We start from the raw sequence: 57,671 nt of genomic DNA on the forward strand, positions 1-57,671 counted from the left end.
TGTTGCCGGTCTTGTCCGAGACGGAGCTGGTGCGGCTCTCGCCCCAACCGAGGAACGGCATGACCCGCAGGTTCAGCGAGGTCGCGGCCACCTCGATCGCCGAGTCCACCCAGCCGGCGACGGCGTTCTGCCGGAGCTTGCGGGACACGGCGTGGCTGGAGATCGAGCGGCTCGCCCCCTCGTGCTTGCTGCTCTGCGACGGGGTGTCGTGCACCGTCGAGTCAGGGGTGGCGGCGGGGGCGACGGTGTCGGGGTCCATCCGCACGAACACGCTCTGCGTGCCGGTCGTCGTCGGGACCTGGAAGCTGCGGCCGCTGGAGAGGATCTGCAGCAGGCCGAGTTCGCCCCGCGTGTTCACCAGGTGCTGGAACTGCCCCTGCAGCCCGGCGCGCACCGCCGGGTCCACGTCGATCTTGGAGGCGACGTTGGCGGCGAGCGGCGCGGGGCGATCCGGCGACCACACCCCGTCGCTGGGCAGCAGCCGCGAGTTGTGGGTGATGATGCCGTCGCGGGTGAGCTCCGCCGGTCGCGGCGTCTCGTCGACGCGCGCGGTCATGTCGGCGGCGAAGGAGTCCGCGGCCCGCGCGGTCTCCGGCAGCACCGGAGCCGGGGTGACCTGCGACGGATCGGTGAGCGACAGGTCCAGCGGGGTGTCCTGGTCCAGCGCCGCGAACAGGTCGTCGGTCGAGGTGATGCCGTCGGCGGCCGTGTCGGTGGAACCGGTGTCGGTCACCGTGTCGGCGGTGTCCCGGCCGGCGCCAGCGGTGTCTTGCTGAGTCGTGTCCTGCTGGGTCTGCGTGGACTGCTGTCCGGTCTCCTGGGTCTGTCCCGTCTCCTGGGTCTGTCCCGTCTCCTGGGTTTGGGGCGTCTCCTGGGTTTGGGCGGTGTCGACGAGGTTCCCGCTGGAGTCGACCGTGACCGTCGCGGTCGACACCTCGGGCGTCGGCGTGCCCGGAACCTGGGGCACGGAGGTCTGCGAGGTCGCCGTCACGTCGGTCACCGACGGCGAGGACGTGCCGGTCGAGTTCGTGGTGCCGCCGCGCGTATTCGGGGTCGACTGGGACTGGGACTGCGCTTGCGGCGCGGGCGAGTTCGTCGAGGCGGGGTTCGACGAACTCGATCCGAGGCCGGAAACCTGCGTCTGACCGGTCTGGCCGAGACCGGTGACCGACTGCTGCCCGGACGTCCCGTCGCTGCGGGTCACGCCGTCGGTGCTGGTCGTCTCGCTCGCAGGGCGCCCCTGGTCGCTCTGCGCCTGCGCCTGCACGTCGGCGGAGCTCTGCGAAGTGGTCGTCGTGGCGTCGCTCGACGAGTTCTGCTGGTTCTGGCCGAGATCCGTCCGCGACTGCGTGAGATCCGTCCGGGCGCCATCGGTCTGGGAACCCCGATCGACCTGCACGGCGGAATCGGTGCCTCCCCGCACCGGATCGGCGGCGGACTGGGAACCGTTGGACTGCACCGGATCGGCCTGAACCGACCCGACCGGCGACGAGGGCTGCTGCGTCCTGGTCCCGGTCGTCCCCCCGTCGGTGGCGACCGCATCGGGCGCGGCCTGCTGCCCACCGGGATTCACCTGAGCCTGCCCGCCGACCTGCGTCGGCGGCGCGACGTTCGAGTCCGATGTGGACGGCGAGAGGTTCGGTTCCCCCTGGGTGTTCGACGACTGCCCCGACGGAGGAAGTCCCGGTGAGACGTCCGGGTTCGAGGGAGCGGGTTCCGGCGGAACAGCGCTGTTCCAGCCGGATTCCTGCCCGGTCGAGACCTGCGAACCGGTGTTCTGGGCAGCTCCCTGCTCGCCGCCGACGCTGACGGTCTCCGGCGTCTCGACGACCGAACCGGTCTCGGACCCGGGCTGCGAGGGGACCTGGGTCTGCGACTCGGTGAGCGACCCAGTCGTGGACTGCGCAGGCGTGGACTGGGCGGTCGTGGACTGCGCGGTCGTGGACTGCGCGGTCGTGGACTGGGCATCGGCATCGGGCTCGAACGGGTTGCTCGGGGTGTCGGACCCGGTCGAAGCGGCGTCGTCGACCGCGCCGCGATCGCCCCCGCCCTGCCCCGGGACCTGGGTCTGGGACTGCCCCAGCGAAGACGGGTTGCCACCCGCAACACCACCCGCGACCCCGCCGCCGGACGTGCTGTCGCCGGAGACGCTCTGCGCGTCGCTGTCGATGTCGGAGGTGTCGAGGTCGCCGTCGCCGTTCAGCAGCGGCGAGGTGTCGGAGTCGCCGCCCTCGTTCTCGCGCTGCGCGGCGAGGAACGGGTTCTCCCCGCTGCCGGGCGTGAGGTTGCCGTGGAGCCCGGCGCCGATGACGCTGCCCAGGTTCTCCGACAGACCGGCGGACATGCCCGCGGTGAACGAGTACGGGTTGGCCTGGAAGCCCTGCCCGGTCATGGCGCCGTAGAGGCCCTCGGTGAAGAACTCGTGCAGGCCCTCCTCGACGGCGTCGGCGAGGCCGCGGCCGAACTTCTCGGCCCACATGCCCTTGAGGCTCATGCCCGCGTAGTTGCCGGGCGTGGCGGCCCCGAGGTCGCGGGCGATGTGGGTGTTCATGTGGTCGGAGACCTGGGTGGCGAACTTGGCCAGCGACGGTGCCTTCGGGAAGTCGTCGGCGAAGTTCTTGGCGGCGGCCTCCGCGGCGGCCTTGAGGATGTCGTTGTCGATCTGGTCGCCGATGCCCTTGACCAGGCCCTTGGCGAGCATGTTGCCCATCGCGCCGCCGAGCGCGGCGAAGGGCAGGGCCAGCGCGCCGCCGAGGGCTCCGACTGCGGCGGCCTGCTTGGTGGCGTCCTCGTCCCAGTCGTCGCGGCTGCCCTTCGCCATCTGGATGCCCTGGGCAGCGGCGTCGATGGCCACCTGGAAGGCGATGCCGAACACCTGCGCCTGGATGACGCGCATCAGCAGCCGTCCCCAGATGTTCTTGAGCAGGAACCGGACGATGGCGTAGCGGCCGGCGAGCCAGGCCATGCTGGCGCCGAAGGTGGGCCCGGCCATCGCGATGGCCCAGGCGATCTCGGCGAGCAGCTCGACGAGCGAGAGCAGGCTGACGAGCTTGACGTACTCGGTCTGCACCGAGAGCTGCTTGAGGAACGCGGAGATCTGCTCGTACCCGGCGGCGGCGGTCTCGATGTGGCCGTTGCTCTCGACGTACGGCGCCATCCGGTCGGCGAAGCGCATCGCGGCCTTGCCGTAGAACTCGGAGCGGATGAGCTTGATCGCCTGAGCGAGCTCCGGTGTCAGGTCGTTGCGCAGCCGGTTCGCGGTGTTGCGCCACGATTCCGACAACTTGCGAAGTTGATCTTCATTGATCTGCGGCCACTTCTCGCCGGTCAAGACCATGAAGAGGTTGCCGACCTCTTCCGGAACCATGATCGCCATAGTTCGCCCTCACGCCCCCTCGTCCGCGCGCGGCACGCCGTCGTCGGTCGCGCCGCGCGCCGCGCTCACGCCTTCTTGCCGCCCCGCGTCACCTCGCTGTTCGCGGTCGAGTTCATGTCGTCGAAGGTCTTGCCGACGTCGACGACCTTCTCGCCGTCGGTGCCGATGCTCAGGCCGAGCATGCGCAGGAACTCCAGCCCGTCCTTCTCCCCCGGCTCGTACTTGGAGCGCAGCGTCTTGGCGATGTCGTCGTCGCCCTCGATGGCGAAGGAGTTGCAGTCGTGGGCCAGGTCGGCGTAGATGGCGTTGGCGGTCTCGGCGATGCGGGTCAGGTCGACGCCTCCCCGCTTGAGCGCCTCGATGTCCGCCGCGACCAGGTCGTTCTCCTCATTTGCCACGATCGGTCCCCTCCCCCTCGTCGGCGGCGTCGGACATGCTGTCCGCCTCCCGGACCGCCTCGTCGAACATCGTGTCCAGGTCGAAGTCGCCGTTGACCATGTCGGTCAGCGCCGACCCGAACCCGGCGGGCGCCATCGCGCTGTAGACGGCGATGGACTTCTGGCTCGCCTCGTCCTGCGCCTGCCGAACCAGCTCGACGATCTTGTTGGCCAGTTCGGCGGGCGCCATCGTGCGGTAGCGGGTGCCGGAGAACTTCAGACCGGTGAGCCGCTGCCGGTGGTCCACCGTCGCGGATATCGAGCGGTCCTTGCTGGAGACGGTCGTGGTCTCCTTCTCGGCCCGCTCCTGCGCCTCGCGGATGCGCTCCTGCTGCTTCCGGAGGTCTGCCAGCGCGTTTTCCATCTGGTTGAACAGAGGAGAGGACATCGCCACTCCCTCCTTCCGGGGACCTGGTTTTCAGCCCTGCGCCGTTGCCTGGGTGGTCTGCTCCTGCTCCGCCGGTGTCTGCTGCGGCTGGCGCGGCGGGCGGACCGGGCCCGCGGCGATCTGCTCGTCGACGTCGAAGTCGGCTTCGTCGGGCAGGCCGATGACGCCCATGCCCGCGTCGGCGTTGGTGCCCCAGACGTCCTCGTCCTCGGACAGCCAGGTCTGCCGCTCGCGTTCGCTCTTGTCGCCCTGCTGGCCGCCCATGCCGCCCATCATCGGTGGCATGAACGGCATTCCGCCCATGCCCTGCTGCGTGGACGGACCGTTGAGCTGGCTCATCCCCGGCGGCAGCGGCGATGCCTGGGAACCGCCCAGACCGGAGCCCGCGCCGGAACCCATGCCGAACCCGGTGGTGCCGCCCCCGGCACCACCGCGCTGCTGCTCGGAACCCGTACCGGAACCGCCCGCGCCGTCGGCCGAGCCGTCCGGGGCGCCGAAGCCGTCGGAGACGTTGTCGAACCCGTAGCCGTCGGCCGGGTCGGACACGCCCTCGAATCCGCCCGAACCGAGACCGCCCGCACCGTCGCCGAATCCACCGGCGCCCCCGTTGGCGACGTCACCGATGCCGGCACCGGAGCCGAGCCCGGCGCCCGAGTCGGACCCGAGTCCGCCCGGGTCGAAGCCGCCGAGTCCGCCGTTGGCCGGGTCGCCGAGCCCTTCCCCGGCACCGGATCCGAGGCCACCGGGGTCGAAACCGCCCTGGCCGCCGGGCAGGTCGCCGAACCCACCGGCTCCACCGTTGGCCGGATCACCCAGGCCCGCGCCGGCGCCGAGGCCGCCGTCAGCACCACCGGGCAGGTCGCCGAACCCACCGGCACCGCCGTTGGCCGGATCACCCAGACCCGCGCCGGCGCCGAGGCCGTCGTTGCCGCCCGCGCCGAGTCCACCGATGCCGCCGTTGGCCGGGTCACCGAGGCCCTGACCGGCTCCCAGTCCGGAGTCCGCGCCGCCGGGCAGACCGGTGTCGCCGAAGCCTCCCGCACCACCGTTGGCGAGGTCGCCGATGCCTTCTCCGGCACCGGGGATCGGGTTGCCGTTGGAGTCCAGGGGCACACCGGCCATGCCGCCGGGGCGGTCCTGGTCCTGCTGCCCGGGAACGTCGCCGAAGCCGCTCGCACCGCCGTTGGCGGGGTCGAACGAGCTCTGGGTCAGGCCGCTGTCGACCAGGCCGGGCTGCTGGTCGCCGCTGAGCCCACCGACCCCGCCGTTGGCCGGGTCGTTCTGCCCGAAGTCGCCGAAACCGCCCGCGCCGCCGTTGGCCGGATCGCCGTTGGCGTTGGCGCCGGGCTTGGTTCCCGCGCCGCCGGTGGCGCCGCCGAGCCCGAGCCCACCGGGGCCGACCAGCGGCGGCGTCGCACCGCCGTTGGCACCGTTGTCCCCGGTCCCCAGACCGGAGTCGCCGCCGAGGCCACCACCGGCACCGCCGAGGCCGTCACCGCTGCCGAGTCCGCCGAGGCCGCCGTTGGCGGAGTCACCGCCCAGGCCGTCGGCTCCGCCCAGGCCGCCACCGGCTCCCCCGAGCCCGTCGCCACCGCCGAGTCCGCCGACGCCGCCGTTCGCGGAATCGCCGCCCAACCCGTCACCGCCGCCCAGGCCCTCGGGACCGCCACCGGCGCCCCCGAGCCCGTCGCCGCCACCGGGCGGCGGGACGTTGGTGTCCCCGCCGGGCGGGGGCACGTTGGTGTCGCCCCCGGGCGGCGGCGGGATGTTCGTGTCGCCACCCGGGGGCGGCGGGATGTTGGTGTCGCCGTTGGGAGGCGGCGTGGTCGGCGGGGTGTTCGGGGCGCTGGCCTCGGGCTCGGTGAGCTCCTTGATCGCCGACTGCGTGTACTTGAGCTCCTCTTCGAGGGGTTTGAGCGCCGCGGCCGCCGCGGTGTCGAGCGTCTTGAGCTCGGTGAGCGCGGCGTTGCTGATCTCCGTGTTCATCTTGTCCCACGGACCGGCGGTGACCAGGTTGCCTTCCTTGAAGCTCGCCAGCGAGGTGTTGATGTACTCCTGGGCCTCGGAGGTGCTCTTGCCGTCGAGCTGGTAGTTCGGCGCGCCCTTGACCAGCCCCACTCCGTTGGTGAGGAAGTCGTAGAGCTGGTTCTCGTAGTCCACGCGCTTGTTGTTGGGGGCGTAGAGGGCGCGGCTGCGGAAGTCGTAGAACGCTTCGGCGAGGCCCTTGATCGCCGCTTCCATCTTGTCGCCGAGGTTCTTCAGCGCCACCGAGACGGCGACGCCCCGGTCGATGGTGAGCTGCTCGTGCAGGCCTTCCAGCTTGTCGGCGTTCTGGTCCATGCGCCCCTGGATGACCGAGGCGGCCTTGCCGCTGAAACCGGAGTCCTCGGAGTCCAGCGACTTCGCCCAGGCCCGGAAGTCCGTGCCGGTGCCCTCCAGCCACTTCTCGTACTTGCCGACGAGGTCTTGGGCCTGGCGCAGGGTGGGCAGGTCCAGCGTCCCGCTCTTGCCGGACGACATCTCCTCGACGATGGTTCCGGCGTCGTTGATCGCCTGGGTCCACGCGTCGGTGGCGGCGGTGTTGCGGTTGACCCGGTAGTAGACCCGGTCGAACGCGGTGTAGGTGAGGTCCTCGGTGGGCGCGACCCGGTTGGTCAGGTCCTCCTTGAGCTTGTCGCCGGTGAAGTCGGCGTCCTTGCCGCCGGCTCCACCGTCGCCACCGCCTGCGACCTCGAACCACTTGATGCCCTCGGCCTTGGACTTCAGGTCCGGCCCTTTTCCGGTCAACGCGTTGAGCGCCTGGAAGAACGTCCAGTCGCTGCTCGGGCCTGACAGGTCCGCGTTCTCGGGCATGGGCTTTCTCCTGCTCCTGGGCTGATGCCGTCAGCTGAGGCCGATCGAGTGGGGGCCGATCGAGTGGGGGCCGATCGAGTGGGGGTGAACCGACTCAGGCGGCCGGGGTCTGCGTTCCCGAGATGTCCGGGTATTCCTGGGTGAACTCGGTGGCCGAGTAGGTCGCGAGGTCGTCGGTGTCCTCGAAGACGCGCTTGGCGTCGTTGAGGGCTTCGGTGAACTTGCGCCAGTCCTTGCTGGTCTTCTCGTTCATCGCCTCGGCGGATTTGCCCAGGGCGCCCAGGGATTCGTTGAGCGACTGGATGGCCGGCCACTCGGGGTTGCCGGCGTGGACCCGCTCGCCGAGGTCGGCCGCGAGCCGGATGCCGGAGCTGGCACCCAGGAACTGCTTGCGCAGCTCGTCCTCGCGGGTGTCGACGTCCTTGATCAGCTTCTCGTACTGACCGCTGTCGAACTTGGTCTTCGTCTCGTCAGCCACTGGTTCTCCTTGTCACGGTGGAGGAAGACGGGGAATCGGGTGCGGGCCGCTGCGCGTGGCGACCCGCACCCGAAACTTCAACCGCACGAGCACCTCTCAACGGCATGAGCCGCGGGAGGAACTCGTCAAGCCATGATCTGGGCGCTGCGGTTGTCGCCGTCCTGGAAGGCCTGGGCGGCGTTGTTCGAGGAGACGTGACCGCTGCTCAGGCGGGTGTTCATCTCGGTGTAGGCCTGGTTCCACTTCTGCTGCTTCTCGGCCCACAGCGGCGCGGCCTTGCCCTGGGTGGCCTCGCCCATGTTCTTCAGGAAGCCGTTGAGCTCGTCCAGGATGGTGCCCATCTGACGAACGGCCTGCTGCAGCCCCATGTTGACCTCTTCGTAGGCCCCGTGCTGCACGCTGAACTGGGTCATCTCAATCTCCGTTCTGAGTAGGTGGGGGTGTCGATCAGAGGTTGGCGCCGGAGGCGGAGTCGGCGGCCTGCTGAGCGGCCTGCAGGGAGGCGTTGCGGACGTCCATGACGCGCTGGTTCAGCTGGTTGAGCTCGTTCTCGATGCGCGAGAAGTCACCGGCCCAGACGCCGAACTTGTCGACCAGCATGCGACCGGAGTCGGACTGGTTGGCCTGGCCCAGCGAGGAAGCCTGCATCTGGACCTGATTGTTGAGCTGGCGCATCTGCGACAGGGACTGGTTGGTCGCCTCGATGATCTGCTGCAGCTGAGCGTCGTTGAGGCCGTACTGGGCGCCTGGTGCGGTCATCGGTTTCTCCTTGCGCTGTGCGGAATTGAAACTGGGCGGGATTCGACTTGCGTACTGCGCGCCGGCCGGGTGGGTCGGCGCGTCACGGTGCTGCTGGTGCAGCACCTCCTGCGGCTCGCTCCGGTGCGAGAACCGGTCCGGTCGGCAGCAGCGAGAGCAGGTGCGCTGGAACCGGAACCGCGTCGGTCAGCCGGTACCCGAGGGCTTCGGCCGCTTTCTGGCCGGGAACCGGGTACTTGGCACCCGAGTCGGTGACCAGGTAGAGACCGGCGCCGGGGACGCCGGGGGCGGGCAGGGTGCGGGCGAGCACGCCCGCACCGGGCTGGACGTCGATGCGGTCGGCGGTGAACTCGTCGCGTTCGATGCCGGGACCGCCGACCACGACGCCACCTCCAGCGGGCCCGATGGCCAGCGCGGACTGCGCGCCGCGCGGGCCCGGTTGGATCCGGGCGCAGGGCGCGGTGGTGTCGTCGGCGACCAGCGGCATCGGGGGCTTGTCGGGCAGCTGCGCCATCGTCGGCGACGAGGGCACCTGTCCGACCGAGGCCATCGCCGCGGGCGAGAGCGCGCGGGGGCCCGTCTGGCCACCGCCGGCCGGGTCGCCCATCGCCAGCGCGGCGGTCGTGCCGTTGACCGGCATCAGCCCGCCGGTGGTGAGCACGTACAGCGTCTGCGGGCGGCCGACCACGCTGACCGAGAAGACCTGGCCGATGCGGGTGGGCTGGCCGCCGAGGGTCGGGCCGGGCTGGCCGGATCCGGGGATCTGCAGCGGCCCGAGGTCGGGCCCGGCGGGCATCGCGTTGATGAAGGCGTCGCGCACCGGCAGAGCGGTGGAGGCGTCGTAGCCGAGCACGGCGGCGACCCACGGGGCGCTGAGCTTCATCCGCTTGTCCCGCCACACCAGGTACTGGTCGCCGCTGGTGGATCGCACCAGCACGGCCTCGTCCGGCCCGGCGGGTTCGGCCTCGGCGGCGTCGCCGACGTGCAGGGCGACGGTGGCGTGCGGGGCCCCGGCGGCGTCGCGGGTGGTGGTGGCGCAGACCAGCCACGCCTGGCCCGCACCTCCCGCGGCGCCCTCCGGGATCCCGTCGGGGGCGCCGATGATGCCGATGGGAGTGCCTCGCGGCACCTCGCTCAGCGTGGAGCGGGACACCTCCGCGACCTCGCTCGCCCCCAGCAGCCGCGCCGATGCGTAGTTGAGCACCGGGCGCAGCGTGCCGTCGGAGGCCAGCACGTACTGGCTCCCGGTTTCCTTCTCGACGATGAGCTTGCCGGGCTGGGACCAGTCGGTGGCCCCGCCGAAGCCGAGGACGCCGGCGACGGCGAACCCGGCGACGATGAGCATCGACAGCATCAGGCCGATGACGTAGCCGAGCGGGGTCCGCCGCAGCGGCGGGTCGGGCGCGTCGGGTTCGGCCTGCACCAGCGCGGAGACGACCCGCGCGGCCATGAACGAGTGGGCTTGGACCTGGTCACTGCGCGAGTGCACGACGACCTCCCCCGGACAGGAAGGTGCCCGAGCTCCGGCTCCACCGGAGAACCTCGTTCACGACCATGCGGCCCTCACCACTGCGTAGAGGTTCAGCGCTGCCAACGTCATCGGGACGATGGCGATCGCGAGGGTCATGTGCGCCCAGTCGCCCGCGCGGCCCCAGTGCGGGAGCATGCGGCGGCCGGGCAGGCTGCGGGCTCCGGCGAGCAGCAGTCCGGACAGGACGATCAGCGCGCCGATGACGGCGATCCGCCAGGCGCCGGGGATCACCAGGCACAGCGCGGTGATCACGGCGGCGAGGCCGAGGAAACCGGGCACCATGACGGCCACGCGCTGGCGGGAACTCGCGAACTCGCGGGAGTGCAGCAGGAGCAGGAACGAGGCGATGGCGGCCAGCGTCGGCGACGCCCACCCGGGGGTGAAGGCGAGGATGCCGAGACATCCGGCGATGACGACGCCGAGTCCGGCGCACAGCGCGGTGAGGTTGAAGTCCGCCTCGGCGGTGCGGTCCATCAGCTCGCGGCCGGGTTCGGGGTCGATTCCTTCCTGGAACTGCTCCGCGGAGGTCGGCAGCGGCGGCACCTTCAGCCCGGCGAGCCACGCGGCGATGCGCGGGACGCGGGTGCCGACCAGCAGCGTCACTGCGAGCACGACGGCGGCCGCGCCTCCGGCGGAGAGCATGTCGAAGGTGTTGAGGAGTCCGACGAGCGCGGTCAGCCCGGTGGCGAGCATCGCGGCGAGGTAACCGGCTCCGAACCCGCCGCCGACGAGGAACCGGCCGAGGACGATGACGCTGGTGCACACCGCGGCTGCGGTCAGGCAGGGCGCGACGAGCTGGGTGCTCATGGCGATGACGGGCCGCCCGATCATCGGAAGCGCCCATCCGGCGGCCGCGGCGAACGCGGCGCTGCCGGAGAACAGCAGTTCCGAAGCGGCCCGGTCGCCGAGGGCCCGCGAGGACAGGGCGGCGGCGCCGAGCAGGACGAGCGCGACGCTGCCTGCGGTGATGGCCACCCACTGCCCGGCGCCGATGCTGGGCAGCAGCACCAGTCCGAGCGCGAGCGAGGCGCCGAGCAGCGCCAGGAACGCGCGCCGGGTGCTCTCCGGACGCCACAGGTCCTTGCGCTGGTTGCGGATTCCGGTCGCCACGCCGTCGGCGAGGTCGTCGAAGTCGGCCGGCGGCAACTGGTCGTTGCGCGGCCGGAGGTGGAGGATGTCGCCGTCGTAGAGGCCCAGCGCGGCAGTGCCGAGATCCTCCTGCAGGGCGGGCTCGCCGAGCCGCTGCAGCACCCATCCGTCGTGTTCCAGGCCCGCGTTCCCGAGGCCACCGCCGAGGTGGTCGAGGAAGGTGGGCAGCAGGTCCGCGAGCGGGATGTGGGCGGGCACCGCGAGCTCGACCCGAGAGCTGGGGCCCTGGATCGTCAGTCGACACACCTCGCCTGCCGCAACCGCAGGCTGAGCCGTCGTTCCCGTCATACCCACCACACGCGGCTCGGCTCATGAAGAGTTCAACCGTTTTGCCGAACTCCTCTCCTCCGGACACCGGATTCAGGTAACCGGAGGTAGCTGCCCCCACTTGTGGGCGGTTTCCGCAGGAACCGACCCGGGGAACGGGTGTCGACTTCTGGGAATTGTGGCTAAAACCGCCCCGGCGCAACACCTCTCACCACCACCCGTCCCGATCCCCACGACGGCGGACGCGTCGGGGCACCGGGATTGCCGTGATGAATTCGTTGCTCCGGGTTCTCCCCTCCGCTTTGACCCGATTGGAGTGCTCCATCCGTGTAGAGGGGTGAGGGGATGCAGGGGAAAGGATCTGATCGCAGTGAGTGTGACGCCGTTCCGGCGACCGGCCAGGCAGAAGCCCCCCACGATGCCCGACGGGGAACTGTCCCTGCAGGAGCCGCCCGTCATCCCCGAGCAGGTCAGCGGTGGGTTCGGCGGGCTGCTGATGTACCTGCCGATGGCGTTGGGCTCCGGCGCCATGATGCTGATGTTCATGGGCCGCGGTGGTTCCGGCGGTTTCGGCGGCATCGGGCTCGTCGTGGTGGCGCTGATGGCCGTGTCGATGCTCGCGATGGGCTTCGGCCAGATGGGCCGCAGCGTCGGCGAGCGCAAGCGCCGCCTCAAGGGCGAGCGCCGCGACTACCTGCGCTACCTCGGCCAGATGCGCAAGCAGGTCCGCCAGGTCGCGGCCGATCAGCGGAAGGCGTTGTCGTGGCGGCATCCCGACCCGTCGGGCCTGTGGTCGGTGGCGATGAGCGGCCGGTTGTGGGAGCGCCGCCTGTCGCACGCCGACTTCGCCGAGGTCCGCATCGGACGGTCCGCGCAGCGGCTGGCGATGAAGATGACACCGGTGCAGTCCAAGCCGGTCGAGGACCTGGAGCCGCTGTCGGCGCGGGCGCTGCGCCGGTTCATCAAGGCCTACACCACTGTGGACGATCTGCCGACGGCCTTGTTCCTGCGCGGTTTCTCGCAGGTGCAGATGCGCGGCGACGCCGAGGCTGCGCGCGGCCTGCTGCGGGCGGTGCTGGCGCAGCTGGTGACCTTCCACTCCCCCGACGACCTCAAGATCGCCGTGTGCGCGAGCCCGGAGCGGGCCCCGGAGTGGGACTGGGTGAAGTGGCTGCCGCACGCCCAGCACACCAGCCAGCAGGACGGCGCCGGGCACGTCCGGATGCTGACCGGCTCGCTCGCCGAGCTCGAAGCCCTCGTCGGCCCGGACCTCAACGACCGCGGCCGCTTCGAGGCCGGGGCGAGCCCGACCCGCGACGAGCCGTACGTGGTGGTGGTCCTCGACGGCATCACGACCCCGGCGGAGTCGCGCCTGGCCGGTGCCGGCTACCGCAACGCCACCGTGCTCAACCTCGACATGTCCGGCCCCGCCCAGCGCACCACGCTGCGGCTGGAGGTCGCCGCCGACGAGATCGACATGATCCGGCTGAACCGCTCGGGCGCGGAGGTCCGCACCGAGCTGGGCGCGCCGGATTCGCTGAGCCCGTCGCAGATCGCGTCGCTGGCGCGCACTCTCGCCCCGTTCCGGCTCAGCGCCACCACCGACATCGTCGAGCCGATGGTCACCGACTTCGACCTGGCCGCGCTGCTGGAGGTCGGTGAGATGGACAAGCTCGACGCCGCCCGCACCTGGGCGCGCACCTCGCAGCAGGACCGGCTGCGGGTGCCGATCGGCATCGCCGAGAACGGCACCAAGATCGAGCTGGACATCAAGGAGTCCGCCCAGGGCGGCATGGGCCCGCACGGCCTGCTCATCGGCGCGACCGGTTCGGGCAAGTCGGAGCTGCTGCGCACGCTCGTGGTCGCGATGGCCGTCACGCACTCCTCCGAGGTCCTCAACTTCGTGTTGGTCGACTTCAAGGGCGGCGCCACGTTCCTCGGCCTGGACGAGCTGCCGCACACCTCGGCGGTGATCACCAACCTGGCCGACGAAGCTCCGCTGGTGACCCGCATGCAGGACGCGCTGCAGGGCGAGATGGTGCGCCGCCAGGAGCTGCTGCGCTCGGCGGGCAACTACAGCTCGCTGCTGGAGTACGAGAAGGCCCGCGCCAACGGCGCACCCCTCGCACCGATGCCGAGCCTGTTCCTGGTCGTCGACGAGTTCAGCGAGCTGCTGGCCTCGCACCCGGACTTCGCGGAGCTGTTCGTGATGATCGGCCGGCTGGGCCGGTCGCTGGGCGTGCACCTGCTGCTGGCCTCGCAGCGCATCGACGACGGCCGGATGCACAAGCTGGAGAGCCACCTGTCCTACCGGATCGGTCTGCGCACGTTCTCGGCGATGGAGAGCCGCTCGGTGATCGGCGTCCCGGACGCCTACCAGCTGCCGAGCGCGCCGGGCAACGGCTACCTGCGCTCGGACGTGGCGACGCTGTCGCGGTTCAAGGCCGCCTACGTCTCGGCGCCGTTCAAGCGGCGCACCGCCGAGCAGCGCAAGGCGGAGATCAGCCGCCAGGTGGTGACCTTCGGCGCCGCGCGGCTGCCGGAGACGCCCACCGAGCAGGTCCCCGAACCGGAGCCGGAGACCGGGGAGGAGGAGACCACCGAGACGCTGCTGCAGGTCGCGGTCAGCCGCCTCAAGGGCCAGGGCCCGCCCGCGCACCAGGTGTGGTTGCCGCCGCTGGACGAGCCGCCGACGCTCGACGAGCTGCTGCCGCCGCTGGTGCCCGACCCCGACCGCGGCCTGACGCCGATCAGCTGGCCGGGTCGCGGCAAGCTGCAGGTGCCGGTGGGCGTCATCGACAAGCCCTTCGACCAGGCCCGCGAGCTGTACATGGTGGACCTCTCCGGCGTCGGCGGGCACGTCGGCATCGCCGGTGGCCCGCAGGCGGGCAAGTCGACGATGCTGCGCACCCTCATCGCCGGTCTCGCGCTCACCCACACCCCGGACGAGGTGCAGTTCTACTGCCTGGACTTCGGCGGTGGCACGCTGCAGACCCTCGGCGAGCTGCCGCACATCGGCGGCATCGCCGGGCGCATGGACTCCGAGCGCGTCAGCCGCACGGTGGCCGAGGTGCAGGGCGTGCTGTCCCGGCGCGAGGAGCTCTTCGCCCAGCACGGCGTGGAGAACATGGCCGAGTACCGGGAGCTGCGCCGCGAGGGGCGGGTCCCGGAGGACTCGTTCGGCGACGTGTTCCTGGTGGTGGACAACTGGGGCACGCTGCGCAGCGACTTCGAGCAGCACGACCAGACGATCCGCTCGCTCGCCTCGCGCGGGCTGACCTACGGCATCCACCTGATGCTGACCACCAGCCGCTGGGCCGACATCCACAGCCAGCTGCGCGACCAGCTGGGCACCCGGCTGGAGCTGCGGCTGGGCGACTCGATCGACTCGGTCATCGACATGCGCGCGGCCGCCGGTGTGCCGCGCCAGCCGGGCCGCGGTCTGACGATGGACAAGCTGCACTTCCTGTCGGCGGTGCCGCGCCTGGACGGTCTGCGCCGGGTCGACGACCTGGCCAAGGGCGCCCGGATGCTGGCCGAGGCGGTGGCCGACAACTGGGACGGCGAGGACGCCGCCGGGGTTCGGATGCTGCCCGCGGTGCTGCCCGCCGAGCGCCTTCCCGAGCCGGAGGGCAAGCTGCGGCTCCCGCTGGGCTGGGGCGAGGCCGACCTGCAGCCGGTGTGGCACGACTTCGCGACCCAGCCGCACCTGACGGTGCTGGGCGACACCGGCAGCGGCAAGACCGGGCTGCTGCGGCTGGTCGCCGACGCGATCCCGAAGACCTACGCCCCGGGCGAGGCGGAGCTGATCCTGGTGGACTCGCGCCGCGTGCTGCTCGACGCCGTCCCCGACGCCTACCGGCGGGGTTTCGCGTTCTCGGCGACGGCGGCCAAGGACATCATCGGCACCGCCGCCAACGAGCTGCGGGAACGCCTGCCGGGCGCGGACATCACACCGCAGCAGCTGCAGCGCCGCGACTGGTGGTCGGGCCCGGAGGTGTTCATCCTCGTCGACGACTACGACCTGCTGGCCAGCACGATGGGCGGCCCGCTGGACTCGCTGCTGGACCTGCTGCCGCAGGCCGCCGACATCGGTCTGCACGTGATCCTCACGCGCAGCGCGGCCGGGTCGTCCCGGCTGTCGATGGACTCGGTGGTGCGGCGCATGCAGGAGTCCAACACGCCGGACCTGGCGTTCTCCTGCCCGCCCACGGAGATGCCGCTGCTCAACGGCATGCGCCCGCAGGTGCTGCCCGCGGGCCGGGCGCACCTGGTGACCCGCCGCAGCGCGACGCTGATGCAGGCGGCCTGGTTGGAGCCGCGTCCGGCGGGAGACCGCGCATGAGGGCGGTGGCGACGGCGCTGGTCGTGGGTGCGCTGCTCACCGCCGCGCCGATCCCGGCGGTCGCCCAGCAGTGCGCGCAACCGGCGGATCACGTGGTGCCGCAGGAGGGTTGGGCGCTGGAGCGCCTCGCTCCGAGCAGCGTGTGGGAGCTGACCAGCGGTGACGCGGTGACGGTCGCGGTGATCGGCACGGGCGTCAGCGCGGCCGCTCCGGCGCTGTCCGGGGCGGTGCTGTCGGGCCAGAGCCTCAGCGGTGGCGCGGGCGACGACGACTGCGCGGGCCGGGACACGTTCATGGCCGGGGTGATCGCGGCGCGCCCGGCGGCGGGCACCGGGTTCACCGGCATCGCCCCCGGCGCCCGGATCCTGCCGATCCGGATCACCGACGATCCCGACGAGGTCGACCCGGGCAAGCTGGCCTCGGCGATCCGCTCGGCCGCCGACGGCGGCGCGGAGGTGATCGCGGTGTCGGTGGGCACGGCCTCGGCCGACGGCGGGCTGCGCGCGGCGGTGTCCTACGCGCTGAGCAAGGACGCGCTGGTCATCGCACCGTCCGATGTGGACGTCGGCGAGGACGCGGTCCCCTACCCCGCCGGGTTCCCGGAGGCGCTGCCGGTCACCGGCATCACCGACGAGGGCGACCCGATCCAGCACGCCGCCGGGCAGCCCGCGCTGGTCGCCCCGGGCAACGAGGTGGTGGGCATCGCCCCGCGCGGCAGCGGGCAGATCGTGGCCTCCGGCGGCGGCATCGGCGTCGCGTTCGTCGCGGGCACGGCCGCGCTGGTGCGCGCCTACCACCCGGACCTCTCGGCCTCCGAGGTGCGAAACCGGTTGCAGGACACCGCCGATCACCCGCCCGCCGACCTGCCCGATCCGCAGCGCGGTTACGGCGTGGTCAACCCGGCCGCCGCGGTCACCTCGGTGCTGCCCGCCGAATCGGGCGAGAAGCCGATGGCCGCCGCGGCCCCGCCCGCGCACCTGCCGCCGAAACCGGTCGTGGACCCGCTGCCGCGCCTGGTCGCGCTGCTGGTCACCGGTGGCGTCGGGCTGCTGGTGGTGCTCACCGCCCTGGGCAGGGTGCTGATCCCGCGCGCCCGCAGGCGCGGGTGGCGCTCGGCGTGGCACAACGCGTCGCGGAGCGGGGGCTAGGCTTGGGCGAGCAGAACTTGATCAAGCACCGGGCTTTCCGGGCTCAGGTGGGGGCGCGCTGATGGGACCGGAGCTGTTCGGGCGGGACGCCGAACTGGCGCAGCTGCGCGGACTCGCGGGCGAGGTGGCCGCCGGGCGCGGCACCGTGCTCTGGCTCGAAGGTGAGCCCGGCATCGGCAAGACCGCGCTGCTGCGCGCCCTGCTCGCCGAAGCCTCCGAGCTCGGCTGCGCGGTGCACCACGCCACCGCCGACCAGCTGTCCCAGCGCTTCCCGCTGCGCGTCCTGCTGGACTGCCTCGCGGTGCACCCGACCTCCGGCGACCCGGAGGTCCTGGCGATCCACGAACGCCTAGGCGCCTCGGGCGACGACCCGGTGCCCGCGATCGCCGAGCAGCTCATCGCGCTCACCGAGAAGCTCTGCACCGCAGGGCCTCTCGTGCTGGCGGTCGACGACGTGCAGTGGGCCGACGAGGCGAGCCTGCTGGTGTGGCACCGGCTCAGCCGCCTGACCGAGCACCTGCCGCTGCTGCTGGTCGCGGCGGTGCGCCCGTCGGGCGGCCGCACCGAGCTCGGCGTGGTGCGCGGCGAGGACCGCGCGGCGGTCCGGATCCCGGTGAACCCGCTCGACGAACTCGCCACGGCGGGACTGGCCGCGCACCTCACGGGTGCCGCCGAGATCGGGCCGGCCCTGCGGGCGACGCTGGGCCGCGCGGCCGGGAACCCCCGCTACGTGCGGGAGATGGTGCTGGCGCTCAGCCGCGAGCAGCACCTCGACACCGACGCCGAGCGCGCCGAGCTGACCGCCGCGTTCAGCGACGGCGCGCTGCCGCGCTCGCTGGCCGAGGCCATCGCCTCCCGCCTGGGTTTCGTCGGCAGCGACACGATCGGCCTGCTGCGGATGGCCGCCCTGCTCGGGCCGACGTTCTCGGTGACCGACCTGCGCACCGTCTCCGAGCGCCCGGTGGTGGCGCTGGTCGGCAGCGTCGAGGAGGCGCTCACGGCCGGTCTGCTGGTGGAGTCGGGATCGCGGCTGACCTTCCAGCACGGGCTGATCCGCCAGGCCCTGCACGAGACAACGCCCACGGCGCTGCGGCTGGCGCTGCACCACCAGGCGGCCCGCGCGCTGGCCTCCTCCGGCGCACCGGTGGAGCGGGTCGGCGAGCAGCTGATGGCCTCGATCGCCGTCGACGACGCCGAGATCGACGACTGGGGACTGGACTGGCTGGTCGACAACGGCCGGATGCTGGCCCACCGCGCCCCGGAGTCCGCCGAGGGCCTGCTCGCCAACGCCCTCCCGCTGCTGTCCACCCAGGACTCCCGCCGCGATTCCCTGCGCACCGCCCGAGTGCTGGCGATGGTGCAGCTGGGACGCCCGGAGCAGGCCCGCGACCTCAGCGAGCGCGCGCTGGCCGACACCGACGACGCCGCCTGCTCCGCCGAGCTCAGCTGGTACCTGGCGTGGTCGCTGGCGGTGCTGGGGCAGGACGACCTGGCCGCCGAGGTGGTCGAGAAGGCGCTGCGGACACCGGGTTTCGACCGCCCGTGGCTGGCCCGGATGCACGCGGTGCTCGGTCAGGTGATGCTCTCGCGCGGTCACTTCGAGGCCGCCGACGCGGCCGTGGAGCGGGCGCTGGCCGAGGCCCGCCCCTCACGCGACGGTTTCGCGCTCGGCCTGGCCCTGCACGTGCGCGGTGCCGCGCTGGCGCGCCGCTGCGACCTCGCCGAGGCGGTGATCTGCTACGAGCAGGCCGGTGCCGCGCTCGGCGACGCGCCGGAGAACGCAGATCTGCGGCTCACGGTGCTGGGCAACCGGATGACGCTGCTGTTCGGGCTCGGCCAGGCCGAGGAGGCCGAGGGCGCGCTGCACGAGATGCTGGCGATGGCCGAGCGGTCGGCGACACCGGCCCGGCTGGGCGCGGTGCGCCTGTCGGCGGCCAACCACTACTACACGATCGGCCGCTGGGACGACGCGACCGCCGAGCTGGAAGCCGCCGCCGAGCTCGCCGACCACCTGGACCCGGCGGGGCTGCGCTTGCTGCGCGGGCTCTCGGCGCTGCTGGCCGGTCACCGCGATGACCGCGCGACGCTGCGGCGCAACCTGCGCGCCGCCGGCTGCGACGGGCAGCTGAGCACCCGCTCGTCGGCCGAGTTCCTGCTGCTGGCGGCCGCGATGCACGCCGAGTCCGACGACGACCCCGATCGCGCGGTGCGGCTGCTGTCGGAGGCGCTGACCGCGGGCACCCGGTTCGGCACCCGCTACCTGTGGCTGCCGAACCTGGTGCGGCTGGCGGCCGACGCGGGCGAGGCCGAGATCGCCGGCCGCGCCACCGACGCCTGCGCCGAGGACGCGGCCGTGGGCGCGGTGCCCAACATCGTGGCCGCCTCGCAGCACTGCCGCGGCCTGCTGGAGCGCGATCCGACCGCGCTGCGCGCCGCGATCGAGCTCTACAGCTCCACCAACCAGCCGCCCCGCTGCGCGCGGGCGCTGGAGGACATGGCGGTGGTGCTGGCAGAGCGCGGCGAACCCACCCCGGCGCGCGCCGCCTACGCCCGGGCGGTGCAGATCTACCAGGACCTGGGCGCCACCTGGGACCTGCGGCGCGCGGACTCGCGGATGCGCCCGCACGGCGTGCGGCACACCCGGGGGCGGCGCCGTCGCGCCACCAACGGCTGGGAGTCGCTGACGCCGACCGAGCGGCAGATCGCGCGGCTGGTGGCCGACGGGCTGCCCAACCCCGACATCGCGGCGGCGCTGTTCTCCTCGCGCCGCACGGTCGAGGTCCACGTCTCGCACATCCTGGCCAAGCTCGGGGTGCGCTCGCGGGTGGAGATCGCGGTCGAGGCGACCCGCCACGACGGCGGCGAGGTCGACACCAGATCGGCCTGAGCGGCACCGCGATCCACGAGGCCAGACCCGTCACTCACCGTCGCGGAACTCACCCTCCGCTCACGCAGTGAGAGCAGCCGCGCTGGCGGTGATCACGACGCTGCGGGGCCGGGCTCTGACGCCGCGTCACCAATCACAACCCCGTCATCGATCGTTCACATTACCTTTATTTTTCAGACCGACCAGTTGGTCCGGCACATGGGGACGAAACCCGAAAAATCGCCCACGTCGATGCTCATATGAGCGACCCCCAAGTGCCACGTAGAAAATCTACGTGAGCTCCCGGATTTCCTCCGATCGAGCTAACGGGCAAGCTCATCGCTGCCATCCGGAATCCCCGTCTCCGGTCGTTTCCTCTCAGTTCTCGCGAGCGATTCACCGGCGGGGCAGACAACCGAATGAAGAAGCCACATGACGCTAGTCGGAGATCCGCGATCCGCGATCGCATTCGAACGGGCACACGCCACGACGACCACCAGAGGCGGTGAGCACGACGTTCGAAACACAGACGCGACTCTGAAGTCGCTCTACGACGACTACTACCTTCGCCTGCTGGCGTACGTGAACAAGATCCTGGCCGACCCGCACCACGCCGAGGACGTCGTGCAGGAGACGATGCTCCGCGCCTGGCAGCACGCCGATTCGCTGACGCCGGAGCGCGGCTCGGTGTGGGGCTGGTTGACCAGGGTCGCGCACAACATCGCCATCGACCGCATCCGCGCACGTCGCGCGCGTCCCACCGAGGTCGACGAGGCCGCGGGCACCGCGTCCGGCGAGTACGACGCCGACCACGCCGACGCGGTGGTCAACCGGGTCGTGGTGGCCAAGATGGTCAGCAGGCTGACCCCCGGGCACCGCTCGGTGCTCTACGAGGTCTACTTCGCCGACAGCACCGCGACCAAGGCCGCGAGGTCGCTGGGCATTCCGCCGGGAACGGTGAAATCCCGGCTGCACCACGCCCTGCGGAACCTCAAAACGACGATGGACCCCCGTTCCCGCGACATCTACAACTCCCGGCGCTGAGAACGCTCCCGATAACGGCGTTTCCTCCCGCCCCGAATTGTGATGTGACACCGGACAGCAGAATGTCCCACCCAAAATCATAAGGTTCCCTGATTCCACACCGCTGAAATCGTTTCAACCGCGTCCGCAATTCCTATGGATGAGACTCGACTCCAATCTATGTCCTTGCGCCGACGAATCACGATCCCCTGTTCGGCGCAACACGGGCGAGGCCGGGACGCAGCGGCGTGCAGCGCTCGGCAGGGGACAGTTTTTCCTCGAATTGTCCGGACATTTCGGACATCGATCATGGGTGATTCGAGGAAGAACTGCCCCCTGCCGCGGCGGCCACCGCCGCGAGCCGCCTACCAGTCGCGCGCAGCCCGCAGCAGCCGGTCGCGGACGCGGGTGAGGTGGGGGCTCTGCGAGGTCCCGGCGCGTTCGGCGAGGAAGAGCGTGTTGATCGGCGGGTCCGGCGGGTCCAGCAGCGCGATCAGGTCTCCCGAGGCGAGGGCGTCCGCGCAGAGGTAGCGCGGGAGGACCGCGATGCCCGCACCGGCGGCGACGGCGCCGGCCTGGGCGCGCAGGTCCGGCATCACCACGGCCGCCGGGGTGTTCAGCCGCCTGCCGAAGACGTGCCGCCAGTAGCGGCGTGCGATCGGCAGGTCCTCGGCGTAGGTCAGCAGCGGCACCTCGGCGAGCGCACCCAGCTCCCCCGGTGTCAGCTCCCCGGCAGTCAGCTCACCGAGGCGCTCCGCCCACGCCGACCCGGCGACGAGCACGAACTCCTCGTCGGCCAGCGCGGTCGCCGCGATCGTGCGCCCGCGCGGCCGGATCGCCGACACCACGAGGTCGAAACGGCCGGCCCGCAGACCTTCCAGCAGTTCGTCGGCCAGGCCGGTGGTCACCCGCAGCCGGAGCCCGTCGGCCACCAGCGGCGCGAGTTCGGGCAGCACCCGCTCGCCCAGCAGTTCCGCCGGACCGGCCAGCCGCACCGGCTCGTCTCCCTCCCGGCCGGTGCCGCGCTCGGCGACGGCGGCGAGAGCGTCGAGCGGTCCGGCGACCTCGGCGGCGAGCTCGTCGGCGACCGCCGTCGCCGCGGCCCCGCGCGGCAGCCGCTCGAAAAGCTGCCGCCCGAGGTGGTCCTCCAGCGCCCGCACCTGCCCGGTCACGGTCGGCTGCGCGAGCCCGAGAACGCGCGCGGCGGAGGTGAACGACCCCGTCCGGTGCACCGCCAGGAAGGTCCGCAGCAGCCCCAGATCGACCGGGCCGGAGCCCTCGGCCGCGCGCTCGCCCATGCCGCGATCCTATCGCCGGGCCTGCGAGCTCAGCCATCAGAACCCTGATGGCCGTCATCGGTTCGCCGATTGGCACGGCCGCCGAGACCGCGCCTACGGTCGGAGTCGGCATCGCACATCACGAGTCTGAGAGCGACACATCATGGCGAAGATCCTGTTCGTGCTCACCGGCGCGGACCACTGGACCCTCAACGACGGCAGCAAGCACCCCACGGGCTTCTGGGCCGAGGAGTTCGTGGCGCCTTACGAGGCGTTCACCCGCGCCGGGCACGAGATCGTGGTCGCCTCCCCGGGCGCCGTGGTGCCCGTCGTCGACCAGGGCAGCCTGAGCGCCGACGCCAACGGCGGTCAGGAGGCCGCCGACCACATCGCGGCGGTGCTGGAGAAGGCCACCGAGCTGAAGAACCCGATCGACCTGGCCACCGTCGACCTCGACGCCTACGACGCGGTGTTCTACCCCGGCGGCCACGGCCCGATGGAGGACCTCGCGGTCGACGACGACTCGGCCCGCGTCCTGACCGGCGCGCTGGCCTCCGGCAAGCCGCTGGCCGTCGTCTGCCACGGCCCGGCCGCCCTGCTGGCCACCGAGAGCGGCGGCGACTCGCCGTTCCGCGGCTACGAGGTCACGGCCTTCACCAACGCCGAGGAGACCCAGGCGGGCCTGGCCGACAAGGCCCCGTGGCTGCTGCAGGACCGCCTCGAAGCCCTGGGCGTCACCTTCAACGAGGGCCCGGCCTGGGCCCCGAACGTCGTGGTCGACCGCAACCTGCACACCGGCCAGAACCCGGCCTCCTCGGCCCCGCTGGCGCACCGCTTCCTCGAATCCCTGTGACCCGCGCGTGAAAAGCGCTGAGGCGAGGAGGCTTCCCTCTTCCTCCTCGCCTCAGCGTGGTGCGAACACCGACCCCCAGGGTGACGTGGCGCGGCGCCAGCCCGTCGCCGTTCGCGGGACGCCGGCCGACTCCCGTGCGCGTGGTCCGCGCGCCGGTTCGTCCGCCGCGATGGCGACGTGACCAGGCTAGATGCGTCGATCACGAGCGTTCCAGTTCCGCTTCGCACAGTCAGGCCCGGAAACCGGGTTCGGTGTGCTGCACCAGATCGCGGCACACCCCCTACGATCGTCACCCGAAAGTGTGATGACCTGGGGGTGACGCAGTGCCCGGCGACGAGCGGGAGAGCCTGGACCGGTTGCGCGGCCTGCAACGCGACGCCGAGACCGGCGGGCCGCTGCGGCTGCTCGGCCGCATCGCCGCCGAGATCGACGGCCACGCCGCGCTGTTCGACCGCAACGGCGCACCCCTCACCCCGCACCGGGGCCTGCCCGACGCCATCACCGGCACCGTCCGGCGGGTGCGCAGCGGCGGAACCCGATCGGCCGTCGAGCACGACGGGCAGCACCAGCTCGCCGCGTTCGCGCTGTCCACCGAACCCGACGCCCCGACGCTCGCGCTGGCCGGGCCGTCCCTGGACCGCTTCACCGCCGAGCCCGGACGCACCGACGCGCTGCGCCTGCTCGCGCTGTCCTGGCGCGCGCACCACGCCCAGGAGCGGTGGCGGCGGGCCGACGAGGCGGGTGACCAGGTCCGCGAGGCCGTGCTGCACCTGCTCATCGACGGCGGTCTGGCCACCGCGCACCGCACCGCCGGGGCGCTGGGCGAACCGCTGCCGGACCCGATGCGGGTGTGGGTGGTCGAGGTCGGCGCCCTGGAGCGCGGCGAGCGCGACGCCGTCGCCGAGGAGCTGCTGCGCATCACCGGCGACCGCGCCTGGATGATCAAGTGCCCGGTCTACAGCGGCCACCTCATCCCGGCCGTGCCCCCGATGAGCCACGAGGAGGAGCGGGCCTGCGCAGCCGAGCTGGTGGCGACCGCGACCGCGAGCACCGGCCGGATCAGCGTGGGCATCAGCAACGTCCTGCCGCTGCGCGACTACGCCGTCGCCTACCAGCAGGCCTTCCACGCGCTGGCGCACGCGCGCGGCAACGCCGAGCGCTTCGCGACCTTCGGCCGCGGCCACGACCTCGCCGCCGAGATCGCCGGTCCGGGGCAGCGCTGGGCGCGTCAGGTGCTGGCCGGGCTGGAGGAGTTCACCCCGCAGCGCCCGCAAGATCCCACCCGCGAGGAGCTGCAGGGCACGTTGACGTCCTGGCTGATGTTCCACCAGCAGGCCGCCCGGCACCTCAAGATCCACCGCAACACGCTGCAGGCGCGGCTGCACAAGATCGGCGCGCTGCTGGACCGCGACCTGCACCGGCTGCACGACCAGGCCTGCGTGGACCTGGCGCTGCGGCTGCGCAACTCGGGCGCCCCGGAGGGTTCCGGCGCGGACGACCTCGACGCGCTGCTGCGCAGCGACGCGGTGCGCCGCTGGGCCGCGCAGCTGCTGGCACCGCTGCGCGAATCGCCGCGACTGCGCGAGACGGTGCGCGCCTGGTTGCTCGCCGACACCCACCTGACCGAGTCCGCCGAGGCGCTGGGCCTGTCGACCACGGCGGTGCGCAAGCGGCTGGCACGCGCCGAGCAGCTGCTGGAGCGATCGCTGCTGCACTCCCCGTCGCTGAGCTACGACCTGCACTTCGCCTTCCGCGCCCTCAACCCGCTCGGTTGAACCGGAAACCAACCTTGCACTTCCGATCACCCTTTCCTATGCTTCCGAACTGCCTAGGAAAGCGTTTACCGCACTGCGTCGACGACGTGCACGACGGCTCATCCACCGGGGCGCGACGCCGCGCCCCCGAGACGATCGGCAGGGTCCTCAATGGATTCCAGGCAACGAAAGCTCCTGTCCCGACCGCTCTTCCCCCTCATCACCGCCGCGATGCTGCCGCTGACGTGGCCCGCACCGGCCCCCGCCGCTCCCCCGCCCGCCGACCGCGCCGCGGTCGCGATCGACCGGGACGGCGGAACCTTCGTCTCCTGGCGCCGGTTCGGCTCCGACCCGGCCGAAGCCGGCTTCGACGTCTACCGCGACGGCACCTTGGTGAGCACGCAGCGCGGCACCAGCTTCTTCGACGCCGGAGCACCGCCGCACGCCCGGTATTCAGTCGTGCCGGCAGGGGTTTCCGCGCGAGACGCCGCACCGGCCCGCACGTTCGCCGACCACCTCGACATCCCGCTGCAGATCCCCGAGGGCGGGACCACGCCCAGCGGCGAGACCTACACCTACAGCGCCAACGACGTCAGCGTCGGCGACCTCGACGCCGACGGCCAGTACGAGTACGTGGTCAAGTGGGACCCGTCGAACTCCAAGGACAACTCGCAGCCCGGCTACACGGGCAACGCCGTCGTCGACGCCTACGAGGCCGACGGCACGCGGCTGTGGCGGATCGACCTGGGGCGCAACATCCGGGCGGGCGCGCACTACACGCAGTTCCAGGTCTACGACTACGACGGCGACGGCCGCGACGAGGTCGCGATGAAGACCGCCGACGGCACCGTCGACGGCGCCGGGACCCCGATCGGAGACGCCGAGGCCGATCACCGCAACGCCGACGGGTTCGTGCTGGAGGGACCGGAGTTCCTGACCGTCTTCGACGGCGCGACCGGGGCGGCCCGGCACACCACCGATTTCATCCCGCCGCGCGGCGACCTGGCCGACTGGGGCGACGACACCGGCAACCGCGCCGACCGCTTCCTGGCCGCCACCGCGCAGATCGGCGGCAGATCCGCGCTGATCGAGGCCCGCGGCTACTACACCCGCACGGTGGTCACCGCCTGGGACTTCAGCGACGGGACGCTGCAGCCGCTGTGGACCTTCGACAGCGACGTCGCGGGCGAGCAGTACGCCGGGCAGGGCAACCACAACCTGTCGGTGGCCGACGTCGACGAGGACGGCAACGACGAGATCGTCTACGGCGCGATGGCGCTCGACGACACCGGGAAAGCGCTGTGGAACACCGGTTTCGGACACGGCGACGCGCTGCACGTCGGCGACTTCGCCCCGGACCGGCCGGGCCAGGAGGTCTTCAAGGTCGACGAGGACGAGACGCAGCCGGGCTCGTGGCTGGCCGACGCCGCGACCGGTGAGGTGCTGTGGCAGACCGCGCCCGCCGGGGACAACGGCCGCGGCGTGGCCGGCGACATCTGGGCCGACAACCCGGGCGCGGAGCACTGGTCGGCGGCCGAACCGGAGCTGCGCGACTCGGCGGGCAACGAGATCGGGCCGCGCCCGGAGTCGATGAACTTCCTGGTGTGGTGGGACGGCGACACCACCCGCGAACTCCTCGACGACACCCACGTCGACGAGTACTCGCCCGACGGCGAGCAACGCGTGCAGGACTTCGAGGGCGTCGCCTCAAACAACGGGACCAAGGCGACCCCGGCTCTGTCGGCGGACCTGATGGGCGACTGGCGCGAGGAGGTCGTCTACCGCACCACCGACAGCAGCGCGCTGCGGGTGTTCAGCACGACCGAACCGACGGACGTGTCGCTGCCCTCGCTGATGGAGGACCGCCAGTACCGGCAGGCGGTCGCCTGGCAGAACACCGCCTACAACCAGCCACCGCACCCGAGCTTCGACCTGGCTTCCCGGGCGGGGCGCTGAAAGTATTTCGTGACCCGATAATTGAACCGAGGTACGCTGAAAAACGTGCGCCCCGCCCCGGGCGCACGTTTTCCGCTCTTCCGGGCGGGAACGAGAAGGGGAAAAGAAAGCCGAATTCGTGAATGCGGAACGGCGACGACCCGTTTGACCTCCGCAGACTCCTCAGCTGGGAAAACGGGAATCGACTGGCGCACTGGCGGTTTCCCGCCGAATGCCTTCCGGTTTCGCTCTTGATCGGTCTAGGGTGCCGACCTGAGAGCGCTCTCACGCAGTGCGTTCGACGCATTGTCCTTTTCCGGAGGTGCTTGAAACATGACTCCCGTCTCACAACGGCGTGGGCGACGCCGGTTCCCGTTCTTCGCGGGAATGGCAGCCGTCGCCGCCGTCACCGCCGTCGCGCCGAGTGCGGCGGCGATGCCCGGTGCGCATCCCGCGCAGCCGGCAGCCCCGGCCCCGGCTCCCGGGCCGCAGGCCTGCGCCGGGACCGACACGCCGGACTTCGGTCCCAACGTGCGGATCTTCGACCCGTCGATGCCCGCCCAGGACATCCAGAAGCAGCTCGACGACGACTTCAACAACCTCAAGGACACGCTGGCCGACCAGATGTCCGAGGACCGGGTCGCACACCTGTTCAAGCCGGGCGAGTACACCGTCAACGACAACGTCGGGTACTACACCTCGGTGGCCGGTCTCGGGAAGAACCCCGGCGACGTCACCATCAACGGCAACATCACCGTCGACGCGTTCAACGAGTCCGACCAGGGCAACGCGACGCAGAACTTCTGGCGCTCGGCCGAGAACATGACGGTCAAGCCCAACGGCGCCAACCGCTGGGGCGTGTCCCAGGCCGCGCCGATGCGGCGGATGGACATCCAGGGCGACCTGGACCTGTACCCGGAGAGCTACGGCTGGGCCAGCGGCGGCTACCTGGCCGACACGAAGGTCTCGGGCACCACCGAGTCCTCGTCGCAGCAGCAGTGGTACACCCGCGACTCGCAGCTGGGCGCCTGGGACGGCGGCGTCTGGAACATGACGTTCTCCGGCGTGCAGGGCGCACCGCCCACCGCGTTCCCGGACCCGCCGCACACCACCCTGGAGTCGACGCCGGTGTCGGCCGACGTGCCGTACCTGTACGTCGACGGCGAGGGCAAGTACCAGGTGTTCCGCCCGGACGTGCGCACCGACGCCACCGGCCCGAGCTGGGCCGGCGGTGAGACGCCGGGCAAGTCGGTGCCGATGAGCCAGTTCTACGTGGCGAAGCCGACCGACACCGCGGCCGACATCAACGCCGCCGTGGCCTCGGGGTGCAACCTGTTCTTCACCCCGGGCGTGTACCACCTCGACGACACGATCAAGATCACCAACCCGGACACGATCGTGCTCGGCATCGGCTACCCGACGCTGATGCCCGAGACCGGCAAGACTGCGATGGAGGTCGCCGACGTCGACGGCGTCCGCATCAAGGGCGTGCTGTTCGACGCGGGCACCCAGAACTCGCCGAGCCTGCTGACCGTCGGCGAGGAGGGCGCTTCGGCGGACCACTCGCAGAACCCGACGATCATGCAGGACGTGTTCTTCCGGCTGGGCGGCACCGTCGCGGGCAAGGCCACCAACAGCCTGGTGGTCAACAGCAAGAACGCGGTCATGGACCACATCTGGGCCTGGCGCGCCGACCACGGCAACGAGGGCTCGTTCGGCTGGGACGTCAACCCGGGCGACACCGGCGTGCTGGTCAACGGTGACGACGTGACGGCCACCGGCCTGTTCGTCGAGCACTACAACAAGTACCAGGTCATCTGGAACGGCAACAACGGCAAGACGATCTTCTTCCAGAACGAGATGCCCTACGACGTCCCGGACCAGGCCGCGTACATGAACGACAAGGGCCAGGAGGGCTGGGCCGCCTACAAGGTCGGCGACCAGGTCACCGACCACGAGGCGTGGGGCCTGGGCAGCTACTGCTTCTTCAACGTCAACCCCGAGGTCAAGAACGACCACGCCTTCGAGGTCCCGGCCGCGCCGGGCGTGAAGTTCCACAGCATGGCGACCGTCTCGCTCAACGAGAAGGGCTCGATCACCCACATCATCAACGACAAGGGTGACGTGACCCCGCCGGAGACGACCCCGTCCAACCTGGCGAACTTCCCGTGATCTGAAGTACCCGAAGAACCGGGCGAGACCCCAGAGGTCTCGCCCGGTTCTCGCATTCCTCACCCCGACCCAACCCCGTCCCGAGGTGGTCGGTCCAGGAGCGGCGGTGCCGGCAGCCGGACAGTTTTAGCCATAATTGACCGGACAAAAAGGACATTGATCATGGGTGATTATGGCTAAAACTGTCCCCTGGTGACGCACCGCCCCACCGGTACGCCGCTCCGCTCAGGTGCTGTCGCGGAGGATGAGGTCGGTGGGGAGGGTTCGGGCGGGTTCGACGGCGTTGCCGCTGATGAGGTTGAGGAGTTGGGCCGCGAGGTGGCGACCCAGGGCGCCGATCGGCTGGCGGACGGTGGTCAGCGGTGGGTCGGTGCAGGCGGCGCGGGTGATGTCGTCGAACCCGGCCACGGCCACGTCCTCCGGGACCCGGAACCCCGCGTGCCGCAGCACCTGCATCGCGCCCTCGGCCATGAGGTCCGAGGCGGCGAACACCGCGTCGACCCCGGGGTGCTCGTCCAGCAGCCGCTCCATCGCCGCCTCGCCGGACTCGCGGGTGAAATCCCCTTGCGCCACAACGGGTTCCTGCGTCCCGGCGATCGCGTCGAAGTAGCCGTCGAGCCGGTCGATGCCGGCGATCATGTCCAGCGGCCCGGCGATGGTGGCGATCCGCCTGCGCCCGCGCGAAACCAGGTGCTCGACGGCCGCTCGCGCCCCGCCCCGGTTGTCCACGCCGACGCTCGGCACCTCGACCGAACCGAGGACCCGCTCGTTGCCGACCACCGGGATCCCCGACTTCGCCAGCGCCGCGGCCAGCGGGTCGGCGCCGTGCAGCGAGGCGAGCATGACGCCGTCGACGCGCCCGGCCACCGCCGAGCGCTGGATCCGGTCGCGGCTGGCGGTGGAACCGGCCAGCATCAGCACCAGCTGCTCGTCGGCGGTCTCCAGCTCCTGGCTGACGCCCTGGATCAGGCGCGGGAAGAACTGGTCGTCGGAGAACACGCGCGTCGAGGGCTCCGGCAGCACCAGCGCGATCAGCCCGGTCCGCTGCGTGACGAGGCTGCGCGCGGCCTGGTTGGGCACGTAGCCGATGTCGGCGATGGCGCGCTCGACGGCACGCCTGCTCGGCCCGGCGACGGGCTGGTCGTTGATCACCCGGGACACGGTGGCGCGCGAGACACCGGCGCGCACGGCGACGGTCTCCAGCGTCGGCCGACGATCACCTCTGGCCATGCCCACCCCCTCGCATTCGGAATCGACGGTGCACGCTACCCAATTCGGGCAGCCCGGTGCGGCAAAACCCTTCTTTCCCCGCATGTCCCGCTCGACGGAAGCCGAAAATGCCGCAGAACGCCCGAGAAGTGCGAACTTCCGACTCCGCTTGGCGAGAAGCGGACAGCGGCCATCCGGATCGTTGACTTCCGTTCCGGATCGAGAAAGCCTGCTCAGCGAGAGCGCTCTCACCGATCTTCATTCCTCCACAGTTCGGAGAGTGAACCATGACCAGTACCGCAACGACGCGGCGTTGGCGCCGCGGCGCTCTGGGGCTGCTGACCGCGGGCGCGCTCGCCTCGGCCACCGTCGCCACCTCGCTGCCCGCCCAGGCCGCACGACCCGCCGAACCGCACCCGGCCGCGGTCACCCCCGCGGGAAGCCCGCCGCCCGAGGAGTTCTGGGGCGACGTGGGCAGCATTCCCCCGGCGCAGAACGAGCTCATGGTCAAGGTCGTCAACCAGACCAACGGGCAGTACCCGGACGACCAGGTGTACTGGACGTTCAACGGCGAGACGCACTCGATCGCCGAGCAGCCCTACCTGGACATGCCCGCGAACTCGGCCGGTCGCATGGAGTTCCACCTCGGCGCCCCGGACAGCCCGCTGACCGACTTCATCGAGTTCACCGTGGGCGAGAACGTCTTCAACGGCAACACCACGCGGGTCGACGCGTTCGGCCTGAAGCTGGCGATGCGGCTGCACGCCGACGACGGTTTCGACGCGTCCTTCGGCGAGGACTACGAGACGTTCCAGGAGAGCCGCGAGCAGACGTTCCAGAAGTTCCGCGACGAGGTGCCGGAGGAGTTCGAGCACCTGGCCGACGACCCGAACAGGATCATCGCACCGGGCAGCTCGCCGGACTTCCAGGACGGCGGCGCGCAGGCGAACTACTTCACCGACTACGCCAACTCGGTGGGCGTGAACGAGACGACGAAGAACATCTTCGGCTGCGCAGGCGGCCTCGGCGGCGACGCCAACAAGTGCGCCGCGCTCAACCGCCACGTGGCCGACCTGCCGGAGGACCAGCAGCACGACCCGTCGAAGTTCTACCCGACCGGGCCGGCGAACTACTACGCGAAGTTCTGGCACGACCACAACATCGACGGCAAGGCCTACGGCTTCCCGTACGACGACGTGGCCGAGCAGGCCTCCTACGTCTCCCACGAAGGCCCGCAATGGCTGGTGGTCGCCGTCGGCTGGTGAGGTTCTCATGAAAACTGCACCACCCCACCAAAGGCGAACCCACACCAAAACCCGATGACCAGGGAAAATGATTTCCGGAGGGGGGCTCGGTTCCGTTTTCGGGGGTGGGGAAGTTTTCATGAGAACTTCGCCGTGAAAGCTCGGGGCGCGCCCGCACCCTCCCGCGCGGGTGCGCCCCGGACCTACCTCAGTCGGCGACGCGGGCCGGGACCAGCGCCGCCGACAGCTCCTCGCAGAGCTCGGCCAGCGCTTGCGGCGCGCTGCGGCAGATGTTCGGGAACGCCACGAACCCGTGCGGCATGCCGACGTAGGTGGTGCTGCGCACCGGAACCCCGGCGGCCCGCAGCGCGGCGGCGTAGCGCACGCCGTCGTCGCGGATCGGGTCGTGCTCGGCGACCTGGATCAGCGCCGGCGGCAGCCCCTCGTGGGTGGCGGCCTTCAGCGGTGAGGCCAGCGGGTTCGCCGGGTCCTCACCGCCGAGGTAGGCCTCGCGCATCCGCAGGATCTCGCGGGTGGTGATCACCGGCGCCTCGGCGTTGGTCCGCAGCGACTCGCTGCCCAGCGTGAGATCGGTTCCCGGGTAGATCAGCCCTTGGAAGGAGATCTGCGGCCCGGATCGGTCGCGGGCGAGCAGGCAGGTCACGGCGGCGAGGTTGCCGCCCGCGCTGTCGCCCATCACCGCGATCCGGTTCGGGTCGGCGCCGAGATCGGCGGCCCGGTCGACGAGGTCGAGCAGCGCGGCGTAGCAGTCCTCGACGGCGGCGGGGAACCGGTGGATCGGGGCGAGCCGGTAGTCCAGCGAGACCACGACCGCCCGCACCTCCTTGGCGACCCGGCCGCACAGCCAGTCGCCCATGTCGAGGTTGCCGCCGATCCAGCCGCCGCCGTGGATGTGCACGACCAGCGGCAGCGGCTCGCGCGCGTGCATCGGCCGGTAGACGCGGATCCCGATCCGGTCCTCGGCACCGGCCGCGGTGAGGTCGCTGGTGATGATGCCGGACGCCCGCGAACCCAGCAGGTAGTCGACGATCTTGTTGCGCGGCAACGACTTCGGCTGACGCGCGGTCAGCTGCTCATCGGTCATGCCGGTCACGCTGGGGCCGAGCCCCAGAAGCGCGCCGAGCAGCCGGACGCGGAGATCCATCTTGGCCATGCGAACTCCTTCGTTCAGTGACTCTTGGCGGCGGGAGTGCTGCCGGCGGCGCGTTGCTGCGCTTCGAGCTCTTCGGCCTCCTCACCGCCGATGGCCTCGCCGCGCGCGACCAGCCCCGCGACCTCCGAGAGCGGGATCTGCTTGAGCACCAGCGCGAGCAGGAACGCCACGGCCATGAACGGAACCAGATACCAGAACACCGGCGCCAGAGCATCGGCGTAGGCCGACACGATCGCGTCACGCACGGGTTCGGGCAGCTGCTCCAGCATGGTCGGCGACAGCGTCACCGCGGACTGCTGCGCCTGGTCGGCCGAGGCCCCGGCTCCGGCGAAGATCTCGGTGAGGTTCTCGGTGAGCCGGGTCGAGAAGATCGTGCCGAACACCGCGGTGCCCAGCGCCCCGCCGACCTCGCGGAAGTAGTTGTTGGTGCTGGTCGCGGTGCCGAGCATCGCCGGGTCGACGGAGTTCTGCACCACCAGCACGACGACCTGCATGATCAGGCCGAGGCCCGCGCCGAAGATGAACAGGAACACGCACAGCAGCCACACCGGCGTGTCGGCCGACAGCGTGGTCATGGCGAGCATGCCGCCACCGGTGACCAGCGTGCCCAGGATCGGGAAGATCTTGTACTTGCCGGTCTTGGTGATCATCGCGCCGGAGGTGATGGAGGTCAGCATGAGGCCGGCCATCATCGGCAGCATCGCCATGCCCGACACGGCGGCCGAGGTCCCGGTGGACATCTGCAGGAACGTCGGCAGGAAGCCCAGCGCGGCGAACATGCCCACGCCGAGCACGAGTCCGATGCTGGTGGCGTTGATGAAGATCGGGTTCCGGAACAGCGACAGCGGGATGATCGGGTCCGCCGCCCGGGACTCGACCAGCACGAACAGCGTCGCGGCGATGACCAGGCCCGCCGCCCACATCCAGGTCTCGGGCGCGCTCCAGCCGTGGGCGGTGTCGCCGCCGAAGTCGGTGAAGAAGATGAGGCTGGTGGTGGCCGCTGCGAGCAGCACCACCCCGAGGAGGTCCAGCGGCTTGGTGGCCTTCTTGCTGGGCAGGGTCAGCGCGAAGTAGGTGATGGCGAACGCGGCGATGCCGATCGGGATGTTGATGTAGAACGCCCAGTGCCAGGACATGTGGTCGACGAAGAACCCGCCGAGCAGCGGGCCGCCGACCGCGGCGAGGCCGAAGATGCCGCCGAGCGGTCCGAGGTACTTGCCGCGCTCGTTGGCGGGCACGATGTCGGCGATGATCGCCTGCGAGAGGATCATCAGGCCACCGCCGCCGAGCCCCTGGGCGGCGCGGAAGGTCACGAACGTCCAGAAGTCGGTGGCCACGGCGCAGCCGACGGAGGCGACCGTGAACAGCGCGATCGCGATGAGGAACAGCTTGCGCCGGCCCAGCACGTCGCCGAACTTGCCGTAGATCGGCATGACGATGGTGGTGGCCAGCAGGTAGGCGGTGGTGATCCACGCCTGGTGCTCGACGCCGCCGAGGTCGCCGACGATCGTGGGCATCGCGGTGGACACGATGGTCTGGTCGAGGCTGGCCAGCAGCATGCCCGCGATCAGCGCGCTGAAGATGATCCAGATCCTGCGCTTGGTGAGCAGTAACTTCGGTTCGGTCTCGGTCATCGGGTCCCTCCGGTGAGCGTGGCGGCGAAGACCTCGCGAGCGGCAACCAGGCGGCGTTGCATGATCGTGTGCAGCGGGTCGGTGTTGTCGGGTTCGAGGAACCGGCCCATGCAGGCGCCGGCGAGAGCGCTGACCAGCTGGACAGCGACCTGCGCCCGCAGGTCGTCCTCGGGAAGGCCCTCGCGGTTCCGGACCAGGTCGACGTCGGCCCGTTCGCGCGCGCGGACGCTCTCGAAGAGCCGCGAGAACAGGCGCGGTTCGCGGTCGGTCGCCGCGACCAGGTCGGCGACGTGCTCGGGAGTGAGGCCGACCTCGGTCCAGCGCTCCACGAGCAGTCCGGCGTAGTCGTCGAGCAGGTTCGGCGAGAGCCCGGGCGCGTCCGGGTCGCCTCCGGCGGTGAACCGCTCTTCGAGCTCGTGCTGGTCCCAGAGCGTGGTGAACCCCAGTACCGCGTCCTCCTTGGACGCGAAGTAGTTGAAGAAGGTGCGTCTGGAGATGCCCGCCTCGTCGCAGATCTCGTCCACGGTGAAACCGGACAGCCCGTCCTCGCTCGTGCGGCGACGAGCGGCGGCGGTGAGCCGGTGGGCCGTGTTGACCCGACGCTTCAACGCAGGAGTTGCACCATCAACCACAGAGTGCATTATTGCACTCTCGGCTACAGCGTGCAGATCTGGTGGTGTGAGGTAGAACTGTGCGCCGGGAGGTGAGGGCGGTGGACGCCATCGGCACAGGCCTGGGCAGCCTCGGGTACCGGCTCAACGTGGTCGCCCGGCAGGCCCGCGCGAACTTCGAGCAGCGGCTCGGCGAGGCGGGCGCGAGCTTCACGACCTGGACGATCCTGGAAGCCCTCACCGTTCACGGCCCGCTGATCCAGCGCGATCTGGCGGGATCGCTGCACGTCAGCGGCCAGACCCTGGCGCGCCAGGTGGACCGCCTGGCGGAGATGGGCTGGTTGGAGCGCTCCGAGGCGGAACGGGACCGCCGCGCAGTCCGCCTCCACCTCACCGACGAGGGCCGCGCCGCCCACCGCCGCCTCCAGCAGGCCTCCCGAGACGCCAACGAACAACTGGTCGCCGGCCTCTCCCCCACCGAGATCGACCACCTCAGCGCGCTCCTCACCCACCTCACCCGCAACCTCGACCCCTGACACCCATCCCCAGGTCGAAAACCCCGGTTTTCGCGCGATGAAAGTTGCGGTTCTCGACGGGTGGGGTGTTGGGGTTGGTCAGAGGGTTGATTCGAGGTCGGTGACGAGTTGGGAGAGCGGGGGCAGGGCGAGGGTGCGGCGCTGGACGCCCCGGGCGGCGGTGCGGAAGGAGCGGTCGTCCAGGACGCGGAGGAGGGCGTCGTGAAGGGCGGGGGCGGTGGCGTCTTCGACGTTGAGGGACAGGCCCGCGCCGAGTTCGGCGATCCGGGCGGCGTTGCGGGGCTGTTCGGCGAACATCGGGACGCCGACCATCGGGACCCCGGCGTAGAGGGATTCGCGGGTGCTGTTGAACCCGCAGTGGGTGAGGAACACGTCGCAGGCGGGCAGCAGGGTCTGCTGCTGGACGAACGAGGTCAGGTGCACGTTCTCCGTCCGCACCCCGGTCCAGTCCCGCGGGTCGCGATGGGCGCCGAGCGCGACCACGCCCGTGACCGGCAGCTTCCCGAGCGTCTCGATGATCGTCTCCAGCAGCTGCGGGCGTTCCCCGAGCATCATCGGCGCGTTGGAGCCGAGGCTGGCCAGCACCAGCGGCCGGTCCGGGAGCTCGGCGATCGCCGGGTCGAGCCGCTCCGGGTCGGCGGCGGGCACCCGGTACTGGCGCGCTGATCCCAGCCGGGCGCCTTCCGGGTAGAAGAGCTCGGGCACGACCCCGGCCCGGAAGGTGCGCATGGGCTGCCACGGGTCGTCGATCGGGTCGAGCCCGAAGTGCGCGCGACCCGCGTTGAGGTGCTCCAGGACGTCGCCGTAGGGCGCCATCGGGCTGATGTCGATCACGGCGCTGGGCACGCCCCACTTCTCGGCCGCGTAGTAGCCGCCGAACTCGGTGCCCTCGCGGACCACCAGGTCGGGACGCGCGACGTGCTCCAGCAGCTGCTCGCCGAAGCGGCGTCCCAGCACGTCGACGAAGTTGCCGCCGAAGATCTCCGAGGTGACGCCGACGGTCTCGACGCCGCGCCGGTCCTCGACCTCGCCGAGCCCCCGCGCCCCGTGCCGTTCGGGCTCCCGCGCCAGGTCGCCCATCGTGAGCAGCTCGGGCAGCACGACCGGGTCGAGCCCGAAGTTCTGTACGGTCTCGGCCATCGCCTCGCCGGTGGCGACGACGACCTCGTGCCCGGCGTCGCGCAGCTGGCGCCCGACGGGCAGCAGCAGGGGGACGAGGTGCGAGAAGGCGGGCATGGCGGTCAGGACGATGCGCAAGGTCAATCCCATTCGGCCGGGTACGCGAGCGAACTAGACAGCATGCTGTCTAGTTGCGACGGTACACCCGCCCGATCACCGCTCGTGACGCGGAACCACGGCGTACACGGCGAGGTCCTTCGGCGTCCCCTTCGCCCGAAAACGCCTGCTGCGCGCCACGTACCGGCCGCGGTCGGCGGCCTCCAGCACCTGCTCGGTGACCAGCACCTCGCCCCCACCGGCGGCGTCGGCGACGCGCGCGGCGATGTTGACGTCGACACCGATGTAGTCCTTGCCGACCTTGCGCGGCCACCCTCGGTGCAAGCCCACCCGCAGCGCGGGCCGGTACCCGTCGTGGTGCAGCGCGCTGACGGCCGACCCGAGCGCGGAGGCCGCCTCGATCGCCTTGTCGACGTCGGAGAAGGCCACCATCACGCCGTCGCCCAGCGACTTGACCACGACGCCGCCGTAGCCCTTGACCACGTCGTCGGTGACGTCGAAGAACTCCCGCAGCAGCCGCAGCACCTGGTCGTCCCCGGCCCGCAGCGCCCAGCTGGAGAAGCCCACGAGGTCGGTGAACATGATCGTCACGGCCCCGTCGGAAGCGCCCTTGTTCGTCAGCGCCTGCCAGGCCTGCACGGTCGCCAGCCCCAGTTCGCGCACGGCGCTGGGGCGGTCCCCGGCCACCTGCAGCATCAGCCGCGCCACCCGGTCCGAGGGCGTGCCGTCGCCGGAGAACGCGACCTCACCGGACCCGGGCAGCATCCGCCGGACACCGCGCAGCGCCCCGACCACGCGACGGCTCTGGTTCACCTGCCGAACCCGATCGCCGGTTCTCCCCCAGAACCCGGCAGGCCGCGACTCATCGATCATCCGGACACTCCTCGCAACCCGACCACGCCACCAGAATACCCAGAACCTACTCCTAAGTAGGTTGAGCTCGTGAGTCGATGATCACGTCGAATCGACCCACGGAGATCGTTTCCCTGACTAGCATTCGTGCCGCCAGTGGCTCGAACAAGAGGGGGAGTGTTCGTTCGTGGCTCAGCCATCGGAACGCGTCCAGGAGATGATGCGGAAGTTCGAGGAGCAGGCCGCCCAGGCGGGTCGGCTCCGCGAGAGGATGCAGGAGATCAAGGGCCGGGCCCGCAGCGCCGACGGCAGCGTCTCGGTCACCGTCGCCCCCTCCGGCGCGGTACTGGACCTGCAGCTCACGGCCGCCGCCACTCGCCAGCCGCACTCGTCGCTGCAGCAGAGCATCATGACGGCGATCCGCGAGGCCACCCAGGACGCCGCCCAGCAGATGGACGAGACGGTGACCCCGGTGCTGGGCGATCGCGCCGAGCAGTTCAAGAGCGCCTTCAACGCCCACTCCCCCGCACCACCACCCGCTCCGCGTCACGCGGACGACGATGACGACTTCTCCGACGGCTCGTTCCTGAGGTGACCCGATGACGATGAAAGTCGCCCCGGAAGCGCTGTCCGCGCACAGCCAGGGCTCCGAAGGCGTGTCCCAGCACCTCGACCAGCTGGCCCAGATGCTGGAGCAGGCGCGGGTGAGCGATGACTGCTTCGGCCCGATCGGCGAGTTCCTCGCCTTCACCTACTTCGACTCGCTGGAGGAGTGCCGCGACCTGGCCACGAAGGCCGGCGGGTTCATGCAGCACATCTCCGAAGCGGTCTCGGAGTGCGCGAAGGACTACTCCGAGACCGACCAGAAGCAGGCCCAGGACCTCGGCAAGATCGACATCGCCGGGCTCGGCGGGTCCGGTTCCGGCCCGGGAACGATGGACGGGGTCAACAACGCCGGTGGACCGCGTCGCGGTTTCATGGACCAGACCGCCGCCTACGGGATGAGCAGCGCATCGGCCGCCCAGGACCTCGCGAAGGCCGACAACCCGCCGGACATCGCCATCGCCACGGTCAACGCCCGCATGGAACAGCTCCAGCTGGTCACCAGCCCCGGCCAGTCCTTCGTGGACAACGGTCTCGGTTTCCTGGTCTCGCTGGTCATCAGCCCGCTGGTCGAGTTCGTGCTGGAACCGGCCATCGGTGACCCGGAGCAGATGCGCGCCACGGCCAAGGGCTGGGAGCAGGTCGCGACGTGGGTCGAGAAGCTCGGCGAGCAGGAGCAGCAGCGCGCCGACGCCACCCGCCCGGCCTGGGAGGGGCAGGCGGGCGAGGCGTTCCGCAAGCAGATGACCGAGTTCACCGGCGGCACCAAGGCCTTCGCCTCCGACATCCTCGACCTGAAGCAAACCCTGGAGATCGCCGCAGACCTCTTCGACGCCTTCGTCGAGATGGTCATCGACATCATCCAGGAACTCGTCATCGGCCTCATCATCGAATGGATCGCAGCGCTCGCGGCGTCCTGGATCACGGCCGGAGCCTCAGCAGCCGCCGCCTCGGGCCTCACCGCAACCCAGGTCGCCATCACCGGCACCCGCCTCGGCACCAAGGTCGCCGAACTCCTCCACAAGCTGAAGCCCCTGGTGACGCAACTGGAGAAGCTCCTCGTCACCCTCCGCCGCGGCCCGCTCCGCCAAGTCGTCGAGAAGATGAACGACCTGCGTGGGGGCAACGTCGCGGAGCGCTGGGTCTCCCGACAGATCGACAGCAATCCTCTGCTCAAGACCGTCACGCGCGGGGACACGAAGTCTGTCGCCCGCGCCGAAGAAGCAGTGGGGAAAGCCGAGGACGCCGTGAACCGCGGCGAACCCGGAGCGCAGCAGAAATTGCTCGCGGCTCAGCAGAAGCTCGAACGAGCCCAAGCGGAAGACATGACTTCCACGACTGGAAACCGCTTCGCCCGGCAAGAAGCCCGGGAACCCGACGCTCCCGACGTGCGGACCAGTTGGCAAGGAAACCTCGTCGAAAGCGCAACCGGCGAGCAAGCTCTGGCCACGAACGCGGTCCAGGCAGGCCTGGGTACGCTCGGCCTCGGAGGCCAAACCCGCGTGACGGACGCCATGTTCAACGAAGGTTCGCAGGCCGCGACCGAGTTCGGTGTCGAGCAGGGCGTCAAAATGGCCTACGACAAGGCCGAAGACCCGTCGAGTTCCGAAGAGCGTCAAACAGCCGAGCACCGCGGCTTCGAGGTATAGGAGACGAGGATTCAGTGACTGTTTCCGAATCGCTCGGGGCTGCGCTGGTCGCGAGGCAGTGGTGCACGCCTGAAGTACCGATCTTGTGGGCATGCTGGCAAGAAGGCACGGGCTACCGCGTTCCTGGGTACGACAGCTTCGGTCACGAACTGCCCAAGAAGAAGCGCGGGAGCATTGCCGGCGCAGTGGGCGGTTTTCTCGCGGACGCCGCGTTGACCGCCGTTTTCGGCGATGGCGACGATCACTCCGGCACGGGAGGCGGCACGGGTTTCAAGGCGGACCTGCGCGTCGTCGGCCCCAGCATGGACTGCACATCCGTCCGCCTGTACCACCAGGATTTCCCGCACACGCACAACCCGGTCAAGCAGCTGTGGGTCCTGACCCCGGGGCGCCTCACGGTACTGATCCCCCTCAGCGAAGACAGCGATCCGAAACCGAAGCCGGAGAGTTCTGGCGGATGGCGCGATCTTCTGCACAAACAGGAGGAGTACGGACTGAACCAGCCGGGCGAGCCCGTCCCCGCGTGGCGAATCACTCCCTGGTTCGAACTGCCGCTCAACGAGATCACCCATTGCCAGGTCGTCGGGCCCAAGCGAAAGCCGCATCACCACTGCGGCCTGGAGTTCTCCGACAGATCCGGATTCGTTCTCGACGCACGTACGCCGCGAAGCGCCGAGATCATGGCAACGACCATCAACCAGCAGCGAGGCATCCGTGGTTGAGCTCCCCAGTCGACAGGAACTGGACCGCAGGAAAGCGGAGAAACCGCTAACCGAACAATGGGTCAACGAGGGCGAAACGCTGCGCTGGATCGAACTGCCCGTCCAGGCGCACGCCGCCTCCGTGATCGGCCAGAAGGCAACAGTCCCGCACGAACCGCTCTCCGCGGAGCAGAAGTCGCTGGTCGAGAAACCGAACTGGCCGTTGCCGAGCAAGCAGATAGAGGAGGGCGCCTTCCGCGACGACGAGTGGGCGGACGAGCTGTCTGTCCACTGGTGGGCCTTCGCCGACCAAGCGGAACGCGACGCTGTCCGGTGCGCCGATCACATCGCCAACGTCCCGGGAGAAGCCCTCTTGGCCATCACTGACCAGCGCGCTGCGGTCGTGGTCAGGAGCAACCAAGTGACCGACGTGGACGAAGCAGGGTCGAGTCTGTTCAGCCGAGCCCGATCCGTTGCGCAGAAGGCGGTGGAAAGCCTGCCGTCACCGAGCCGTCCGCTCTCCTACTTCGAGGTCCCGGCGGACCGGATCGCCGCGATCCAGGGGATCGTCCTCGGTCGCAGCCTCCCCCGCGACAACTGGATCCGGATCGACTTCACCGACCGCTCCACCTTCTATGCCCGCTCCACGAACATCGACCAGGACCCGGCGGAGGTCTTCCCCGCTCGTTGAGGACGCGATTTCAATGGAAGTCAGGTCCCCGATTTCAATGGAAGTCGGGGACCTGACTTCCATTGAAATCTTGAACGCCCTGGTCACGAGTTGACGGGCAATCATTGACTTGCCTATCGTCAGGGTGTGGACGATGCCGTGTTCAAGGCTCTGGCTGACGCCACGCGGCGGGCGATCCTGGACGAGCTGACCGAGCAGGACGGTCAGACGCTGTTCGAGGTGTGCGCGCGGTTGGCGACGAAGCACGGGTTGGCCTCGTCGCGGCAGGCCGTCTCGCAGCACCTGGACGTCCTGGAGTCCGCGGGCCTGGTCCGGACGCGCCGGGAGGGCCGGTACAAGTTCCTGCACATCGACACCGCACCGCTCGAACCGATCGTCGAGCGGTGGCTGACGGAAAGGCCTGGACGATGAGGATCAACCTGCACAGCATCATGGTCGACGACCAGGAGAAGGCCCTGCGCTTCTACACCGAGGCCCTCGGCTTCCAGATCAAGCACAACATCCCGATGGGCGAGTTCGCCTGGATCACGCTCGTCTCGCCCGAGGACCCGAACGGCACCGAGCTGGTCCTCGAACCCGACCAGCACCCGGCGGCCAAGCCGTTCAAGGAGGCCCTGGTCGCCGACGGCATCCCGTTCACCTCGTTCGCCGTGGAGGACGTCCACGCCGAGCACGACCGCCTCACCGCCCAGGGAGTCCGCTTCACCCAGGCCCCCACCGACATGGGCCCGGTCACCACGGCGGTCCTCGACGACACCTGCGGCAACCTCATCCAGATCGCCCACGAGAAGTCCTGACGAGAACATTTTTGACGGGTTCTTGACGGCCGGGCGGCCAAGTGGAGGCTTAGCATTCGGGCATCGGCTGCGGTCGTGGTGTGCCGGGAAGTCTGGTCGGCGGTGTGAGAACGTGCCGTGAGGACTGGAGTGATGGCGATGACCGGCGACGACGCCGTGGTGCTGGATCTCGCGCAGGTGGGCGCGAGCCGGATCGAACTCGTGGGCGGCAAGGCCGCCGGGCTCGGGGAGCTGATCGAGGCCGGGTTCCGGGTGCCCGAGGGGTTCTGCCTGACGACCCGGGCGCACGCCTCCGGCGAGGTGCCCGAGCAGCAGGTCCTCGACGCCTACCGGCGGCTCGGGGGCGGACGGGTGGCGGTGCGCTCCAGCGCGACCGCCGAGGACCTGCCGGAGGCGAGCTTCGCCGGGCAGCAGGACACGTTCCTCAACGTCAGCGGCGAGCAGGAGCTGCTGTCCGCGATCCGCCGCTGCTGGGACTCGCTGAACTCGGAGCGGGCGATCGCCTACCGGGAGGCCAACGGGTTCACCGCCGAGGCGCGGATGGCCGTGGTGGTGCAGCGGATGGTCGACGCGAAGGTCGCCGGGGTGCTGTTCACCGCGAACCCGCTGACCGGGACGCGCTCGGAGATGGTCGTCGACGCCGCGCCCGGGCTCGGCGACGTGGTCGTCGACGGGTCGGTCATCGCCGACCACTACGTGCTGGGCGGAAGCCCCACCCCCGACGAGGACCGGCCGCGCACCGACGGGTGCCTGGACCGCGAGCAGCTCGACGCGCTGCGCGACGCCGGATCGCGGGTGCAGGAGAGCTTCGGGTCTCCGCAGGACGTCGAGTGGGCCATCGACCGGGACGGCGAGCTGTGGCTGCTGCAGTCGCGGGCCGTGACCACGCTCTTCCCGCTCCCGCCGCGCACCGAGGACCTGCGGGTCTACTTCGAGATGGGCCACATGCAGGGCATGACCCGCCCGTGGACCCCGGCCGGCATGTCGGCGATGACGCACGGCGCGAAGCTCTGGATGGAGTCGGCGGGACTGGCCGGTGGCGCGTTCGGCGACGCGATGGGCATCGTCCCGGTCGGCGACCGGCTGTTCATGGATTTCTCGGACCTGTTGCGCAACAAGCGGTTCCGATCCCGGCTGCCGCAGATGATGGAGGTCTACGGGCCGCGCAACGTCGCGATCGTGCAGCGGCTGCTCGACGATCCGCGCTTCGCGCCGACCCGGTCCGGGCTGCCGTTCCCGGCAGGCCCGCTGCTGCGGAAGAGCCTCACCGTCGTGCCGAAGGCGAAGTTCGAGATCATGCGCACGCTCGCCTTCCCCGACGCCGCCCGCGCGCGGGCCTTCCGGGCCACCGAGCAGCTGCGCCACCAGGCGCAGGCACCCGAGTTCCACAACTCCGAGCAGCGGCTGCGCTTCGCCGAGGAGGTGCAGCGGGACTTCATGACCGCCTCCGACGTGATCTGGCCGCTGTTCATCGGCATCCTCGTCGGCCAGCTGCCGAAGTCGCTGCTCAAGGGCGTCGCGAGCAGCGCGGAGCTGGACGCGGTGCTGGGCGGTCTGCCGCACAACGTCACCACGGAGATGGACCTGGCGCTGTGGCGGCTCACCAGCGAGCTCGGCGAGGAGGAGCGGACGCTGCTGAGCAGCACTCCCCCGGCCGAGCTGGCCGCCCGCTACCGGGCCGGAACGCTGCCGGACATCGGACTGGCGGACTTCCTGGACCGCTACGGTCACCGGGCTCCGGCGGAGGTCGACGTGGGGCGGCCGCGCTGGGCGGAGGACCCGACGCAGATCTTCGACACCATCGCCGCCTACCTGAAGATCACCGACCCCGAGCAGGCCCCCGACCGCCGGTTCGAGCGGGCGGCGGCGCGGGCGGAGGCCACGATCGACGAGCTCTACGAACGGGCTCGCCGCCGTCGCCCGATCCGGGCGCGGCTGGCCCGGTTCTGCATGCGCCGCGCCCGCAAGCTCACGGGCTTGCGCGAGCTGGGCAAGTTCGCGTGGCTGTACTCGCTGCAGACCGTGCGCGAGCAGCTGCTGCTCATCGGCGACGACCTGACCCGGCAGGGGCGGCTGGAGCAGGCCGGGGACGTGATGTTCCTGGAGTTGGACGAGATCCGAGCCGCGGTGCGCGGAACCGACCAGCGCGGCCTGGCGGGTGAGCGGAAGGCGTTCTACGACAGGGAGGTTCGGCGTCGCTCGGTGCCGATCGCGCTGCTCTCCGACGGCACGGACCTGGAGGCCGCGGCACCGGCCGAACCCGCCGCGGACGGGGCCATGACCGGGCTCGGCGCGTCCCCGGGCAAGGCCACCGGGCCGGCGCGGGTGGTGCACGACCCGGCGAACGCGCGGATCGAACCCGGCGAGATCCTCGTGGCGACCACCACCGATCCGGGCTGGACACCGCTGTTCATGACCGCGGCGGGCCTGGTCACCGAGACCGGGTCGCCGATGGCGCACGGCCCGACGGTGGCCCGCGAGTACGGCATCCCGGCGGTGATCTGCGTCCGCGACGCCACCACCGCGATCACCACGGGCCAGGTCATCACGGTCGACGCCGCCGCGGGAACCGTCACACCGGAGTGAGCTTGCCCCACCGGATCCGGCGGCTCAGCCTGGTGAGATGGCTGAGCCGCTGATCCGGGAGCTCCGGGACGACGACTGGGACGCGGTGCGCCGCATCTACGCCGAGGGCATCGCGACGGGAAACGCGACCTTCGAGACCGAGGTCCCCGGCCGGGACGTCCTCGACGCCAAGTGGCTGGCCGGGCACCGATGGGTCGCCGAACTCGACGGGCGGGTCGCGGGGTGGGGTGCGGCCGCGGCGGTGTCGGCGCGCGAGTGCTACGCCGGGGTCGCCGAGACCTCGCTCTACATCGGAGCGGACTTCCGCGGCCGGGGAGTGGGAAAGTCGTTGCTGCGCAAGCAGATCGGTGCAGCCGACGAGGGAGGGCTGTGGACGTTGCAGACCTCGATCTTCCCGGAGAACGAGGTCAGCATCGCGTTGCACCGCGCAGCCGGGTTCCGGGAGGTCGGAACCCGGGAACGCATCGCTCGGCATCACGGGGTGTGGCGCGACACCGTCCTGCTGGAGCGTCGCCGCGCCGACTGATCAGGCCGCGCCTTCGGCCTCCAGCGGGAGCGTCGCCTCGCGCGGTGCGAGCTGGACGTAGACGGTGCCGCCTTCGACGAGCACCTGGTGGGTGCGCAGCGCCCGCTTGGCCGGCGGGCACGTCGGCTTGCCGTCGCGCAGGTCGAAGAACGCCGCGTGCAGCGGACATTCGACGAAGCATCCTTCGAGGAACCCGGCTGACAGGGACGCGTCCTGGTGGGTGCAGGTGTCGTCGACCGCGTAGAACACGCCGTCGGCGTTGAACACGGCGATCGGGACGTCGGCGACGAACCGGGTCGACTCGCCCGGAGCGAGCTCGTCGGCGCGGCATACAGCGAACATCGAACCTCCTGTGTTGCGCATTAAAGAACTCAAAACGCTATGCGCAACAGAGTGCGGCCCATCGGAGAGGTGCGTCAAGACGTCGAAGGCGTCGATCTCCGCGTGGATTTCCCCGTTAACCAACGACATCGGCCGTTTACCCGAATCCCCGCCGACTACCTGGCGGTAACCCGCTCGGACGTCTTGACAGCACCGGACCCCCGATCGCATCGTGTTGTCGATCGAGCAACGAGGTGCTCATCGCGCAACAACTGAAGACCCCTGCGGACCGAGCCGAAAGGCGCCCCGAGATGACCGCTACGGAGTTGCCGCAGAGCCTGCTGGCCACTCTTCCCGGCCACCACTACACCGACCCGACGATCTTCGCCCTGGAGCAGGCGCGGATCTTCGAGACCGGCTGGTTCTGCGCGGTGCGCAGCGCCGACCTGGACAAGCCCGGTGCGTTCCAGACCGTGCAGGTCGGGCGCGAGAGCGTGCTCGTCGCGCGCGACCGCAAGGGCAACCTGAACGCGTTCCTCAACGTGTGCCGGCACCGGGGCGCCCGGCTGTGCACCCAGGAGACCGGGCAGGTCCAGCGCTCGCTGCAGTGCCCGTACCACGCCTGGACCTACGGGCTCGACGGCAAGCTGATCGCCGCGCCGAACCTCGGCGCGATGGAGGACGTCGACCGCGGGGAGTACGGGCTCAACACGGTTCACCTGCGGGAATGGCTCGGCTACGCGTGGGTGTGCCTGGCCGACGAGCCGCCCTCGTTCGACGACACCGTGATCGCCGACGTCGCCGGGCGGCTCGGTGACGCCGGGGAGATCGACGCCTACGACATCGCAGCGCTGGAGCTCGGCGAGCGGATTCGCTACGACGTCAAGGCGAACTGGAAGCAGATCATCGAGAACTTCATGGAGTGCTACCACTGCGCGACGATCCACCCCGAGCTCACCGAGGTGCTGCCGGAGTTCGCCGACGGGTTCGCCGCGCAGTACTACGTCGGGCACGGAGCCGAATTCGGTGACGAGGTATCCGGTTTCACCGTCGACGGCGGCGACGGCGTGCAGCCGCTGCCGGGCGTGGGCGAGCACCAGAACCGCCGGTACTACGCGATCACCGTGCGCCCGCAGGTGTTCATCAACCTGGTGCCCGACCACGTGATCATCCACCGGATGTTCCCGCTGACCGCCGAGCGCACCCTGGTGGACTGCGACTGGTTGTACCTGCCGGAGGTCGTCGCCTCGGGCCAGGACCTGTCCCGCTCGGTGGAGCTGTTCCACCGCGTCAACCAGCAGGACTTCGACGCCTGCGAGCGCTGCCAGCTCGCGATGGACTCGCGCTCCTACGCCTCCGGCGGCGTGCTCGTCCCCAGCGAGCACCACATCGCCGAGTTCCACGACTGGGTCCGCAGCCGGATCACGGACTGAAAACCCGCCGCCGGGCCCCGCTTCGGGGCTCGGCGGATCAGGGACGGGTGTCCAGGAGCAGGTAGCGGACGGCGATGCCCCCGACTCCGAGCGCGATGCCGATGAAGATCACGACCGGGCTGATCGCGAGCAGGCCCAGCAGGAACACCAGGACGCCGACCGCGGACACCGACATCGCGACGCGGCGACGGTTGCGCGTGGCCGGATCGGGTGGCGGCTTCTTGACGGCCTCGGCGAAGCGCGGGTCGTTCTCCTCGAACCACCGCTCGATCTCGCGAAGCCTCCTGCGCTCACTGCGACTCAGCATCACGACCTCCCGGCGCGCTCGCCGCGGAGGAGCCCTCCGCGAAGGAACGTCACGCCGACCAGACTTCCCGGCACGCCATCGTCACCGCCGAGGTGCGACACCTCTCAACATAAACCCGGCGCACAGCCGTGGGAAGGGTCCGAAGGGCCTCGACCGGTCTAGCACTGCGTATCGTGGACACACCCGGGAGCAGGGAAAACGCTCCCGCGGACTAGATCGGTCGAGGAGTGGTTCGGGCGTGGGTGAGCGGATGCAGATCGGCGAGGTCGCCGAGCGCACGGGGCTGTCGCTGCGCACGATCCGCTACTACGAGGAGGTCGGGCTGGTGGTGCCCAGCGCACGCAGCCAGGGCGGCTTCCGCCTCTACACCGACCCGGACGTCGACCGGCTGGAACTGATCAAGGGCATGAAGCCGCTGGGCTTCCAGCTCGACGAGATGCGCGATCTGCTGGCGATTCTCGACCCGACCCCCGACGCCCCGGAGATCGAGGAGCCGCAGCGGCGGCTCAGCGACTTCAGCGCGCAGGCCGAGCAGTCCTGCCGGAAGCTGCGCACGCGACTCGCGCTCGCCGAGCGCTTCGCCGCGATGCTGCGCGACCGCCTCGACGCCCCGGAGTGATCCCGGCCTCATCAAATCGACTCGGCTGGGTCACCGGCCCATCCCTCCTCTAACGTAACGGAAGGGTTGAACGGATTACCGCCGTATTCGGGTCCCGGATTACGGCAGTATTCGGATGCCGGACTACCGCCGTATTCGGGTGCCGGACTACGGGAGTAATCCGTCCCCTCCCGGGCAGCGTCGCCCCTCCCCCGCACTTCACCTCGCCGCCGCGTGCGGCGCCCGAGCATGTCTGGTTGTCGCGTGCCCCAGCTGTCCCTGAACCGTCCTGCCTGGCTGTCGCCGTCGGTGGCCCGCACCGAAGTGCTCGGCGGCCTGGTCGTCGCGCTGGCGCTGATCCCGGAGGCGATCTCGTTCTCGATCATCGCCGGTGTCGATCCGAGCGTGGGGCTGTTCGCCTCGTTCACGATGGCTGTGGTCATCTCGGTCGTCGGCGGCAGGCCCGCGATGATCTCGGCCGCCACCGGTGCGATCGCGCTGGTCGTGGCGCCGCTGGCGCGCGAGCACGGGATGGGCGTCCTGGTCGCCACGGTCATCCTGGGCGGCCTGTTCCAGGTCGCGCTGGGGGCGCTGGGCGTGGCGAAGCTGATGCGGTTCGTGCCGCGCAGCGTCATGGTCGGGTTCGTCAACTCGCTGGCGATCATGATCTTCATGGCGCAGGTGCCCGAGCTCATCGGCGTGCCGTGGGCGGTCTACCCGCTGTTCGCGGCGGGCCTGGTGATCATGGTGCTGTTCCCGAAGCTGACCAGGGTGATCCCGGCGCCGCTGGTGTCGATCGTGGCGCTGACCGCGGTGACCATCGCCGCCGGCATCGCCGTGCCGACCGTCGGCGACAAGGGCGCCCTCCCGTCGTCGCTGCCGGTGCCGGGCATCCCGGCCGTGCCGCTCACGCTGGGCACGCTGCAGCTCATCGCCCCCTACGCGCTGGCGTTCGCGCTGGTCGGGCTGATGGAGTCGCTGATGACGGCGAAGCTCGTCGACGACATCACCGACACGCGGTCGAACAAGACCCGCGAGTCCATCGGGCAGGGCATCGCCAACATCGTCACCGGCTTCTTCGGCGGCATGGGCGGCTGCGCGATGATCGGCCAGACCATGATCAACGTCAAGACCGCGGGCTCGCGCACCCGGCTGTCGACGTTCCTGGCCGGCGCCTTCCTGATGGTGCTGTGCATCGTCTTCGGACCGCTGGTCTCGCAGATGCCGATGGCCGCGCTGGTCGCGGTGATGGTGCTGGTCTCGGTCGGCACCTTCGACTGGCACAGCATCGCGCCCCAGACGCTCAAGCGGATGCCCGCGGGCGAGATCGTCGTGATGGTGGTGACGGTGGCCGTCGTGGTCGCCACCGACAACCTCGCGATCGGCGTCGTCGTCGGCACGATCACGGCGATGGTCATCTTCGCGCGCCGCGTCGCCCACCTCGTCGAGGTCACCTCGGTGACCGACCCCGACGGCGGGCAGGTCGTCTACCACGTCACCGGTGAGCTGTTCTTCGCCTCCAGCAACGAACTCGTGCACCACTTCGACTACGCGGGCGACCCCGACGACGTGGTCGTCGACCTCACCGACGCCCACATCTGGGACGCCTCCACCGTCGCCGCGCTCGACGCCATCACGACCAAGTACGAGGCGCGCGGCAAGCGAGTCGACATCGTCGGGCTCAACGAGCGCAGCGCAGCCATGCACGGGCGGCTCAGCGGCGAGCTGTCCGGGAGCCACTGACCGGAGCCTCCGGCGGGCAGGCCCACCCGCGCATCGACAGCATGATCACGATGCGCGATCATGGCCCGCATGCACGACGAGCGTTCTGCGCCGCACATCGACACCGACTCGCCCAGCGTGGCCCGGGGTTACGACCACTGGCTGGGCGGCAAGGACAACTTCGAGGTCGACAGGACGATCCTCAAGGCCGTCGAGGAGGTCGTGCCCGAGGCCCGGCCGCTCGCGCAGGAGAACCGGTACTGGCTGATCCGCGCCGTGCGGTTCCTGAGCTCGTCGCTGCACGCGGGCATCGACCAGTTCCTGGACCTGGGATGCGGGTTGCCGACGATGCAGAACGTGCACCAGGTCGCGCAGGCCAACAACCCGGACGCGGTCGTGGTCTACGTCGACAACGACCCGACGGTGGCGGCCTACGGGCGGGCGATGCTGGCGGAGAACGACCGCACGCACTTCTCCATCAACGACCTGCGCGATCCCGAGGGCATCCTCAGCGATCCGGTGATCACCCGGAACCTGGACTTCGAGCGCCCGATCGCGCTGATCCACTCGGGCACCATGCACCACGTCTCCGACGAGCACCGGCCGCGCGAGGTCATGCAGCGCTACGTCCGGGCGCTGGCGCCGGGCTCCTACGTGGCGATGTCGCACTTCAGCTGGCCGCCGGAGTCGGAGCGCTACCGCGAGATGGCCAGCACCATCGAGGGTCTGCTGCACGAGATGGTCGCGTCGTGCTGGTGGCGCAGCAACGAGGAGGCGCTGTCGTTCCTCGACGGCCTGGAACTCCTCGAACCCGGCTTCGTCCGCACGGTCGACTGGTGGCCGGAAGGCCCCGCCCTGACGCCGAAGTCGGAGATCACCAACCTCATCTACGCCGCCCTCGCCCGAAAGCCCTGAGCCCGGCGGTCCCTCGCTTCCCGGCGGTTCCGTCGCGGGAGCGGTCAGGGTTTGACGAGGACCTTGAGCGTCTTGCGGTCCGCCATCTCCTGGTAGCCGGTGGGGACGCCGTCGAGATCCGTCGTGGCGTCGAAGACCTTGCCCGGCTCGATGCTGCCGTCGAGGATCGGCGGCAGCAGCTCGTCGATGTAGGCGCGCACCGGCGCCGGTCCCCCGGCTAGCCGGACGTTCCGGCCGAACAGGCTGCCGAACCCGATCGGCGCCTCCTCGTACTGCGGCACGCCGACGCGGCTGATGATCCCGCCGGGACGCACCGCGCCCACCGCCTGCTGGTAGGCGGGCATGTTCCCGACCGCCTCCAGGACCACGTGCGAGCCGTGCCCGCCGGTGAGCTCGCGCACCCGTTCGACGCCCTCCTCACCGCGCTCGGCCACGACGTCGGTGGCGCCGAACTCGCGCCCCAGGTCGGTGCGCTCGGCGTGCCGTCCCATGAGCACGATCTGCTCGGCGCCGAGGCGCTTGGCCGACAGCACCGCCAGCAGACCCACGGCCCCGTCGCCGATCACGGTCACCTTGCTGCCGCGACGGACTCCCCCGGTCGCGGCCGCGTGGTAGCCGGTGCCGAACACGTCCGAGAGCGTCAGCAGCGACGGCATCAGCACCGAGTCCGGTGCGACGGGCAGCTTGACCAGCGTGCCGTCGGCGTAGGGGACGCGGACCGCCTCGGACTGGCAGCCCTCGTGCGGCTCGGTGTCCCAGAAGGTGCTGTTCACGCACGAGGTCTGCAGGCCCTCGCGGCAGAACTCGCAGGTGCCGTCGGAGATCGCGAACGGGGCCACCACCAGGTCACCCTTCTTCACCGTGGCGACCTCCGCGCCGGTCTCCTGGACGATGCCGATGGCCTCGTGCCCCATCCGCGCGGGCCCGTCGGAGGCCGGCATCGACCCGTAGGGCCACAGGTCGCTGCCGCAGATGCAGGCCGCGGTCACGGTGACCAGCGCGTCGGTGGGCTGCTCGATCTTGGAGTCCGGCACGTCCTCGACCCGGACATCGCCGGCCTCGTACATCACTGTTGCGCGCATGAGTTCTTCTCCGGTTGCTCGACTGCTCCGGGCGGCCTGCGGCGCCGCACCTGGCATCACGCACCAGGGTGAGCGAGCGGCGAGCGCATCGCACGGCGATCAGGCCGCCCGCCGGAGCCGGTCGCTGTTCGGAGTCCACGGAGCCGATCAGGTGGAGCCGATCAGGTTCTGTACCCGCACCGCCGCGCACAGCGATTCCTCAACAGGCCTCAGTCGCGCTGCGGGAGCGGGAAGGTGACCGGGCTGCGGTGGCCGTCGGCGTCGATGGCCCGCACGCCGAAGAAGACGTTGTCCTTGGACAGGTCGATCACCGCCGCGGTGGTGTCGCCGACGTCGATGCGGTGCGTCCAGTCGGGGTCGGTGGTCTCGCGCCACACGACCTCGTAACCGGCGAGGTCGGGTTCCGGCCCGCGCTCCCACACCAGCTCGGTGTCGTTGGTGAGCTCGGCGGTGCGCACGACGACGCCCGTCGGCGCGCCGGGGCCCTGCGCGAGCGAGAAGAGCGCGGCGAGGTTGACCCGGGCGACGCGGGCGATGTAGCCGAAGTCGCAGAACTCCGGAAGGTCGCCGTAGCGCACACCGCCCTCGTCGCGGACGTCCTGGTGCTGGTGCCGGAAGTCCTCGTGCGGTTCGGTGAAACGCGCTGCCGGAAAGCCCTTCTCGAGGAACGGGATGTGGTCGCCGCCGCGCAGGAAGCGGTCTCGCCGGTAGATGACGCGCACGCTCATCCCGGTGGCGTCGTTGGCGGCGACGTCGGTGACGAAGCGGGCGAGCTGGCGCGACGGGGAGTCGTTCTCACCGCCCACCGAGCGCCGGATTTCGGCCTCGTCGGGGGTTTCCGAGGTGGGCACGCCCTCGGCGAACAGCCTGATGGTGCGCGGGTCGGCGGTGCCGTCGTCGGCGCGGCCGGCTCCGACGATGTCGTCGGTGAACATGGCGCGCACGTCCGCTCCCTCGGCGGCGAAGAGCTCGGCCATGTGGTTCGCGCCGTAGAGCCCCTGCTCCTCGGCGGCCACCGCCGCCAGGACCACGGTGGACTCCAGCGGGGTTTCCGCCAGCAGGCGGGCGAGTTCGAGCACCACGGCGACACCGGAGGCGTCGTCGTCGGCACCGGGCGCGTCGCTGGTGGCGTCCATGACGTCGGTGGCGCGCGAGTCGTAGTGACCGCTGACGACGTGCACGCGCTCGGGCGTCGCGGTGCCGCGGATGGTGGCGACGACGTTGGTGATGCGCGTGGTGACCGGGATGCGATCGGCCGGTTCCTGGTCGTAGGACTGGAGTTCCACGGTCATCCGCCCCTCCGAGCGGGCGGCGTGGCTCTGCATCTCGGCGAACAGCCAGTCGCGCGCGGCGCCGATGCCGCGCTGCGGGTCGTCCTGACTCGACAGGGTGTGCCTGGTCCCGAAGCTCACCAGCTTGCGCACCACGTCCTCGACGCGCCGCTCGTCGACCTGCGCGAGCAGCGCCCTCAGGTCCGCGCCGGGCTGCTGCGGCGGGATCGGCTCCCCGGGCGGGAGCGCACCCCCGGGAGAGGGCCGCAGATCAGCGGCCCCGGCGCTCCCGGCGAGCACGACGGCACCGGTGATCCCGGCGGAAGCGGACAGGAAGGCGCGACGGCTGCGACCAGCGGATGAGAGACCCATGCACAGATTTCTACGTCTCCGCACACCGCCGAAGAATCGTCCGGACAGACCACCCGGTCACCCCGGAAGAACCATCACGGAACAACCCACCCGCTCCCGACCAACCCCTCCCCACGTCGAAAACCGCGGTTCTCGCGTGTCGAAAACCGCGCGAAAACCGCGGTATTCGACACGCGGAGCACCGAGGACCACCCGGTCGGGGGTTCAGCCTGGGCTTCGCCACTCCGCGACGCGGCGTTCGAGTTGGGTGAGGAGGTCTTCGAACGCGGCGTGGACGCGCGCTTCGTCGCCGCCGGTGAGGAGGTCGACGAACAGGCCGCGCAGGCCCGCGAGCAGTGCCGTGGCCGCGGGCCGCGCCTGGTCCTCGGGACAGCCGTAGCCGATGAGGCCCGCGGCGAGGAGGTCGGTGCGCTGGCGCATCGACGCCGCGACGGCCTCGGTCACCGCCGGGTCGCCGTACATGGCGCGGCCGGTGATCGCCACGAAGAGCCGCACGTAGCGGCGGCCTTCCTCGGTGGTGGCGCGGCGCCAGAGGGCGCGCAGCGGGTCGTCCTGCGGGAGGTCCCGCACGGCGAGGGTTTCGGCGAGCACCCGGTCGACGATCTCGGCGACCAGCCGGTCCTTGGTCGCGAAGTGGTGCACCAGCGTCGCGTGGCTGACCCCGGCGGTCTGGGCGACCTTGCGCAGCGACAGATCGTCGAGCCCCTGCTCCAGAGCGTGCTCGGTCGCGGCGGCGAGCACCTCGCCGCGGCGGTGCTGGAAGCGCAGCTTCCGGCCGTCGACCCGTTCGTTCATGCGGACAGCCTAATCCGGAACGAGATTGATTGACCGATCGGTAGAGCCACTTTAGAGTCGCTCTCGCACCGGAGATCTTGCTCAACGACGAACATGTTCCGGCGCGTCCGGACGACCGGACGCCTTCTGCGAAGGGCGAAACATGGAATTGAAGCGTTCCACCGGTTCCCTCACCCGATTACTCGTCGCGTCGGCGGCCGTCTTCGGCCTGCTCGCGGGCAACGCGACGCTGGCGCAGGCGGTCGAACCGGCCGACGTGCACGGCCCGGACCCGACCGAGGAGAGCGTCACCGCCCCGCGCGGCCCGTTCGAGGTCGACGAGGAGTCGGTTTCCCGGCTCAGCGTCAGCGGTTTCGGCGGCGGCACGATCTACTACCCCACCGACACCACCGACGGCCTGTTCTCGGCCGTGACCATCTCCCCCGGTTTCACCGGCACCCAGGAGACGATGGCCTGGTACGGGCCGCGATTGGCGTCCCAGGGCTTCGTGGTGTTCACGATCGACACGATCACCACCACCGACCAGCCCGATTCCCGCGCCCGGCAGCTGCAGGCGTCGCTGGACTACCTGGTCAACGACAGCAGCGTGAAGGACATCATCGACCCGGCCCGGCTGGGCGTGATGGGCCACTCGATGGGTGGTGGCGGTTCCCTCAAGGCCGCGCTGGACAACCCGGCGCTGAAGGCCGCGATCCCGCTGACCCCGTGGCACACGACCAAGGACTTCTCCGGCGTCCAGACGCCGACGCTGATCATCGGCGCCCAGAACGACACCGTCGCACCGGTTTCCCAGCACGCCAAGCCGTTCTACGAGAGCCTGCCGGACGATCCCGGCAAGGCCTACCTGGAACTGGCCGGCGCGGGCCATCTCGCCCCGAACACCGACAACACGACGATCGCGAAGTTCAGCATCTCCTGGCTCAAGCGGTTCCTCGACGACGACACCCGCTACGACCAGTTCCTCTGCCCGCCCCCGGAGAACGACGACTCGATCTCCGACTACCAGTCCACCTGCCCGTACTGACGGTCCGCACGAACCACCGCGGCGCCAGCCTGGGGGTCGGCGCCGCGGTGGCGTTCTCAGTCCCCGAGCACCGACAGCAGAGCCGCGTAAGTCCGCTCCACATGCCCTTCTTCGCTGTTCCTTCCCCGTCACGTGTCGCGGAAACACCACCGCGGCGCCGGGATTGGGGGTCCGGCGCCGCGGGTGGGTTAGGCTGGTTGGGTTGTTTTTGCTGGTAGTGGGTCTGTGTCTGGGGATTCGGGGGACTTGGTGAGCAGGGATCCGATGGCGCAGATCGCGAGGTTGAGGGCGAGACCGAGGAGACCTGCTGGGATGCCGTAGAGCTTGTCGATGTCGAAGACCGTCCAGGCTCCGGCGAGCAGGGCGCCCGCGAGCATGCCCCAGAACACCGGTCCCGCCGAGAGCCTGCGCCAGTACAGGCCCAGGATGAACGCGGGGGCGATCTGGACGATGAGCTCGAACTTGAGCACGAAGATGTTGTACAGCGTGCTCGGCGGGTTCCACGCCAGCACGAGCAGCAGGCCGATCGCCACCACACCGGCGACCTTGCCGACCATGACCTGCTTGCGCTCCGAGGAGTTCGGGGCGAGGTAGCGGCCGTAGAGGTCGCGCGAGATCACCGACGAGAAGCTCAGCAGCGCCGAGTCCGCCGTGGACACGATCGCCGCGACGACACCGCCGAAGAGCAGGATCATCAGCACGTAGAAGAACAGGTTGATGCCCGCGACCTCGTTGGCGATCATCCCGACCAGCTGCTCGGAGTCGTCCTCCGACAGGCCGGGGAACAACTTGATCCCGACGATGCCGACGACGAACACGACACCGGTGGTGACCATCGGCATCCACGCCATGATCGCCAGCGACCGCTTGAGGGTGCGCTCGCTGCGGGCCGCGTAGATGCGCTGGATGGCGTGCGGGTACACCGCCGCGCCGATGCCGATCATGATGATCATCGACAGCCAGTTCACCGAGTCCTCGCCGCTGGGCACGCCCAGCTTCTCCGGCTCGTTCTCGGCCAGGTAGCGCGTCACCGAACCCCAGTCACCGCCGACCAGGTACAGGGCTCCGACGAGCAGCACCGCCACGCCGACCAGCAGCGCGATGCCCTGCATGACGTCGGTGAACGCGACCGCGCGCATCCCGCCCGACCAGGAGTACACGAGCATGACGACCACGAAGGCGATCACACCGATCTGGTACGGCACCGTGTTGCCGGTCAGCCCCGAGATGCCGTGGCCCATCGCCACCAGCTGCTCCAGCAGGTAGTTCGCCAGACCCCACAGCATCAGCACCGTGACCAGCAGCGACACCGGGGTCGAGCCGAAGCGGTGACGCACCCAGTCGGTGGGCGTCACGAACTTCTCGCGCTTGGCGATCGCGTACAGTCTCGGCGCGAACACCAGGTACCCGGCGATCACCGCGATCATGAACGGCACCGACTGCCACCAGGTGAACCCGGACCGGTAGGCCTCCGGGGCGTAACCGACGATCGAGTTCCCGCTGTACTGCGAGGCGTAGAGGGTGAAGAACAGGGCGACGAAACCGAGACCGGAACCGCCCAGGTAGTAGCCGCGGGACGTCTTCTGATCGCCCTCCGGCTGGCCGCGGCCGGCGAAGTAGCCGATGACCAGCATGATCACCGCGTAGGCGGCGAGCACCAGGATTCCGCTGAGACCGGCGAAGCTCAGGCCGTTCATCGGTCACCTCCGGCTTCTTCCTCGGGCTCCTCGATGTTCCAGCGGTACAGGCACGCCCAGGTGACCAGAACCGCGAACAGCAGCGTCGACACCGCCGAGATCACGACCCAGTACGGGACTCCGAGCACCATCGGGTGCGTGGAGCCGGCGGGCAGGTAGAACGGGACGCCGACCAGCACGACCACGGCCAAGGCCACCCACAACGAGCGAACCCGGATCGGCTCGTACCGGGGACGGTCCTGAGATCTTCGTTGATCCATCATGGACTCCGAATCGTTCGGTTTTCCACTGCTTTTCACGCAGGATTTCTCACCCGACCGCCGGGTCCCACGATTTCAACGGAAGTCGGGTTCCTGATCTCCGTTGAAATCGGGTTCCGGGTTTCCGTTGAAATCGCGGAACCGCCGGTGGCCGGGGGTGGTGCGGTGGTGGTCAGATGATGTTGTCGGCGCGCCAGCGGGAGAGCTGGTCCTCGTCGGCGCCGAGGACCTGGCCGTAGATCTCGGCGTTGTGCTCGCCGAGCTCCGGACCCAGCGAGCGGACCTCGCCCGGCGTGTCGGACAGGCGCGGAACGACGTTCTGCATCGGGAACTCGCCCAACTCGGGGTGCATCAGCCGGACGATGGCCTGCCGGGCCGCGAAGTGCGGATCGGCGACCATGTCCTGCGCGGTGTAGACGCGACCGGCGGGAACCCCGGCCTCGTGCAGCTTGTCGAGCACGTCGTCGGCGTCGAACTGCCGCGTCCAGGCCGAGATGAGCTCGTCGAGCTCCACCTGGTTCTCGCCGCGCGCGTCGTGGGTTCCGTAGCGCTCGCCGGTGGCCAGCTCCGGTTCGCCCATCAGCTCGCAGAGCCGGGTGAACACGGTGTCGCGGTTCGCGCCGATGATGATCTCGGCGCCGTCGGCCGTCGGGTAGGCGTTGCTGGGCGCGATGCGCGGCAGCACCGACCCGGTGCGCTCCCGCCGGTACCCGGCGACCTCCCACTCCGGGATGAGCGACTCCATGAACGCCAGCACCGCCTCGTAGATCGCGGTGTCGACGACCTGGCCGCGCCCGGTGCGGTTGCGCGCGTGCAGCGCCATCACCGCGCCCAGCGCGGAGAACGTCGCCGCCAGCGAGTCGCCGACGCTCACGCCCACGCGGCTCGGCGGCCGGTCGGGCTCGCCGGTCATGTGCCGCATGCCGCCCATCGCCTCGCCGATGGCCCCGAACCCGGCGCGCGAGGCGTAGGGACCATCCTGCCCGTAGCCGGTGACGCGCACCAGCACCAGCCCCGGGTTGATCTCCTGCAGCTCGTCGTAGCTCAGGCCCCAGCGCTCCAGCGTGCCCGGCCGGAAGTTCTCCACCAGCACGTCCGCGCTGGCCACGAGCTCGCGCAGGATGCGCTGCCCCTCGCTGGTGCGCAGGTTGGCCGTCACCGACTTCTTGTTGCGCGCGATCACCGGCCACGCCAGGGACTTGCCCTCGTGCTTG

46 protein-coding genes and 1 pseudogene (2 of these 47 running past the window's edge) are annotated in these 57,671 nt (G+C 70.5%); 23 read left to right on the plus strand and 24 right to left on the minus strand.

All coding sequences use genetic code 11. The features are described 5' to 3' along the window. The 9 genes from QFW96_RS02955 to eccD form a co-directional block, all read right to left on the minus strand. A protein-coding gene (locus QFW96_RS02955) for a WXG100-like domain-containing protein (RefSeq protein ID WP_281453905.1) crosses the window boundary here: on the minus strand, window positions 1–3,367 show its beginning. It extends 13,670 nt beyond the left edge of the window; 3,367 of the gene's 17,037 nt are visible here — the first part of the coding sequence; its start codon is at window positions 3,365–3,367; its stop codon lies off the left edge, out of view. Window positions 3,368–3,441: 74 nt separating this feature from the next. Continuing rightward, on the minus strand, window positions 3,442–3,774 hold the full coding sequence (locus QFW96_RS02960; RefSeq protein ID WP_281453906.1) for a hypothetical protein: 333 nt from the start codon (window positions 3,772–3,774) through the stop codon (window positions 3,442–3,444). Further along, window positions 3,764–4,201 carry a YbaB/EbfC family nucleoid-associated protein gene (locus QFW96_RS02965; protein WP_281453907.1) on the minus strand — a complete coding sequence of 146 codons (438 nt, stop codon included), beginning with the start codon at window positions 4,199–4,201 and terminating at the stop codon, window positions 3,764–3,766. The genes QFW96_RS02960 and QFW96_RS02965 overlap by 11 nt, the downstream gene beginning before the upstream one ends. Before the next feature lie 30 nt (window positions 4,202–4,231). Beyond that, window positions 4,232–7,054, minus strand: coding sequence for a hypothetical protein (locus tag QFW96_RS02970; protein WP_281453908.1), 2,823 nt, complete (start codon window positions 7,052–7,054; stop codon window positions 4,232–4,234). Between the two features lie 94 nt (window positions 7,055–7,148). Further along, on the minus strand, window positions 7,149–7,532 hold the full coding sequence (locus tag QFW96_RS02975) for a hypothetical protein (RefSeq protein WP_281453909.1): 384 nt from the start codon (window positions 7,530–7,532) through the stop codon (window positions 7,149–7,151). Between the two features lie 125 nt (window positions 7,533–7,657). Next, a complete protein-coding gene (locus QFW96_RS02980) occupies window positions 7,658–7,945 on the minus strand; it encodes a WXG100 family type VII secretion target (RefSeq protein ID WP_281453910.1) in 288 nt (95 codons plus the stop codon). Window positions 7,946–7,979: 34 nt separating this feature from the next. Further along, window positions 7,980–8,291: a hypothetical protein gene (locus tag QFW96_RS02985; protein WP_281453911.1), complete on the minus strand. Its 312-nt coding sequence runs from the start codon at window positions 8,289–8,291 to the stop codon at window positions 7,980–7,982. 82 nt (window positions 8,292–8,373) lie between these two features. Beyond that, window positions 8,374–9,780, minus strand: coding sequence for a type VII secretion protein EccB (gene eccB, locus QFW96_RS02990; protein WP_281453912.1), 1,407 nt, complete (start codon window positions 9,778–9,780; stop codon window positions 8,374–8,376). 57 nt (window positions 9,781–9,837) lie between these two features. Next, window positions 9,838–11,217, minus strand: coding sequence for a type VII secretion integral membrane protein EccD (gene eccD / locus QFW96_RS02995; protein ID WP_281453913.1), 1,380 nt, complete (start codon window positions 11,215–11,217; stop codon window positions 9,838–9,840). Window positions 11,218–11,656: 439 nt separating this feature from the next. Between eccD and eccCa the strand changes: the two genes are divergently transcribed. The 4 genes from eccCa to QFW96_RS03015 all read left to right on the plus strand — a co-directional run bounded on the left by eccCa (window position 11,657) and on the right by QFW96_RS03015 (window position 20,641). Further along, the gene (gene eccCa / locus QFW96_RS03000; RefSeq protein ID WP_281453914.1) at window positions 11,657–15,583 is read left to right on the plus strand and encodes a type VII secretion protein EccCa; all 3,927 of its coding nucleotides are present in this window, start codon (window positions 11,657–11,659) and stop codon (window positions 15,581–15,583) included. Beyond that, complete coding sequence (locus QFW96_RS03005; protein WP_281453915.1) at window positions 15,580–16,731, plus strand: S8 family serine peptidase; 1,152 nt, start codon at window positions 15,580–15,582, stop codon at window positions 16,729–16,731. The genes eccCa and QFW96_RS03005 overlap by 4 nt, the downstream gene beginning before the upstream one ends. A 61-nt stretch (window positions 16,732–16,792) precedes the next feature. Beyond that, on the plus strand, window positions 16,793–19,618 hold the full coding sequence (locus tag QFW96_RS03010; RefSeq protein ID WP_281453916.1) for a helix-turn-helix transcriptional regulator: 2,826 nt from the start codon (window positions 16,793–16,795) through the stop codon (window positions 19,616–19,618). Window positions 19,619–20,134: 516 nt separating this feature from the next. Next, window positions 20,135–20,641 carry a sigma-70 family RNA polymerase sigma factor gene (locus QFW96_RS03015; RefSeq protein ID WP_281454029.1) on the plus strand — a complete coding sequence of 169 codons (507 nt, stop codon included), beginning with the start codon at window positions 20,135–20,137 and terminating at the stop codon, window positions 20,639–20,641. 344 nt (window positions 20,642–20,985) lie between these two features. Here the strand turns inward: QFW96_RS03015 and QFW96_RS03020 are convergent, their stop codons facing one another. Beyond that, on the minus strand, window positions 20,986–21,918 hold the full coding sequence (locus QFW96_RS03020) for a LysR family transcriptional regulator (RefSeq protein WP_281453917.1): 933 nt from the start codon (window positions 21,916–21,918) through the stop codon (window positions 20,986–20,988). A gap of 142 nt (window positions 21,919–22,060) precedes the next feature. Between QFW96_RS03020 and QFW96_RS03025 the strand changes: the two genes are divergently transcribed. From QFW96_RS03025 to QFW96_RS03040, 4 genes are all read left to right on the plus strand, one after another. Continuing rightward, a complete protein-coding gene (locus QFW96_RS03025) occupies window positions 22,061–22,750 on the plus strand; it encodes a type 1 glutamine amidotransferase domain-containing protein (protein WP_281453918.1) in 690 nt (229 codons plus the stop codon). 323 nt (window positions 22,751–23,073) lie between these two features. Continuing rightward, complete coding sequence (locus QFW96_RS03030) at window positions 23,074–24,525, plus strand: helix-turn-helix domain-containing protein (RefSeq protein WP_281453919.1); 1,452 nt, start codon at window positions 23,074–23,076, stop codon at window positions 24,523–24,525. Window positions 24,526–24,675: 150 nt separating this feature from the next. Next, the gene (locus tag QFW96_RS03035) at window positions 24,676–26,460 is read left to right on the plus strand and encodes a rhamnogalacturonan lyase (RefSeq protein WP_281453920.1); all 1,785 of its coding nucleotides are present in this window, start codon (window positions 24,676–24,678) and stop codon (window positions 26,458–26,460) included. 312 nt (window positions 26,461–26,772) lie between these two features. Next, window positions 26,773–28,611 (plus strand): hypothetical protein, encoded by a 1,839-nt coding sequence (locus QFW96_RS03040; protein ID WP_281453921.1) that lies wholly within the window; start codon window positions 26,773–26,775, stop codon window positions 28,609–28,611. 225 nt (window positions 28,612–28,836) lie between these two features. Here the strand turns inward: QFW96_RS03040 and QFW96_RS03045 are convergent, their stop codons facing one another. Then, window positions 28,837–29,841, minus strand: a complete 1,005-nt coding sequence (locus tag QFW96_RS03045) for a LacI family DNA-binding transcriptional regulator (protein ID WP_281453922.1) — start codon at window positions 29,839–29,841, stop codon at window positions 28,837–28,839. Between the two features lie 266 nt (window positions 29,842–30,107). Here QFW96_RS03045 and QFW96_RS03050 point away from each other — a divergent pair, with 266 nt between their 5' ends. Next, entirely contained in the window at window positions 30,108–31,085 is a 978-nt protein-coding gene (locus tag QFW96_RS03050; protein ID WP_281453923.1) for a glycoside hydrolase family 64 protein, read from the plus strand. Between the two features lie 187 nt (window positions 31,086–31,272). On the opposite strand, the gene QFW96_RS03055 is transcribed toward QFW96_RS03050, so the two are convergent. Genes QFW96_RS03055 through QFW96_RS03065 form a run of 3 tightly spaced genes read right to left on the minus strand, consistent with a single transcriptional unit; the run spans window position 31,273 to window position 34,480 of the window. Beyond that, on the minus strand, window positions 31,273–32,238 hold the full coding sequence (locus QFW96_RS03055; protein WP_281453924.1) for an alpha/beta hydrolase: 966 nt from the start codon (window positions 32,236–32,238) through the stop codon (window positions 31,273–31,275). A 14-nt stretch (window positions 32,239–32,252) separates the two neighbouring features. Next, on the minus strand, window positions 32,253–33,872 hold the full coding sequence (locus QFW96_RS03060) for an MDR family MFS transporter (RefSeq protein ID WP_281453925.1): 1,620 nt from the start codon (window positions 33,870–33,872) through the stop codon (window positions 32,253–32,255). After that, complete coding sequence (locus QFW96_RS03065) at window positions 33,869–34,480, minus strand: TetR/AcrR family transcriptional regulator (protein ID WP_281453926.1); 612 nt, start codon at window positions 34,478–34,480, stop codon at window positions 33,869–33,871. The genes QFW96_RS03060 and QFW96_RS03065 overlap by 4 nt, the downstream gene beginning before the upstream one ends. Before the next feature lie 104 nt (window positions 34,481–34,584). Between QFW96_RS03065 and QFW96_RS03070 the strand changes: the two genes are divergently transcribed. Beyond that, window positions 34,585–35,019 (plus strand): MarR family winged helix-turn-helix transcriptional regulator, encoded by a 435-nt coding sequence (locus QFW96_RS03070; RefSeq protein ID WP_281453927.1) that lies wholly within the window; start codon window positions 34,585–34,587, stop codon window positions 35,017–35,019. Between the two features lie 78 nt (window positions 35,020–35,097). Here the strand turns inward: QFW96_RS03070 and QFW96_RS03075 are convergent, their stop codons facing one another. Together QFW96_RS03075 and QFW96_RS03080 are read right to left on the minus strand one after the other, a co-directional pair. Then, window positions 35,098–36,276, minus strand: coding sequence for a glycosyltransferase (locus QFW96_RS03075; RefSeq protein WP_281453928.1), 1,179 nt, complete (start codon window positions 36,274–36,276; stop codon window positions 35,098–35,100). Window positions 36,277–36,351: 75 nt separating this feature from the next. Further along, complete coding sequence (locus QFW96_RS03080; protein WP_281453929.1) at window positions 36,352–37,128, minus strand: adenylate/guanylate cyclase domain-containing protein; 777 nt, start codon at window positions 37,126–37,128, stop codon at window positions 36,352–36,354. A gap of 166 nt (window positions 37,129–37,294) precedes the next feature. On the opposite strand from QFW96_RS03080, the gene QFW96_RS03085 reads away from it, so the two are divergent. From QFW96_RS03085 to QFW96_RS03120, 8 genes and pseudogenes are all read left to right on the plus strand, one after another. Further along, complete coding sequence (locus QFW96_RS03085; RefSeq protein ID WP_281453930.1) at window positions 37,295–37,702, plus strand: YbaB/EbfC family nucleoid-associated protein; 408 nt, start codon at window positions 37,295–37,297, stop codon at window positions 37,700–37,702. 4 nt (window positions 37,703–37,706) lie between these two features. After that, on the plus strand, window positions 37,707–39,359 hold the full coding sequence (locus QFW96_RS03090; protein WP_281453931.1) for a WXG100 family type VII secretion target: 1,653 nt from the start codon (window positions 37,707–37,709) through the stop codon (window positions 39,357–39,359). Window positions 39,360–39,373: 14 nt separating this feature from the next. Further along, complete coding sequence (locus QFW96_RS03095; RefSeq protein WP_281453932.1) at window positions 39,374–40,081, plus strand: hypothetical protein; 708 nt, start codon at window positions 39,374–39,376, stop codon at window positions 40,079–40,081. Then, on the plus strand, window positions 40,074–40,751 hold the full coding sequence (locus tag QFW96_RS03100) for a hypothetical protein (RefSeq protein WP_281453933.1): 678 nt from the start codon (window positions 40,074–40,076) through the stop codon (window positions 40,749–40,751). Before QFW96_RS03095 ends, QFW96_RS03100 begins: the two co-directional genes overlap by 8 nt. Window positions 40,752–40,877: 126 nt before the next feature. After that, window positions 40,878–41,162, plus strand: coding sequence for an ArsR/SmtB family transcription factor (locus QFW96_RS03105; RefSeq protein WP_281453934.1), 285 nt, complete (start codon window positions 40,878–40,880; stop codon window positions 41,160–41,162). Further along, the gene (locus tag QFW96_RS03110) at window positions 41,159–41,548 is read left to right on the plus strand and encodes a VOC family protein (RefSeq protein WP_281454030.1); all 390 of its coding nucleotides are present in this window, start codon (window positions 41,159–41,161) and stop codon (window positions 41,546–41,548) included. The genes QFW96_RS03105 and QFW96_RS03110 overlap by 4 nt, the downstream gene beginning before the upstream one ends. Before the next feature lie 138 nt (window positions 41,549–41,686). Then, complete coding sequence (locus QFW96_RS03115; RefSeq protein WP_281453935.1) at window positions 41,687–44,134, plus strand: PEP/pyruvate-binding domain-containing protein; 2,448 nt, start codon at window positions 41,687–41,689, stop codon at window positions 44,132–44,134. A 55-nt stretch (window positions 44,135–44,189) separates the two neighbouring features. Further along, a pseudogene (locus QFW96_RS03120) lies at window positions 44,190–44,660 on the plus strand (GNAT family N-acetyltransferase); the annotation flags it as partial. Here the strand turns inward: QFW96_RS03120 and QFW96_RS03125 are convergent. Then, window positions 44,661–45,002 (minus strand): bifunctional 3-phenylpropionate/cinnamic acid dioxygenase ferredoxin subunit, encoded by a 342-nt coding sequence (locus QFW96_RS03125; protein ID WP_281453936.1) that lies wholly within the window; start codon window positions 45,000–45,002, stop codon window positions 44,661–44,663. It lies immediately after the preceding pseudogene. 290 nt (window positions 45,003–45,292) lie between these two features. Here QFW96_RS03125 and QFW96_RS03130 point away from each other — a divergent pair, with 290 nt between their 5' ends. After that, window positions 45,293–46,414 carry an aromatic ring-hydroxylating oxygenase subunit alpha gene (locus QFW96_RS03130; RefSeq protein WP_281453937.1) on the plus strand — a complete coding sequence of 374 codons (1,122 nt, stop codon included), beginning with the start codon at window positions 45,293–45,295 and terminating at the stop codon, window positions 46,412–46,414. A gap of 37 nt (window positions 46,415–46,451) precedes the next feature. On the opposite strand, the gene QFW96_RS03135 is transcribed toward QFW96_RS03130, so the two are convergent. Further along, complete coding sequence (locus tag QFW96_RS03135; protein WP_281453938.1) at window positions 46,452–46,721, minus strand: DUF3040 domain-containing protein; 270 nt, start codon at window positions 46,719–46,721, stop codon at window positions 46,452–46,454. Window positions 46,722–46,959: 238 nt separating this feature from the next. Between QFW96_RS03135 and QFW96_RS03140 the strand changes: the two genes are divergently transcribed. From QFW96_RS03140 to QFW96_RS03150, 3 genes are all read left to right on the plus strand, one after another. After that, window positions 46,960–47,340 carry a MerR family transcriptional regulator gene (locus QFW96_RS03140; protein WP_281453939.1) on the plus strand — a complete coding sequence of 127 codons (381 nt, stop codon included), beginning with the start codon at window positions 46,960–46,962 and terminating at the stop codon, window positions 47,338–47,340. Window positions 47,341–47,568: 228 nt separating this feature from the next. Then, window positions 47,569–49,062 (plus strand): SulP family inorganic anion transporter, encoded by a 1,494-nt coding sequence (locus QFW96_RS03145; protein WP_425524708.1) that lies wholly within the window; start codon window positions 47,569–47,571, stop codon window positions 49,060–49,062. Between the two features lie 60 nt (window positions 49,063–49,122). Beyond that, a complete protein-coding gene (locus QFW96_RS03150) occupies window positions 49,123–49,956 on the plus strand; it encodes an SAM-dependent methyltransferase (protein ID WP_281453941.1) in 834 nt (277 codons plus the stop codon). Window positions 49,957–50,000: 44 nt separating this feature from the next. Here QFW96_RS03150 and QFW96_RS03155 read toward each other — a convergent pair whose 3' ends face one another. The 3 genes from QFW96_RS03155 to QFW96_RS03165 form a co-directional block, all read right to left on the minus strand. Further along, window positions 50,001–51,038, minus strand: coding sequence for a zinc-dependent alcohol dehydrogenase family protein (locus tag QFW96_RS03155; protein WP_281453942.1), 1,038 nt, complete (start codon window positions 51,036–51,038; stop codon window positions 50,001–50,003). A 209-nt stretch (window positions 51,039–51,247) separates the two neighbouring features. Further along, window positions 51,248–52,681 (minus strand): M20/M25/M40 family metallo-hydrolase, encoded by a 1,434-nt coding sequence (locus tag QFW96_RS03160; protein WP_281453943.1) that lies wholly within the window; start codon window positions 52,679–52,681, stop codon window positions 51,248–51,250. 204 nt (window positions 52,682–52,885) lie between these two features. Then, window positions 52,886–53,476 (minus strand): TetR/AcrR family transcriptional regulator, encoded by a 591-nt coding sequence (locus QFW96_RS03165; RefSeq protein ID WP_281453944.1) that lies wholly within the window; start codon window positions 53,474–53,476, stop codon window positions 52,886–52,888. Window positions 53,477–53,618: 142 nt separating this feature from the next. Here QFW96_RS03165 and QFW96_RS03170 point away from each other — a divergent pair, with 142 nt between their 5' ends. Then, the gene (locus tag QFW96_RS03170) at window positions 53,619–54,500 is read left to right on the plus strand and encodes a poly(ethylene terephthalate) hydrolase family protein (protein ID WP_281453945.1); all 882 of its coding nucleotides are present in this window, start codon (window positions 53,619–53,621) and stop codon (window positions 54,498–54,500) included. A 188-nt stretch (window positions 54,501–54,688) separates the two neighbouring features. On the opposite strand, the gene QFW96_RS03175 is transcribed toward QFW96_RS03170, so the two are convergent. The 3 genes from QFW96_RS03175 to QFW96_RS03185 form a co-directional block, all read right to left on the minus strand. Beyond that, window positions 54,689–56,197, minus strand: coding sequence for a sodium:solute symporter family protein (locus tag QFW96_RS03175; RefSeq protein WP_281453946.1), 1,509 nt, complete (start codon window positions 56,195–56,197; stop codon window positions 54,689–54,691). Continuing rightward, the gene (locus QFW96_RS03180) at window positions 56,194–56,394 is read right to left on the minus strand and encodes a hypothetical protein (RefSeq protein WP_281453947.1); all 201 of its coding nucleotides are present in this window, start codon (window positions 56,392–56,394) and stop codon (window positions 56,194–56,196) included. The genes QFW96_RS03175 and QFW96_RS03180 overlap by 4 nt, the downstream gene beginning before the upstream one ends. Before the next feature lie 235 nt (window positions 56,395–56,629). After that, window positions 56,630–57,671, minus strand: partial view of a CaiB/BaiF CoA transferase family protein gene (locus QFW96_RS03185; protein ID WP_281453948.1) — the 3' portion only. 164 nt of this gene lie beyond the right edge of the window; the window shows 1,042 of its 1,206 coding nt (coding positions 165–1,206); its start codon lies off the right edge, out of view — the gene reads right to left on this strand; it ends in the stop codon at window positions 56,630–56,632.

This window comes from Saccharopolyspora ipomoeae (assembly GCF_029952525.1).
Lineage (GTDB): Bacteria > Actinomycetota > Actinomycetes > Mycobacteriales > Pseudonocardiaceae > Saccharopolyspora > Saccharopolyspora ipomoeae.

What these genes read in the sequence shown, in the direction of transcription:
- QFW96_RS02965 (WP_281453907.1), bottom strand. Translation starts at nt 4,201, where the DNA reads ATGTCCTCTCCTCTGTTCAACCAGATGGAAAACGCGCTGGCAGACCTC.
- QFW96_RS02970 (WP_281453908.1), bottom strand. Translation starts at nt 7,054, where the DNA reads ATGCCCGAGAACGCGGACCTGTCAGGCCCGAGCAGCGACTGGACGTTC.
- QFW96_RS02980 (WP_281453910.1), bottom strand. Translation starts at nt 7,945, where the DNA reads ATGACCCAGTTCAGCGTGCAGCACGGGGCCTACGAAGAGGTCAACATG.
- QFW96_RS02985 (WP_281453911.1), bottom strand. Translation starts at nt 8,291, where the DNA reads ATGACCGCACCAGGCGCCCAGTACGGCCTCAACGACGCTCAGCTGCAG.
- eccCa (WP_281453914.1), top strand. Translation starts at nt 11,657, where the DNA reads ATGCCCGACGGGGAACTGTCCCTGCAGGAGCCGCCCGTCATCCCCGAG.
- QFW96_RS03005 (WP_281453915.1), top strand. Translation starts at nt 15,580, where the DNA reads ATGAGGGCGGTGGCGACGGCGCTGGTCGTGGGTGCGCTGCTCACCGCC.
- QFW96_RS03010 (WP_281453916.1), top strand. Translation starts at nt 16,793, where the DNA reads ATGGGACCGGAGCTGTTCGGGCGGGACGCCGAACTGGCGCAGCTGCGC.
- QFW96_RS03020 (WP_281453917.1), bottom strand. Translation starts at nt 21,918, where the DNA reads ATGGGCGAGCGCGCGGCCGAGGGCTCCGGCCCGGTCGATCTGGGGCTG.
- QFW96_RS03025 (WP_281453918.1), top strand. Translation starts at nt 22,061, where the DNA reads ATGGCGAAGATCCTGTTCGTGCTCACCGGCGCGGACCACTGGACCCTC.
- QFW96_RS03035 (WP_281453920.1), top strand. Translation starts at nt 24,676, where the DNA reads ATGGATTCCAGGCAACGAAAGCTCCTGTCCCGACCGCTCTTCCCCCTC.
- QFW96_RS03040 (WP_281453921.1), top strand. Translation starts at nt 26,773, where the DNA reads ATGACTCCCGTCTCACAACGGCGTGGGCGACGCCGGTTCCCGTTCTTC.
- QFW96_RS03045 (WP_281453922.1), bottom strand. Translation starts at nt 29,841, where the DNA reads ATGGCCAGAGGTGATCGTCGGCCGACGCTGGAGACCGTCGCCGTGCGC.
- QFW96_RS03050 (WP_281453923.1), top strand. Translation starts at nt 30,108, where the DNA reads ATGACCAGTACCGCAACGACGCGGCGTTGGCGCCGCGGCGCTCTGGGG.
- QFW96_RS03055 (WP_281453924.1), bottom strand. Translation starts at nt 32,238, where the DNA reads ATGGCCAAGATGGATCTCCGCGTCCGGCTGCTCGGCGCGCTTCTGGGG.
- QFW96_RS03060 (WP_281453925.1), bottom strand. Translation starts at nt 33,872, where the DNA reads ATGACCGAGACCGAACCGAAGTTACTGCTCACCAAGCGCAGGATCTGG.
- QFW96_RS03080 (WP_281453929.1), bottom strand. Translation starts at nt 37,128, where the DNA reads ATGATCGATGAGTCGCGGCCTGCCGGGTTCTGGGGGAGAACCGGCGAT.
- QFW96_RS03090 (WP_281453931.1), top strand. Translation starts at nt 37,707, where the DNA reads ATGACGATGAAAGTCGCCCCGGAAGCGCTGTCCGCGCACAGCCAGGGC.
- QFW96_RS03110 (WP_281454030.1), top strand. Translation starts at nt 41,159, where the DNA reads ATGAGGATCAACCTGCACAGCATCATGGTCGACGACCAGGAGAAGGCC.
- QFW96_RS03115 (WP_281453935.1), top strand. Translation starts at nt 41,687, where the DNA reads ATGACCGGCGACGACGCCGTGGTGCTGGATCTCGCGCAGGTGGGCGCG.
- QFW96_RS03125 (WP_281453936.1), bottom strand. Translation starts at nt 45,002, where the DNA reads ATGTTCGCTGTATGCCGCGCCGACGAGCTCGCTCCGGGCGAGTCGACC.
- QFW96_RS03130 (WP_281453937.1), top strand. Translation starts at nt 45,293, where the DNA reads ATGACCGCTACGGAGTTGCCGCAGAGCCTGCTGGCCACTCTTCCCGGC.
- QFW96_RS03135 (WP_281453938.1), bottom strand. Translation starts at nt 46,721, where the DNA reads ATGCTGAGTCGCAGTGAGCGCAGGAGGCTTCGCGAGATCGAGCGGTGG.
- QFW96_RS03145 (WP_425524708.1), top strand. Translation starts at nt 47,569, where the DNA reads ATGTCTGGTTGTCGCGTGCCCCAGCTGTCCCTGAACCGTCCTGCCTGG.
- QFW96_RS03150 (WP_281453941.1), top strand. Translation starts at nt 49,123, where the DNA reads ATGGCCCGCATGCACGACGAGCGTTCTGCGCCGCACATCGACACCGAC.
- QFW96_RS03155 (WP_281453942.1), bottom strand. Translation starts at nt 51,038, where the DNA reads ATGCGCGCAACAGTGATGTACGAGGCCGGCGATGTCCGGGTCGAGGAC.
- QFW96_RS03160 (WP_281453943.1), bottom strand. Translation starts at nt 52,681, where the DNA reads ATGGGTCTCTCATCCGCTGGTCGCAGCCGTCGCGCCTTCCTGTCCGCT.
- QFW96_RS03165 (WP_281453944.1), bottom strand. Translation starts at nt 53,476, where the DNA reads ATGAACGAACGGGTCGACGGCCGGAAGCTGCGCTTCCAGCACCGCCGC.
- QFW96_RS03170 (WP_281453945.1), top strand. Translation starts at nt 53,619, where the DNA reads ATGGAATTGAAGCGTTCCACCGGTTCCCTCACCCGATTACTCGTCGCG.
- QFW96_RS03175 (WP_281453946.1), bottom strand. Translation starts at nt 56,197, where the DNA reads ATGAACGGCCTGAGCTTCGCCGGTCTCAGCGGAATCCTGGTGCTCGCC.